General features: G+C 68.7%; 53 protein-coding genes and 7 pseudogenes (2 of these 60 only partly in view). 35 read left to right on the plus strand and 25 right to left on the minus strand.

Translation table 11 applies throughout. The annotated features are described in order from the left end of the window. Positions 1-795, plus strand: partial view of a molecular chaperone DnaJ gene (dnaJ, locus tag BTZ20_RS03770; protein WP_077040430.1) — the 3' portion only. It extends 408 nt beyond the left edge of the window; 795 of the gene's 1,203 nt are visible here — the last part of the coding sequence; the start codon falls outside the window, past its left edge; the stop codon is at positions 793-795. Further along, positions 795-1,211 carry a heat shock protein transcriptional repressor HspR gene (locus tag BTZ20_RS03775; RefSeq protein WP_077040431.1) on the plus strand — a complete coding sequence of 139 codons (417 nt, stop codon included), beginning with the start codon at positions 795-797 and terminating at the stop codon, positions 1,209-1,211. Before dnaJ ends, BTZ20_RS03775 begins: the two co-directional genes overlap by 1 nt. 74 nt (positions 1,212-1,285) lie before the next feature. Here BTZ20_RS03775 and BTZ20_RS03780 read toward each other — a convergent pair whose 3' ends face one another. Next, entirely contained in the window at positions 1,286-2,590 is a 1,305-nt protein-coding gene (locus BTZ20_RS03780) for a glycosyltransferase 87 family protein (RefSeq protein WP_083742504.1), read from the minus strand. Between the two features lie 69 nt (positions 2,591-2,659). Here BTZ20_RS03780 and BTZ20_RS29660 point away from each other — a divergent pair, with 69 nt between their 5' ends. After that, positions 2,660-3,088, plus strand: a complete 429-nt coding sequence (locus tag BTZ20_RS29660; protein ID WP_077043468.1) for a GtrA family protein — start codon at positions 2,660-2,662, stop codon at positions 3,086-3,088. 30 nt (positions 3,089-3,118) lie between these two features. Here BTZ20_RS29660 and BTZ20_RS26545 read toward each other — a convergent pair whose 3' ends face one another. Then, complete coding sequence (locus BTZ20_RS26545; protein WP_145982200.1) at positions 3,119-3,661, minus strand: hypothetical protein; 543 nt, start codon at positions 3,659-3,661, stop codon at positions 3,119-3,121. 201 nt (positions 3,662-3,862) lie between these two features. After that, positions 3,863-4,486 (minus strand): GtrA family protein, encoded by a 624-nt coding sequence (locus BTZ20_RS03790; RefSeq protein WP_083742506.1) that lies wholly within the window; start codon positions 4,484-4,486, stop codon positions 3,863-3,865. Between the two features lie 440 nt (positions 4,487-4,926). Between BTZ20_RS03790 and BTZ20_RS03795 the strand changes: the two genes are divergently transcribed. Both BTZ20_RS03795 and BTZ20_RS03800 read left to right on the plus strand, forming a co-directional pair. Continuing rightward, the gene (locus BTZ20_RS03795) at positions 4,927-5,565 is read left to right on the plus strand and encodes a response regulator (RefSeq protein ID WP_077040433.1); all 639 of its coding nucleotides are present in this window, start codon (positions 4,927-4,929) and stop codon (positions 5,563-5,565) included. Between the two features lies 1 nt (position 5,566). Beyond that, the gene (locus BTZ20_RS03800) at positions 5,567-6,751 is read left to right on the plus strand and encodes a sensor histidine kinase (RefSeq protein WP_077040434.1); all 1,185 of its coding nucleotides are present in this window, start codon (positions 5,567-5,569) and stop codon (positions 6,749-6,751) included. 4 nt (positions 6,752-6,755) lie between these two features. On the opposite strand, the gene BTZ20_RS03805 is transcribed toward BTZ20_RS03800, so the two are convergent. After that, entirely contained in the window at positions 6,756-7,859 is a 1,104-nt protein-coding gene (locus BTZ20_RS03805; protein ID WP_077040435.1) for a nitric oxide synthase oxygenase, read from the minus strand. Between the two features lie 284 nt (positions 7,860-8,143). Here BTZ20_RS03805 and BTZ20_RS03810 point away from each other — a divergent pair, with 284 nt between their 5' ends. The 6 genes and pseudogenes from BTZ20_RS03810 (at position 8,144) to BTZ20_RS03835 (ending at position 16,043) form a co-directional block, all read left to right on the plus strand. Beyond that, positions 8,144-9,307, plus strand: a complete 1,164-nt coding sequence (locus BTZ20_RS03810) for a globin domain-containing protein (RefSeq protein ID WP_077040436.1) — start codon at positions 8,144-8,146, stop codon at positions 9,305-9,307. Between the two features lie 109 nt (positions 9,308-9,416). Continuing rightward, positions 9,417-11,072 (plus strand): flavin-containing monooxygenase, encoded by a 1,656-nt coding sequence (locus BTZ20_RS03815; protein ID WP_077040437.1) that lies wholly within the window; start codon positions 9,417-9,419, stop codon positions 11,070-11,072. Between the two features lie 232 nt (positions 11,073-11,304). Then, positions 11,305-12,522 carry an ABC transporter substrate-binding protein gene (locus tag BTZ20_RS03820; protein WP_077040438.1) on the plus strand — a complete coding sequence of 406 codons (1,218 nt, stop codon included), beginning with the start codon at positions 11,305-11,307 and terminating at the stop codon, positions 12,520-12,522. 68 nt (positions 12,523-12,590) lie between these two features. Continuing rightward, positions 12,591-13,447, plus strand: a pseudogene (locus BTZ20_RS29365) (branched-chain amino acid ABC transporter permease). Position 13,448: 1 nt separating this feature from the next. Next, positions 13,449-15,306 (plus strand): annotated as a pseudogene (locus BTZ20_RS03830) (ABC transporter permease subunit). Beyond that, a complete protein-coding gene (locus BTZ20_RS03835; protein WP_077040439.1) occupies positions 15,303-16,043 on the plus strand; it encodes an ABC transporter ATP-binding protein in 741 nt (246 codons plus the stop codon). The pseudogene BTZ20_RS03830 and the gene BTZ20_RS03835 overlap by 4 nt, the downstream one beginning before the upstream one ends. A gap of 43 nt (positions 16,044-16,086) precedes the next feature. On the opposite strand, the gene BTZ20_RS03840 is transcribed toward BTZ20_RS03835, so the two are convergent. After that, positions 16,087-16,371, minus strand: coding sequence for a putative quinol monooxygenase (locus BTZ20_RS03840; RefSeq protein ID WP_077040440.1), 285 nt, complete (start codon positions 16,369-16,371; stop codon positions 16,087-16,089). Positions 16,372-16,400: 29 nt separating this feature from the next. Beyond that, the gene (locus BTZ20_RS03845) at positions 16,401-16,952 is read right to left on the minus strand and encodes a nuclear transport factor 2 family protein (RefSeq protein ID WP_077040441.1); all 552 of its coding nucleotides are present in this window, start codon (positions 16,950-16,952) and stop codon (positions 16,401-16,403) included. Positions 16,953-17,104: 152 nt separating this feature from the next. Here BTZ20_RS03845 and BTZ20_RS03850 point away from each other — a divergent pair, with 152 nt between their 5' ends. Both BTZ20_RS03850 and BTZ20_RS03855 read left to right on the plus strand, forming a co-directional pair. After that, a complete protein-coding gene (locus BTZ20_RS03850) occupies positions 17,105-17,905 on the plus strand; it encodes a mycofactocin-coupled SDR family oxidoreductase (RefSeq protein WP_077040442.1) in 801 nt (266 codons plus the stop codon). Between the two features lie 2 nt (positions 17,906-17,907). Continuing rightward, complete coding sequence (locus tag BTZ20_RS03855) at positions 17,908-18,762, plus strand: mycofactocin-coupled SDR family oxidoreductase (RefSeq protein ID WP_077040443.1); 855 nt, start codon at positions 17,908-17,910, stop codon at positions 18,760-18,762. A 68-nt stretch (positions 18,763-18,830) separates the two neighbouring features. On the opposite strand, the gene BTZ20_RS03860 is transcribed toward BTZ20_RS03855, so the two are convergent. Then, the gene (locus tag BTZ20_RS03860) at positions 18,831-19,586 is read right to left on the minus strand and encodes an FAD-binding oxidoreductase (protein WP_077040444.1); all 756 of its coding nucleotides are present in this window, start codon (positions 19,584-19,586) and stop codon (positions 18,831-18,833) included. Positions 19,587-19,730: 144 nt separating this feature from the next. Here BTZ20_RS03860 and BTZ20_RS03865 point away from each other — a divergent pair, with 144 nt between their 5' ends. The 3 genes from BTZ20_RS03865 (at position 19,731) to clpB (ending at position 24,725) form a co-directional block, all read left to right on the plus strand. Further along, positions 19,731-21,308 carry an AMP-binding protein gene (locus tag BTZ20_RS03865; protein ID WP_077040445.1) on the plus strand — a complete coding sequence of 526 codons (1,578 nt, stop codon included), beginning with the start codon at positions 19,731-19,733 and terminating at the stop codon, positions 21,306-21,308. Between the two features lie 27 nt (positions 21,309-21,335). Continuing rightward, positions 21,336-22,031 carry an alpha/beta fold hydrolase gene (locus BTZ20_RS03870; RefSeq protein WP_077040446.1) on the plus strand — a complete coding sequence of 232 codons (696 nt, stop codon included), beginning with the start codon at positions 21,336-21,338 and terminating at the stop codon, positions 22,029-22,031. Between the two features lie 141 nt (positions 22,032-22,172). Further along, the gene (clpB, locus tag BTZ20_RS03875) at positions 22,173-24,725 is read left to right on the plus strand and encodes an ATP-dependent chaperone ClpB (protein ID WP_077040447.1); all 2,553 of its coding nucleotides are present in this window, start codon (positions 22,173-22,175) and stop codon (positions 24,723-24,725) included. A gap of 192 nt (positions 24,726-24,917) precedes the next feature. Here clpB and BTZ20_RS03880 read toward each other — a convergent pair whose 3' ends face one another. Both BTZ20_RS03880 and BTZ20_RS03885 read right to left on the minus strand, forming a co-directional pair. Continuing rightward, positions 24,918-25,595, minus strand: a complete 678-nt coding sequence (locus tag BTZ20_RS03880; protein ID WP_077040448.1) for an MspA family porin — start codon at positions 25,593-25,595, stop codon at positions 24,918-24,920. Between the two features lie 98 nt (positions 25,596-25,693). Further along, on the minus strand, positions 25,694-26,365 hold the full coding sequence (locus BTZ20_RS03885; protein ID WP_077040449.1) for an MspA family porin: 672 nt from the start codon (positions 26,363-26,365) through the stop codon (positions 25,694-25,696). Positions 26,366-26,668: 303 nt separating this feature from the next. Here BTZ20_RS03885 and BTZ20_RS03890 point away from each other — a divergent pair, with 303 nt between their 5' ends. The 6 genes from BTZ20_RS03890 to pyrE all read left to right on the plus strand — a co-directional run bounded on the left by BTZ20_RS03890 (position 26,669) and on the right by pyrE (position 30,762). Then, positions 26,669-27,409, plus strand: a complete 741-nt coding sequence (locus BTZ20_RS03890) for a FadR/GntR family transcriptional regulator (RefSeq protein ID WP_223263621.1) — start codon at positions 26,669-26,671, stop codon at positions 27,407-27,409. A 110-nt stretch (positions 27,410-27,519) separates the two neighbouring features. Continuing rightward, on the plus strand, positions 27,520-28,116 hold the full coding sequence (locus BTZ20_RS27665) for a hypothetical protein (protein ID WP_223263622.1): 597 nt from the start codon (positions 27,520-27,522) through the stop codon (positions 28,114-28,116). Continuing rightward, complete coding sequence (locus tag BTZ20_RS27670; protein WP_223263623.1) at positions 28,047-28,529, plus strand: DUF5666 domain-containing protein; 483 nt, start codon at positions 28,047-28,049, stop codon at positions 28,527-28,529. Before BTZ20_RS27665 ends, BTZ20_RS27670 begins: the two co-directional genes overlap by 70 nt. 81 nt (positions 28,530-28,610) lie before the next feature. Beyond that, positions 28,611-29,354 carry a hypothetical protein gene (locus tag BTZ20_RS03900; RefSeq protein WP_223263624.1) on the plus strand — a complete coding sequence of 248 codons (744 nt, stop codon included), beginning with the start codon at positions 28,611-28,613 and terminating at the stop codon, positions 29,352-29,354. Positions 29,355-29,612: 258 nt separating this feature from the next. Continuing rightward, positions 29,613-30,185: a LemA family protein gene (locus BTZ20_RS03905; RefSeq protein WP_223263625.1), complete on the plus strand. Its 573-nt coding sequence runs from the start codon at positions 29,613-29,615 to the stop codon at positions 30,183-30,185. Positions 30,186-30,231: 46 nt separating this feature from the next. Next, the gene (gene pyrE, locus BTZ20_RS03910) at positions 30,232-30,762 is read left to right on the plus strand and encodes an orotate phosphoribosyltransferase (RefSeq protein WP_077040452.1); all 531 of its coding nucleotides are present in this window, start codon (positions 30,232-30,234) and stop codon (positions 30,760-30,762) included. Positions 30,763-30,766: 4 nt separating this feature from the next. Here pyrE and BTZ20_RS26550 read toward each other — a convergent pair whose 3' ends face one another. The 4 genes from BTZ20_RS26550 to BTZ20_RS03925 form a co-directional block, all read right to left on the minus strand. Continuing rightward, positions 30,767-31,051: a hypothetical protein gene (locus BTZ20_RS26550; RefSeq protein ID WP_145982201.1), complete on the minus strand. Its 285-nt coding sequence runs from the start codon at positions 31,049-31,051 to the stop codon at positions 30,767-30,769. Next, entirely contained in the window at positions 31,015-31,605 is a 591-nt protein-coding gene (locus BTZ20_RS03915; protein ID WP_145982202.1) for a DUF5602 domain-containing protein, read from the minus strand. Before BTZ20_RS03915 ends, BTZ20_RS26550 begins: the two co-directional genes overlap by 37 nt. Positions 31,606-31,689: 84 nt before the next feature. Then, entirely contained in the window at positions 31,690-32,976 is a 1,287-nt protein-coding gene (locus BTZ20_RS03920) for an MFS transporter (protein ID WP_077040453.1), read from the minus strand. Beyond that, positions 32,973-33,425, minus strand: coding sequence for a MarR family winged helix-turn-helix transcriptional regulator (locus BTZ20_RS03925; protein WP_077040454.1), 453 nt, complete (start codon positions 33,423-33,425; stop codon positions 32,973-32,975). The genes BTZ20_RS03920 and BTZ20_RS03925 overlap by 4 nt, the downstream gene beginning before the upstream one ends. 120 nt (positions 33,426-33,545) lie before the next feature. Between BTZ20_RS03925 and galT the strand changes: the two genes are divergently transcribed. Next, positions 33,546-34,664, plus strand: a complete 1,119-nt coding sequence (gene galT / locus BTZ20_RS03930) for a galactose-1-phosphate uridylyltransferase (RefSeq protein WP_083742509.1) — start codon at positions 33,546-33,548, stop codon at positions 34,662-34,664. Continuing rightward, a pseudogene (gene galK, locus BTZ20_RS03935) lies at positions 34,661-35,843 on the plus strand (galactokinase). Before galT ends, galK begins: the two are co-directional and overlap by 4 nt. A gap of 78 nt (positions 35,844-35,921) precedes the next feature. Here the strand turns inward: galK and BTZ20_RS03940 are convergent. From BTZ20_RS03940 to BTZ20_RS03955, 4 genes and pseudogenes are all read right to left on the minus strand, one after another. Continuing rightward, on the minus strand, positions 35,922-36,434 hold the full coding sequence (locus BTZ20_RS03940; protein WP_077040455.1) for a hypothetical protein: 513 nt from the start codon (positions 36,432-36,434) through the stop codon (positions 35,922-35,924). Between the two features lie 158 nt (positions 36,435-36,592). After that, positions 36,593-37,210, minus strand: coding sequence for an FHA domain-containing protein (locus tag BTZ20_RS03945; RefSeq protein ID WP_077043470.1), 618 nt, complete (start codon positions 37,208-37,210; stop codon positions 36,593-36,595). 97 nt (positions 37,211-37,307) lie between these two features. After that, a pseudogene (locus BTZ20_RS03950) lies at positions 37,308-37,906 on the minus strand (phosphoribosylanthranilate isomerase). A 76-nt stretch (positions 37,907-37,982) separates the two neighbouring features. Further along, a complete protein-coding gene (locus tag BTZ20_RS03955; protein WP_189636585.1) occupies positions 37,983-38,870 on the minus strand; it encodes an esterase/lipase family protein in 888 nt (295 codons plus the stop codon). 251 nt (positions 38,871-39,121) lie between these two features. Here BTZ20_RS03955 and BTZ20_RS03960 point away from each other — a divergent pair, with 251 nt between their 5' ends. Beyond that, positions 39,122-39,826: a lysoplasmalogenase gene (locus tag BTZ20_RS03960; RefSeq protein WP_077040457.1), complete on the plus strand. Its 705-nt coding sequence runs from the start codon at positions 39,122-39,124 to the stop codon at positions 39,824-39,826. A 28-nt stretch (positions 39,827-39,854) separates the two neighbouring features. Here BTZ20_RS03960 and BTZ20_RS03965 read toward each other — a convergent pair. Next, a pseudogene (locus BTZ20_RS03965) lies at positions 39,855-40,300 on the minus strand (hypothetical protein). A gap of 47 nt (positions 40,301-40,347) precedes the next feature. Between BTZ20_RS03965 and BTZ20_RS03970 the strand changes: the two are divergent. The 4 genes and pseudogenes from BTZ20_RS03970 (at position 40,348) to BTZ20_RS03985 (ending at position 43,673) form a co-directional block, all read left to right on the plus strand. Continuing rightward, positions 40,348-41,136: an SDR family oxidoreductase gene (locus BTZ20_RS03970; RefSeq protein WP_077040458.1), complete on the plus strand. Its 789-nt coding sequence runs from the start codon at positions 40,348-40,350 to the stop codon at positions 41,134-41,136. An 88-nt stretch (positions 41,137-41,224) separates the two neighbouring features. Beyond that, positions 41,225-41,837: pseudogene (locus BTZ20_RS29665) on the plus strand (hypothetical protein). A gap of 17 nt (positions 41,838-41,854) precedes the next feature. Continuing rightward, complete coding sequence (locus tag BTZ20_RS03980; protein ID WP_077040459.1) at positions 41,855-42,517, plus strand: TrmH family RNA methyltransferase; 663 nt, start codon at positions 41,855-41,857, stop codon at positions 42,515-42,517. 34 nt (positions 42,518-42,551) lie between these two features. After that, entirely contained in the window at positions 42,552-43,673 is a 1,122-nt protein-coding gene (locus BTZ20_RS03985; RefSeq protein ID WP_077040460.1) for a glycoside hydrolase family 76 protein, read from the plus strand. Positions 43,674-43,683: 10 nt separating this feature from the next. Here the strand turns inward: BTZ20_RS03985 and BTZ20_RS03990 are convergent. After that, positions 43,684-45,503 (minus strand): annotated as a pseudogene (locus BTZ20_RS03990) (glycoside hydrolase family 15 protein). Between the two features lie 149 nt (positions 45,504-45,652). Between BTZ20_RS03990 and BTZ20_RS03995 the strand changes: the two are divergent. Further along, entirely contained in the window at positions 45,653-46,798 is a 1,146-nt protein-coding gene (locus tag BTZ20_RS03995) for a GTP-binding protein (RefSeq protein ID WP_077040461.1), read from the plus strand. Positions 46,799-46,807: 9 nt separating this feature from the next. Here the strand turns inward: BTZ20_RS03995 and BTZ20_RS04000 are convergent, their stop codons facing one another. The 3 genes from BTZ20_RS04000 to BTZ20_RS04010 all read right to left on the minus strand — a co-directional run bounded on the left by BTZ20_RS04000 (position 46,808) and on the right by BTZ20_RS04010 (position 49,000). Beyond that, positions 46,808-47,530: an antibiotic biosynthesis monooxygenase gene (locus tag BTZ20_RS04000; RefSeq protein WP_077040462.1), complete on the minus strand. Its 723-nt coding sequence runs from the start codon at positions 47,528-47,530 to the stop codon at positions 46,808-46,810. Between the two features lie 92 nt (positions 47,531-47,622). Next, on the minus strand, positions 47,623-48,273 hold the full coding sequence (locus BTZ20_RS04005; protein WP_077040463.1) for a DedA family protein: 651 nt from the start codon (positions 48,271-48,273) through the stop codon (positions 47,623-47,625). Between the two features lie 4 nt (positions 48,274-48,277). Further along, a complete protein-coding gene (locus tag BTZ20_RS04010; RefSeq protein WP_077040464.1) occupies positions 48,278-49,000 on the minus strand; it encodes a VTT domain-containing protein in 723 nt (240 codons plus the stop codon). Positions 49,001-49,230: 230 nt separating this feature from the next. Between BTZ20_RS04010 and fbaA the strand changes: the two genes are divergently transcribed. Next, a complete protein-coding gene (gene fbaA / locus BTZ20_RS04015; protein ID WP_027502545.1) occupies positions 49,231-50,268 on the plus strand; it encodes a class II fructose-bisphosphate aldolase in 1,038 nt (345 codons plus the stop codon). 83 nt (positions 50,269-50,351) lie between these two features. Here the strand turns inward: fbaA and BTZ20_RS04020 are convergent, their stop codons facing one another. Next, positions 50,352-51,164, minus strand: a complete 813-nt coding sequence (locus BTZ20_RS04020; RefSeq protein ID WP_145982203.1) for a hypothetical protein — start codon at positions 51,162-51,164, stop codon at positions 50,352-50,354. A 27-nt stretch (positions 51,165-51,191) separates the two neighbouring features. Here BTZ20_RS04020 and BTZ20_RS26555 point away from each other — a divergent pair, with 27 nt between their 5' ends. The 4 genes from BTZ20_RS26555 (at position 51,192) to BTZ20_RS04040 (ending at position 54,467) form a co-directional block, all read left to right on the plus strand. Beyond that, on the plus strand, positions 51,192-51,758 hold the full coding sequence (locus tag BTZ20_RS26555; RefSeq protein ID WP_077040466.1) for a hypothetical protein: 567 nt from the start codon (positions 51,192-51,194) through the stop codon (positions 51,756-51,758). A gap of 170 nt (positions 51,759-51,928) precedes the next feature. After that, positions 51,929-52,345 (plus strand): DUF3151 domain-containing protein, encoded by a 417-nt coding sequence (locus tag BTZ20_RS04030; RefSeq protein WP_077043471.1) that lies wholly within the window; start codon positions 51,929-51,931, stop codon positions 52,343-52,345. A 37-nt stretch (positions 52,346-52,382) separates the two neighbouring features. Continuing rightward, on the plus strand, positions 52,383-53,477 hold the full coding sequence (locus tag BTZ20_RS04035) for an FUSC family protein (protein ID WP_223263884.1): 1,095 nt from the start codon (positions 52,383-52,385) through the stop codon (positions 53,475-53,477). A 69-nt stretch (positions 53,478-53,546) separates the two neighbouring features. After that, entirely contained in the window at positions 53,547-54,467 is a 921-nt protein-coding gene (locus BTZ20_RS04040; RefSeq protein WP_077043472.1) for a cation diffusion facilitator family transporter, read from the plus strand. 7 nt (positions 54,468-54,474) lie between these two features. Here the strand turns inward: BTZ20_RS04040 and BTZ20_RS04045 are convergent, their stop codons facing one another. Both BTZ20_RS04045 and BTZ20_RS04050 read right to left on the minus strand, forming a co-directional pair. Continuing rightward, a complete protein-coding gene (locus BTZ20_RS04045; RefSeq protein WP_077043473.1) occupies positions 54,475-55,398 on the minus strand; it encodes an SDR family oxidoreductase in 924 nt (307 codons plus the stop codon). Next, positions 55,395-55,799, minus strand: partial view of a pyridoxamine 5'-phosphate oxidase family protein gene (locus BTZ20_RS04050; protein WP_077040468.1) — the 3' portion only. 60 nt of this gene lie beyond the right edge of the window; 405 of the gene's 465 nt are visible here — the last part of the coding sequence; its start codon lies off the right edge, out of view; it ends in the stop codon at positions 55,395-55,397. Before BTZ20_RS04050 ends, BTZ20_RS04045 begins: the two co-directional genes overlap by 4 nt.

Genomic DNA, 55,799 nt, shown 5'->3' on the forward strand with positions numbered 1-55,799 from the left:
GGTCGTGGTGGCGGCACGCGGGCAGGCACGAGCACCCGCCCGCAGCGGGGTAGCGACGTCGAGGCCGAGACCAGCCTGCCGTTCCGCGAGGCCGCGACGGGCGTGACCGTGCCGCTGCGGCTGACCAGCCCGGCCTCCTGCATCACCTGCCACGGCAGCGGTGCGAAGCCGGGCACCAGCCCGCGGGTGTGCCCGCGCTGCAACGGTTCCGGCATCGTCAGCCGGAACCAGGGCGCGTTCGGGTTCAGCGAGCCGTGCGACGACTGCCGCGGCACCGGCTCGATCATCGACGACCCGTGCACCGACTGCCACGGCACCGGCGTGCAGAACCGCACCCGCAACCTCACCGTCCGGATCCCGAAGGGCGTGAGCGACGGGCAGCGGATCAGGCTGGCCGGGCAGGGCGAGGCGGGCCTGCGCGGCGCGCCGTCGGGCGACCTGTACGTCACCGTGCACGTCAAGGCGGACAAGGTGTTCGGCCGCAACGGCGACGACCTGACCGTCACCGTGCCGGTCAGTTACGGCGAACTGGTGCTCGGAACCACGGTCTCCGTGCCCACCCTCGACGGCCGGGTCGGCGTCAAGATCCCGGCCGGCACCGTGGACGGCCGGATCCTCCGGGTGCGCGGTCGCGGGGTGCCCAAGCGCAGCGGCGGTGCGGGCGATCTGCTCGTGACCGTCAAGGTCGCGGTGCCGCAGGATCTCGACGAGACCGCCACCGAGGCGCTGCAGACCTATCTGTCGGCCGAGAAGGCCAGCGGATTCGATCCGCGTGCGGGCTGGGCGGGTGCGTGATGACCGCGCCCCGGGGGCCGGGCCACAGCCGGTCTGACGTACCCGCGGACCCGGACGCCCAGGTCTTCGTGATCTCGGTGGCCGCCGAACTGGCTGGCATGCACGCCCAGACGCTGCGGACCTACGACCGGCTCGGCCTGGTGACCCCGCACCGCACCACCGGCGGGGGACGCCGCTACTCGCCGCGGGATGTGGCACTGCTGCGCGAGGTGCAGCGGCTGTCCCAGGACGAGGGCGTCAACCTGGCGGGCATCAAGCGGATCATCGAGCTGACCAATCAGGTGGAGGCGCTGCAACGGCGTGTCACCGAGATGGCCGCCGAGATCGCCCAGGTGCACGCCAGCTATCGGCGGGACCTGGTGCCGATCCCGCGCAACAACGCGCTGGTCGTCTGGAAGCCCAGGCACGAGCGCTGATCCGCGCCGGGCCCTGGGAGAGTCGTTACGTGCGCTCGGGCGATGTTGATCAGCACCATGAACAACGTGCCCGGTTACACCATCGGCGAGGTGCTGGGCGAGTCGTGCGGGCTCACGGTCCGCTCCGATGACGCAGACTCGCGGACTTGCGCCTCCACGACTCCCGCCCGCGTCCGATAGCGCACGAACGCAAGCCACAGCAAGAATCCGAACCCGACCGTCACGTACAGCGTGCCGAGTAGGTGCTGCCACAGCGCCCAGTCAAGCTCGCGATCCCCGGCCGTCGGTAACAGGTGCTGCGGCCCGATCAGGAAGAGTGCGCCAATGCCAGTGGCAGCGACGACAGTCCGTTCCCTGGGCGCGCGCAGTGCCCCGAGTGTCAGCACCAGCAGGGCCGGAGCCGCCCACACCCAGTGGTGTGACCAAGACACCGGCGAGGCCAGGAGCACTGCCGTGGCGTTCGCGATCAATGCCGACACAAGATCGGCATGGTCAAGAGCGCGCCTAATGGCAGTCACCGCGACCACCAGCATCACCACGACCGCGACCAACCACACCACCGAACCAAATTGCGCGGGTGGCCCGAAGCGTGAGATCACGGCCTTGATGGACTCGTTGTTGGCGAAGTAGGCAGGACCGATTCGGCCGGTGTCCGAGAGGGTCTGCAACCAGTATTTCGCCGACGACTCTGGCATCACGACGAAGGCCAGCGCGGTGAATCCGAATGCGGCGCCGACGATGTGCCCACTCGTCCGCCAGTCTCGCTTGAGTAGGAACAGCAGCAAGAAGCCGATAGGGGTCAGCTTGATTGCTGCAGCGAGTCCGATCAGTAGCCCCCGCGGCCACTTCGGCCCTTTCGTAAGGACATCGACAGCTACCAACGCCATCAGGACCAAGTTGATTTGTCCGAAGCTGATGGTCTCGCGTACCGGCTCGAGCTGCAGTGCCGCGGCGAGGGCGATAGCGGTTGCGGTCCACGAGACGCGTGCTCCCAGGTGAGGTCGCACCCGATCGAGCACCACTCGCAGTGTCACCCCCAGCCCTGCGACGGATACGAGGGTGAACATGAGCTTGCCGAGCCCGAGAGGAATCAACTCAAGCGGCACGAAGAGCATCGCCGATAGCGGCGGGTACGTGAACGGCAGCCCAAAGTTGCCGAAGACCGGCGGAAGCGCTCCGTAGATGTCTCCGCCGTCGAGCAACACATGTGCACCCATCCGGTACACGAGGAGGTCGATGTAGCCATTCCCGTCCGCGAAATCCACGGTCAGGCAGGCCGACACCATCAGGGCTGCCAGCGCAAAGGCAGCGCCGGCCCGACTGTTTAGGAAGGGATCTGCCGACCGAAAGCCGGATCGATCCTGCTTTGAATATTGCACTCGTCGCCTGCCTGTATTGTCTGCTGCGGGTACTTGAATAACCGTCTCGACATGAAAACTAGGGAGCCCATGGGGAGCACGGCCGGCAGTTTCGCAGCAGGTGGGAACTCGTTCTTTCAAAGTTACAAACGCATCATCTTGTTCTGCGTTGTGGGGGTGGCCGGGGCCATCGTCGACTACGGGGCCAGGTCAGCATTGCTAGCGTTCGGGGTGGATCCCGCTGTGAGCCGAGGAATTAGCTTTGTGCTGGGAAGTTCCGTCGCATATTCGCTCAACAGCAGATTCACATTTACTGGTGACCGTAGCGTGAAGGAGAAAGGGCGGGCCGCATTGACCTATACCTTCTGCTTCGCCGTCGTGATCGCCGTGGACGCGTTCATCAGGAGTCTCCTGGACCTTGGGGGTATGACGGTAGCGGCAGCCTGGATTGGCTCTCAGGCTGCCGCTACATCGGTTAACTTTCTCCTGCAGAAATACTATGTATTTCAGGGCTCCTAGAAGAAGGTCTCGAACCACCACTTCCCATCGTCATGTTGCCCGCACGGCCTCGCCAACATGTTTGCGAAGGGGACGGAAGCCAGGTTGCATTGCCAACTGCTGTTGTACGGCCCGTGATATACGAAACCCAACGGAGAAATCTGTCCCGGCGCCGGTGCAGGGACAGATTCGACCTGCGCCGGTGTCGGCACGGCATCGATGGGTGTGGCTGAAGCTGAAGCCATTCCTGCACCCATAGCCGACGACAGTGCGATGGCGGAGACTGCGGCAATCTTCATTGTTATCTTCACGCCGGGAACGATAATCGAGGTCTTGTGCAACAGTCTCGGATTGTGAAGGATTTCGATAAGAAATCATTCCAACTTTCTTTCTTTCTAGATTCATTTCATTCGCGAGGGTTCGAATGGTCCTGGCGAGGGTTTGGATCAGGCATCGTGGATCGACATTGATCGGTGTCGTGTCGTCGCGTCGTATGTACTTGCAGGTCAACGGAAAAAGAGAGACGTCGGCGATGCCGCCGGGTTCAGGTCGTGGCGGCCGTACCTGCAGGGTCCGGCAATAGTTGTCGATCAAAGCAGCAGGATCGATTTCACGAAAGAACTGTCGATTGCTCGGCGGTTTGGTGGCAACGTTGATGTGACATTTCCTCGGCTTGGCGGAGATTGACGCACAGCAATTTAGCGAAGCATCTCGTTCATTGGTGAATTGCAGGCTGCAGAATTACTGCGCCGACTGGTCCAGGGTGTCATCGCACAGCCTGCGGAGATCGCTAGTTCAGTCGTGATTCAACTCGACTGTCGTTTCTCGCAGTCCTAGGGGGGCCGGTTGAATGCCGGATGGCACGAACACGAATCGCCTCATGGCCCACCAGCGGAAGGCGGTGGCCATCAATGTTCCCAAGATTGCCCCGCTGATGAAATCGGCTACGTTCTCCACAAGGAAGGAGGTATCAGGAGTTCTGAAATCGAGTACATATCGTGAAACCCACAACGGTACCTGATTGAGTGCAAGACCCACGCCTGCGACTCCGAAGAATAATGCCGCCTCGTGGTGCTTTGGCCGGCCGCCCCGTTCGGCAAAAGACCATTCCCTGTTCAGTACGTACGAGAGAATCGTTGAAACCAGGACCGCGACGATATTCGCCGTGACTGGATTGGCCGGTAGGACTGTCCATTTGAGGCAGAAGAAGATTGCTACCGTGGTAACAAAGGTGATCGCGCCCACGATGAGGAATTTCAGCAACTCTGAGTGCTTCAATAGGTGTCCGAGCCATCGATTTGGTACGTAATGCACGACACGTTCAATTAGTGTCAATTCTCTACCCCCTGTTGCCGCAAATCCCTGAATGTCCGGCGTTGTCGATCCTGAACGTCCAACAACGCCTAAGCGTTCAGCCATCGCCAAAGGGCGGAATGGACGGCATCTTGCATTCGAATTCCGTTCTCTGCGCACGTCGCTTTCAGTTGACGTTGCAGTTCGGGTGTGATTCTCGTGGCGAAGGGTACGAGTTTTGTGTTCCTCGGGATAGATGGCGAATGTTCCGGGCTGCCCGACTGTCGCACGCCCCTGCTGCCTGGCGCTCGAGCCATGTCAAGCTCGTGGCCACCCATCCTCTGATTCACCCTCAGCCTCCCCTGTTTGCCGTGCACGACAGACCCCCGTCTGCGCACCTCCACACAGTAGGCCGACCGTCCAGTTCAAACCTCTCGTTCGTGTGAGTAATTAACAGTGGTTTAAGGTCAATTCATCCCCAGGTTCGGTGAATGCCCAGATTGCCTGGTCGTGGTCGGAGCACCGTGAGACAGTGAGCCATGGCCGGTCTCGGGTCGTGGTGACCGATGGTCGAGAAGGTACGCGTCGTGGTCGCCGACGATCATCCGCTCTTTCGTGACGGCGTCGTCCGGGCGCTCGTCGGGAGCGGCGCCGTCGAGGTGGTGGGGGAGGCCGACGACGGGGCCGCTGCGCTGGCGCTGATCAGGGAGCACCGACCGCAGGTCGCGCTGGTCGACTACCGGATGCCGCAGCTCGACGGGAGTCAGGTCGCGGCCGCCGTGCGCCGGGACGAACTGGGCACCCGGGTGTTGCTGCTCTCCGCTCACGACGAGTCCGCGATCGTGTATCACGCGGTGCAGGAGGGCGCGGCCGGGTTCCTGCCGAAGGAGTCGACGCGGGCCGAGATCGTGGCCGCGGTCCTCGACTGTGCGAAGGGCCGCGACGTGCTCCCCGCCGGCCTGGCCGCGGGCCTGCTGGGAGAGGTCCGGCGGCACGCCGAGCCCACCGGTCCGGCGCTGAGCGCCCGCGAGCGGGAGGTGCTGGCGGCCATCGCCCGTGGGTTGACGATCCCGGCCATCGCGGGCGAGCTGTTCCTGGCGCCGTCCACGGTGAAGACCCACGTGCAGCGGCTGTACGAGAAGCTGGGGGTGAGCGATCGCGCGGCGGCGGTGGCCGAGGCCATGCGCCGGGGATTGCTGGAGTGACGTGGCGGGCCGCGATCGGGACCGGGTCGTCGAGCGGTACGCGACGGAGGCCGTTCGGGTCACGGCCTTCCTGCGGCTCCCGCTGATCGCGCTGATCGCGCTGCTGGGTCCGGTCGTCCGCATCGAGCACTGGATGCCGACGCTGTTCCTGCTGGTCCTACTCGGGTATGCCGTCGCGGCAGCGGTGTGGCTCGCGGTGGTGCTGCGCAGGCAGGTGCGGCCGTGGGCGGGCTGGGCATCCACCTGCGTCGACATCGCGGCGCTGCTCGCGCTCTGCCTGGCGTCCGGCGGCGCGACCTCCTCGCTGTTGCCGGTGTTCTTCCTGCTGCCGGTGGCGGTGGCGTTCCAGTACCGGCCCGCACTGACCGCGTCCCTCGGCACCTGCACGGCCGTCGGCTACCTGCTGGTGTGGATCTTCTATGCGGTCCGCGACGACCTCGTCGACCTGCCGGGCGTGGTGTTCCTGTACTTCGGTTTCCTGTTGTGGCTCACCGCCGCGACCACCGCGCTGTCCTTCGTCCTGGTGCGCCGCTCCGGGACGGTGATCTCGTTGCTGGACGTGCGCCGCCGCCTGGTCGCCGAGTCGATGGGGGCGGAGGAGCGCGAGCGCAGGCGACTGGCCGAGCACCTGCACGACGGCCCGCTGCAGAACGTCCTCGCCGCCCGGATGGACCTCGAGGAGGCGATCGAGCGCGACCGGGACCCCGCGCTGGTGGCTGCGGAGGCCGCGCTGCGCGAGACCGCCACTCAGCTCCGTTCGACGGTCACCACACTGCACCCGCAGGTGCTCGAGCAGCTGGGCCTGACGGCGGCGCTGCGCGAGCTGGCCGACGGGCACGGCCGCCGCGGCGGCTACGAGATACGGGTGCGGCTGGCGGAGGTGGGTAGGCCGGAATGTCAGTCGCTGCTCTACCGGGTGGCCAGGGAGGCGCTCGGCAACATCGACAAGCATGCGCACGCGCACCGGGTCGACGTGCTGCTGGCCCGCACCGCCACGGCCATCACCCTGGAGGTGGCTGACGACGGTGTCGGGTTCGACCCGGACGGCCTGCCCGCGCGTGTCGCCGAGGGCCACATCGGGCTGGCCTCGCAGTTTCTCCGGATCGAGAACCTGGGCGGGACCCTGGAGCTGACGTCGGCGCCGGGGGAGGGCACCCGGGTGGTGGCGACGGTCCCGTCGTCCTGATGGATCAGATCGGGCAGCCGGAAGCCGGTGTCCTGGTGACGAAGTTCGGCCGGACATCGAGATCGGGGTCGTCGTAGAGCCGGTGGAAGGTCGGCGTCAACGCCGCGGACATCGGTGGGTTGATCCACGACCAGTCCGTCGGGCAGGCGCGTCCGGCCTTCTCCTCGCGGCCGACGAAGTCGAGGAACTGCTTGGCCACCGTGTGGTGGTCGACCATGATCACCCCCGCCTCCCGGTAGCTGTGGATGACGGCCCGGTTCAGCTCGACCAGCGCCCGGTCCTTCCAGAGCGTGCGGTCCGAGCTCATGTCGAGCCGCAGCTTCTTGGCGATGGTCGGCAGCATGTCGTACCGGTCCTCGTCGCTGAAGTTGCGGGCACCGACCTCGGTACTCACGTACCAGCCGTTGAACGGCGCGCAGGGATAGGTGAGCCCGCCGATCTCCAGGTCCATGTTGGACACCGCGGGCACCGCGTGCCACTTCAGGCCCAGCTTGGCGAACCACTTGTAGTTCGGGTGCTCGAGCGGGACCTCGAGAACCAGGTCCTCGGGCACCTCGAACCACTGCAGCGGCTCGTCGGGGACCGAGATCAGCAGCGGCAGGACGTCGAACCGGGTGCCCTTGCCCTGCCAGCCCATCTTCGTCACCTGTTCGGTGAGGGCGACGTGCCACGGGTCGCCGGTGACACTGCCGTCCTCGTTGCGATATCCCGCGTAGCGGATGAGCTGGGGGCTGATGATCCGGAACTCGCGGCCGTCCGGGAGCGGTCGAGGGCCGATGGTGATGACCGACTGCAGCGCGCCGCCGTTGGTGGCGACCCGCAGGTGCTCCCAGCACGCCTCGGCCAGCGCCGCCGCGGTCACCGCGTGGCGGGCGTCGATCAGCTTGAGGGTGCGCCAGTGATTGCGCCCCACGCAGCGCGCGTGGTTCCGCCAGGCGAGCTTCGCCCCGACCAGGAGCTCCTCGGTGGTGTGCTCGTAGCGTCCGGTCAGCGCGAACTCGTCGAGTGCCGCCGTGTGCCGTTCCGCGGGAAGGTGTGCCAGCTCCGGTTGCGCGAAGAACTCGGTGCATTCACGCAGCCGCCGATCCAGGTCCTCGGTTGTCGACATCCGGGCGCTCGCGGCCGAAATGTCGCGGAGCCCTTCCTCTCCGGAGGCTATGACCACGGTGACGGAACTCCCTTCGGCCGCCCCCGCGGCGGCCTCACATCGACGAAGACCCTAGTGTGAGAACCGGCAGTCTGCGAGTTGAACGGACGTTCTACTAGTACGTGTTTCGGATGCGACGATTCCTCGCTAGACTTCCCCAAACCCAACGGCAACCAGCCGGAGGGGCCACGCGACCTGCAGAGGACACCGCAGGCCGCGTTTGTATGCGGAACGGGGACTCTGCAGTGGATTCAACGGCTATTTCGCTTGTCCGGACGACCTTCAAGGCCGTGGCGGCGATCGACGACGGACCAGCTCGTCTGACCCAGTCGTTCTACTCGGTGTTGTTCGCGAACAACCCGGACGTCCGCGAGTTCTTCCCCGCCGCCATGGAGGCCCAGCGAGAGCGCCTGGTCCACGCGATCGCCTACGTCATCGACCAGCTCGATGATCCGGAGCCGGTTCTCCTGTTCCTCGCCCAGCTGGGCCGCGATCACCGCAAGTACGGCGTGGTCGACGCGCACTACACCGCCGTCGGCAACGCGCTGATCTTCGCGCTCAAGAACTTCGCGGGCAACGAGATGTGGACCGACGAGGTCGACAATGCCTGGCGCGAGGCCATCGCCCTGATCGCTTCGGTGATGATGGAGGCCGCCAACGCCGAGACCGGGCCTGCGACCTGGACCGGCACCGTGGTCGAGCACAAGCAGGTGCTCCAGGACGTCGCGGTGGTGCGGCTGCAGCTGGACCGGCCGATGGAGTACGGCGCGGGCCAGTACGTGAGCGTGACCGTTCCCGGCCGCCCCCGCATGTGGCGCTACCTCTCGCCCGCCATCCCGTCGAACCCCGAGGGGCAGATCGAGTTCCATGTCCGGCGCGTCTCCGGCGGCTGGGTGAGCCCGGCGATGGTCGGCCAGACCAACCTCGGCGACACCTGGGTGATGGGTTCCCCGCTCGGCGCGCTCGGCGTGGACCGCACCCAGAACCGGGACATGCTGATGATCGGGTCGGGAACGGGCATCGCCCCGCTGCGCGCGCAGCTGATGGAGATGGCGATGCGCGCGAACAACCCGAACGTGCACGTGTTCGTGGGTGGCAACTACCCGTGCGACCTGTACGACATCGAGACACTGTGGCAGCTGTCGCTGACCAATCCGTGGCTGACCGTCATCCCGGTCTCCGAGGAGGACACCAACCCCTGGTTCCACCTCGACCCGATCCCGACGCCGCCCGCCGGGATGTACAAGCGGATCACCGGCAAGGTCAGCGCCGTCGCCGCCGATTTCGGCGACTGGTCGAACCACGACATCCAGATCGTCGGGTCCGCATCGACGATCCAGACCGCGAAGTTCCGGCTGCAGGCCAAGGGCGTCCCGGTCGAGAACATGCGGCACGACCCGCTGTACTGATCCGCGTCCTGGCATCGCACCGCCCGGTCAGCGGGAGAGGCGGTAGGCCACGGTGACGCCGCCGCAATAGCGTCGCTGGAGAGAGAGTCTCCAGCGAAAGGCAGTCACCGTGAACGCCCAGTCAGCTTCGTCCGCAGGGACCCCTTCCCCTCAGGCCGACACAGGAGCCGACGTCGACGTGGTCGTCGTCGGCGCCGGCTTTGCCGGGCTCTACGCGCTCCATCGGCTCCGCGGAGCAGGGCTCGCGGTGCGGGTGTTCGAGGCTGGCGACGGGGTCGGTGGCGTCTGGTACTGGAACAGGTACCCCGGCGCACGCTGCGACGTCGAGAGCGTCGACTACTCGTACTCGTTCTCCGAAGAGCTGCAGCAGGATTGGGACTGGAGCGAGAAGTACGCCACCCAGCCGGAGATCCTGCGCTACGTCAACCACGTGGCGGACCGCTTCGACCTGCGACGCGACATCACCTTCGGCACCAGGGTGACCGACACGGTGCTCGACGAGCAGACGCTGCGGTGGCAGGTCAGCACCGATACCGGCGAGACGATCTCCGCCCGGTTCGTCATCTTCGCGGTCGGCCCGCTGTCGAACGCGAACATCCCCGCCATCGAGGGCCTCGACGAGTTCCAGGGTGGGGTCTATCACACCGCACACTGGCCGCATGAGGGCGTCGACTTCACGGGCAAGCGGGTCGGCGTGATCGGGACGGGATCCTCCGGCATCCAGACGATTCCGTTCATCGCGGAGCAGGCGGAGCAGCTGCACGTGTTCCAGCGCAGTGCGAACTACAGCGTGCCCGCGGGCAACGTGCCGCTCGACGAGGAGACCAGGCGCGCGCAGAAGGCGGGCTACGCCGAGCGGCGCAGGCTCTCGTTCCTCAGCGGCGGCGGATCCCCGCACCAGGCACATCCCAGCAACGCCCTCGACGTCTCGGAGGAGGAGCGGCGCGAGGCCTACGAGAAGCGCTGGCAGCTCGGCGGGGTGCTGTTCAGCAAGACGTTCCCGGACCAGGTGCTCGACGCCGACGCCAACGCCACCGCCAGGGAGTTCTGGGAGGGCAAGGTGCGCGCGGTCATCGACGACCCCGAGGTCGCGGAGCTGCTGATCCCGAAGGACCACGCGATCGGCACCAAGCGGATCTGCACCGACGCCAACTACTACCAGACCTACAACCGCCCCAACGTGAACCTGGTGAACCTCAAGGCCGCCCCGATCGCCCGCATCGACGAGACGGGCGTCAACACCACCGGCGAGCGCTACGAGCTCGACGCCCTCGTGCTGGCCACCGGGTTCGACGCGATGACCGGTTCGCTCGAGAAGGTGAACATCGTCGGCCGCGACGGCAGGACGCTGAACCAGGCGTGGGCGGAGGGCCCGCGGACCTACCTCGGCCTCGGCACGGACGGGTTCCCCAACCTGTTCAACCTGACCGGGCCGGGCAGCCCGTCGGTGCTCGCGAACATGGTGCTGCACTCGGAGCTGCACGTGAACTGGGTCGCCGACCTGATCGAGCACCTCGACACCCACGGCGCCGTCGCCATCGAGGCGACCGCCGATGCGGTCACCGCCTGGGGACGCGAGTGCACCGAGCGGGCCGCGTCCACGCTCATGACCACGGCGAACTCGTGGTACCTCGGCGCCAACATCCCCGGCAAGCCGCGGGTGTTCATGCCGTTCGTCGGCGGCTTCGGAGCCTACGGCGAGATCATCGCCGAGGTCGCGGCCGCAGGGTACAAGGGCTTCGAGCTCATCGAGGCGAAGGGGTGACCGACTAGTCCCGATGCGCGGCCTGAGGGCCGCGTTGCGGAGGGAAAGGCGCTGGGTGTCAGGCGGAACGGCACCCGGCGCCTTGTTCTGTCTAGGGCCAGAAGAATGAAACGTGTTGCAATTTAACATCTTTCGACTTCCGACACGCGGGAATGTGGTTGACGTTAGCTAGGTCACACCCCTAGCGTGCATGCCAAGCAAATGCTTGCTTATTCAACTTGAGGAGATCTGCATGAAGAATCGGCACTCCGCTCTCGTGGCGGCGCTCGCCGTGTCCGCGGTCGCGCTCGCGGGTTGTTCCGGATCGAGCTCCGGCTCCGAGAGCGGATCGGACGGCCCGTACCGGGTGCTCGTCACCGGCGCGATCAGCGGCCAGGGCGCCCTCGCGGCGAACTCCCAGACCTCGATCCTCGCGGCGAAGGCCGGGGTCGAGGCAGTGAACGCCAACGGCGGAATCGGCGGTCGGCAGGTCGAACTCACCGTCGTCGACGACGGCGGCGACGCCACAAAGGCCGTCTCGAACCTGCGCGAGGCGATCGCCTCCGGCGACAAGCCGGACCTCTACCTCAACTCCGGTCCGTCCACGCTGTCGGCCGCCACCCTGCCGATCCTCAAGCAGAACAAGATCCTCTCGTTCAACGTCGGGCCGACCGAGAACTCCTCCGACCCAGAGGAATTCCCGCTCAACTTCGACCTGTCGCCGTCGCCCGCCGACTACGCGGCCTCGATCGCGCGGCACGCGAAGAGCAAGGGCTACCAGCAGGTCGGCGTCATCCACGGCAGCAGCGCCTACGGCGAGGCCTTCGGCAAGGCGATGGAGTCGTCCCTCGCGGCGGAGGGGGTGAGCGCGGCCGGTTCCGAGGAGTACGACATCGCGGCTCTCGACATGACCGCGCAGCTCCAGTCGCTCAAGAACAAGGGCGCGCAGGCGCTGGTCGTCGACGCCTACGGGGCGCCGCTGGGCTACCTGCTGACCAGCCTGCAGCGCCTGGACTGGAACATCCCGCTGATCGGCAACACCTCGGTCTCGGGCACCGCGCTGGTCGCGAAGCCCGCACCGGAGGGGATCCTAGGCACCCCCGCCACCGCGAACCTCGTCATGCAGGTGTTCCCCAGCACCGTCTACGACGCGAACGACGCGGCGGTCAACGCCATGGTGAACACCATGGCCGGGATGGGACAGATCCCGTCGACCCTGATCCTGGCCGACAACTACGACCCGTTCGGCCTGGTCGCGGCGGCCGCGGACAAGGTCGGATCCACCGATGACGCGACGGCGCTCGCCGAGGCGCTGGAGAACCAGGAGGTCCTGGACAACGCCAAGACGGCCTTCCTGCCCCGGTACCACTACTCGGCGGACTCGCACGCGCCGAACCTGGAGGACGACGGCTACCGGTTCGTGCCGCCGAGCAAGCTGCTCAACGGCCAGTACGGCAACCCCGCTGCCTGAGACCGTCCACCCCTGAATGACGACGGTGGTGCGGTCGCCCGCGGCCGCACCACCGAGAGGAGCTCGCGGTGACCATTGTCTGGTCGGGTCTCGCACTCGGCGCTGTCTACACCCTCGTGGCGATCGGCTACAACATCGTCTTCATCTCGTCCAACACCTTCAACTTCGCGCAGGCACAGCTGATGATGGTCGGCACCTTCGTCGCGTACACCGGCCTGGTGACACTGAAGCTGCCCGTCCTCGTCGTCGCCGTGATGGCGACCGTGACGGTGATGATCCTCGCCGGGCTCGAGGAGATCATCGCCGTCCGGCCGGTGCACGACCACCAGAACCAACTGGTCACCACACTGGGGCCGCGACGCTCATAGCCGGTGCGACACAGCTGATCTGGGGCAGTGAACCGCTGACCGTGCCGTTCTTCGGCTCCAACGACGCGATCACCCTGCTCGGCGGGCGCACCTACCCGGTGGAGGTCGCGCTGCTGGTCCTCGCGATCGTGCTGGTGGTGCTGCTCAGTCAGGTCAGCAAGAAGACCGTGACCGGTCTTGCGCTGCTCGGCATCTCCGAGGACCGAGAGGCCGCCATGCTGCGCGGCGTCAACGTCCGCGCGCTCGCGCTCGGCGCCTTCGCCGCATCGGGCGCACTCGCCGGCTTCCTCGGACTCTTCGTGGGGCCCAAGACCTTCGCGGTGGCCACGCTCGGCTCAGCGCTGGCGATCAAGGGCTTCGTGGCGCTGGCCATCGGTGGTTTCGGCTCCCTGCCGGGTGCATTGGTCGGTGGTCTCACGGTCGGCCTGGTCGAGTCCTTCGCCGCGCTCGAACTGGGCAGCCAGTACAGCAACATCGCGGTGTTCGTGGTGCTGATCGCGATCCTCATGGTCAAGCCTGCCGGGCTGTTCGGCCGGGTACGGGAACGGGTGGTGTGACATGCAGATCTGGCGTTCCCTCCGGGCGGTACCGAGTTGGATCTATCCGCTCGCCCTCGCCGTCCTCGTGCTGTTCCTGCCCGCGCTCGGGCTCGACTTCGCGATGACCAGGCAGGTGCAGCTCGCCTGCATCCTCGCCTTGGTGGTCAGCGGCCTGAGCCTGAGTCTCGGCTACGCCGGCGAACTGGCGCTCGGTCAGGCGGCGATGTATGCGGCTGGTGCGTACACCGCAGGCCTGATGTCCATCGCGGGCCACACCGACATCGTTCTGCAACTCGTCGCGGCGGGCCTGGTCGCGCTGGTGGTCGGCATCGTGACCGGCATTCCCGGTCTGCGACTGGGCAGTTGGTCGCTCGCGATGACCTCGTTCTTTCTCGTGCTGCTCGTGCCCGACATCATCGCGGTGTTCGGGAAGACCACCGGTGGGCGAGGAGGGCTCACCGGCATCGAGCCTGCCACCCTGTTCGGCCACGTGCTCGATCCCGAGAACAACGAGTTCTATCTGGTGGTCGTCGTGGTGACGATCGCGTGGTTCGCGGTGATGCGCAACCTCGTGGTATCCAGGCACGGCATCGCGTTCCGCACCCTCAAGCAGAGCCCGGTGCTGGCGTCGTCGGTCGGTGTCTCGGTGTTCCGGATGAAGCTGCTCGGCTACGCGATCGGCGCCCTTCCTGCCGGGCTCGCGGGCGCGCTGTTCGCGAACATCGACATGTTCGTCTCGCCGGAGGCATTCGGGTTCGTCTTCGCCACAGCGGTTCTCGCGGCCTGCATCCTCGGTGGTGCCGCGAGCGTCTACGGCGCGGTGATCGGTGCGGCGATCATCCAGTTCGGCCCCAACCAGGCCGCGGACTTCCAGGAGTACGCACTGGTCTTCTACGGCGGATTCCTCATCGTCGGCGGTGTGCTGCTCAGCGGCGGTCTGGCGAAGCTCGGGAAGGCGGCGATGGCGCGGCTGGACCGGGCGGCGGGACTGACAGGTGTGCACGCGGCCGACCCCGTGGCCGAAGGAACGAGGCCGGCCGTCGATCCGATCGTGGGCGAGCGCCTGGTCGTGGACGGCATCGCCAAGGCGTTCGGTGGCAACCAGGCCCTCAATGGGGCCTCGCTGACCGCCGAGCCGGGTCAGGTGACCGCGCTGATCGGGCCGAACGGGTCGGGCAAGACCACCATGCTGAACATGATCTGCGGGTTCTACAAGCCGGATACCGGCCGGATCCTGGTTGGCGACAACGAGGTCCAGGGGCAGGCTCCCGATCGGGTGGCCCGGGTCGGGGTCGCACGGACCTTCCAGACCCGAACATCCCGGAGCACATCACGGTGCTGGAGGCGGTGGCCTCCGGTCGGTACAGCACCGATCGGGTGTCGATGGTCGCCACAGTGCTGCGGCTGCCCAACTACCGCAGGGTGCGCGCCGCCGACCTCGCCGAGGCGCAGCGCGCCCTCGAGATGGTCGGGATGTCGCACCTGCGCGACGAGACCGCCACCGCGCTGCCGCTCGGCATGCGCAGGCTCCTCGAGGTCGCACGGTCCGTGGTCGCCAGGCCCGAGTGCTGTTGCTCGACGAGGTGGCCTCCGGCCTGGACGAGAACGAGGTCGAGCGGCTCGCGGACCTGATCCGCGACCTGCGCGACGCAGGCGCCACGGTGGTGTTGGTGGAGCACAACTTCCGGCTCGTCCTCGAACTCGCCAACCGCATCGTGGTGCTCGCCCAGGGCGCCGTCATCGCGGACGGCAGCCCGGCCGAGATCGAGCAGAACCCGAGGGTGCTCAGCGAGTACCTCGGCGTCAGCGTCGAGGAGACCGGTGCTCGCACCATCGCCGACGAAGAGGCCGCCATCTCAGAAGAGGTGAAGTCATGACTGTCACTGCCACGAAACCGCTTCTGAGCGTGCGGAACCTGGAGTCCGGATACGGCGACCTGCGGGTGGTCTGGGATGTCTCGCTCGACGTCTGGCCCGGCAAGGTGACCGCTCTGCTCGGTCGCAACGGCGCGGGCAAGACCAGCACCCTGCGCGCCATCTCCGGTCTGAACAAGGTCTCGGCGGGCTCCGTCGAGTTCGACGGGCAGGACATCTCCAAGGTCCCGGCCCACCAGCGGGTGCGACGCGGGATCGCCTATGTCCAGGAGGGCAAGCGGGTCTTCCACCGCCAGACCGTCGAGCAGAACCTGATTCTCGGCGGCTACGTCCGCAAGATGCGGCGGTCCGCGCTCAAACAGGAGGTCGCGCGGATCTACGACCTGTTCCCGATCCTCGGCGAGAAGCGCGGCCTGCTGGCCGGCTCGATGTCGGGTGGCCAGCAACAGATGCTGGCCATCGGGCAGGCGCTGATGGCAGAGCCCACCTTGCTGCTCCTCGACGAGCCGTCCGGCGGCCTGGCGCCGGTGATCGTCAACGAGGTGATGGAGCGGGTGAGCGTGCTCAAGGAGGCCGGGCTTGCGCTGCTGCTCGTCGAGCAGGCGGTCGAGGCGGCGATGAGCGTGGCCGACCACGTCACCGTGCTCGACATCGGACGGGTGGTGATGGACGCCGACGCCGGTGACATCGACGACCTCGCTGTGCTGCGGGACGCGTACTTCGGGCGGGTCGGCGGGTAGTACTCACGCCGACCGCGCCCCTAGGGTGCGGTCGGCGCGAGGATCAGGTCAACGCGGACGCGTGGTTGGACTCCCAGAGCTCGATCACCGGTCCGAACTCGGCCAGGAACGCGGCGACGTGCGGTGTGGAGCCGTGGTCGTCGAGCGCCTGACGCGTCTGCCAGTGCTCGAAGCACAGGAACAGCGACGGATCGTCGTGATCGCGGTAGAACTCGTACGTGACGCAACCGGGCTCGGCGAGCGTCGGCTCGACCAGTGCGAGCATGGCGAGCGCCGCGCGATCGGCCGCGTCCGGTGCGACCTTCACGCGGATGAAAGCGGTGTGCACGGTGTGCCTTTCGGGTCGTCGGGGTGATCTCAGGCGGAGACGTGGACCATGTCCACGTACTTGCGCGGCAGGTCCTCGAACGCGATCTTCGTGACGCTCACCGGGCCGGATTGGTAGGAGTCCTCGCCGCCGATGAGCCCGTCGGCGTCCACCGGCCACAGGATCAGCTGTCGGTTCACCACCAGGTAGTCGGCACTCTCGTCGTCGACCTCGATGCCGACCGATGCGGCATATGCGCCGGGGTAGATCTGCTTGAGGAAGCCCTCGGTGACCACGCAGTGGTCGTCCACGACGAGCCGATCCAGCGCGAACTCGAGCACATTCGTCTGGGTCCCGATGAACCAGCTGTAGTACGTCCGAACGGCGTCCGTTCCCTTGGGGCCGACATCCTTTCCGCCGTTCCAGAAGTGGTAGGCGGGGTCAGGGGCGAGGGTGCCCATCAGCCGGTCGAGGTCGGGCTTCTCCTCGGCCTGCATGTGCTCCAGGACGGCGCCGAGCACCACGCGATGTCGCGGGTCTGTCGTGTCGGCCAGTCGGCTCTGCAGCATCTCCCAGGTGCGGGTCGGATCGATGATCGCCATGCGGGTCTCCAATCGTCGGGTCGATCGAATCCTGCCCCTGACACCCGCCGCGACAGGCGGAGTTCGTGCAGACCTCCCGCTGCGCGGGAGAGCTTGTGTCAGCCCTGCGGAGTGCCCCTTAGCGTCGGCTGCAGACGTGGAAGGAGACACCGATGTCTCGTATGGCGGGCAAGGTCGCGCTCATCACCGGCGCCGGTAACGGAATGGGGCGCAGCCATGCGGTCCGTCTCGCCGAGGAGGGCGCGGACATCATCGCGCTCGACCTCCCCGGCGCGTCGGCCGACCTGGCCGAGACCGCCCGGCTGGTTGGCGAGGCGGGGCGGCGTGCGGCGGTAGGGGCAGCGGACGTCCGCGACCTCGCCGCGGTGCAGGCGGGCGTGGACGCGGGCGTGGCCGAGCTGGGCCGGCTCGATGTCGTGGTCGCCAATGCGGGCGTCTGTGACAACCCGGGCCCGGCGTGGACCATCGACGCCCCGGTGTGGCAGCGCTCCCTGGACATCAACCTGACCGGCGTCTGGCACACGGTGAAGGCCGCGGCCCCGTCGATCGGTGCCGACGGCGGGTCGGTCGTCATCGTCAGCTCGACCGCGGGCATGAAGGCCGTCGCGGGCGCCGCCCACTACTCGGCGAGCAAGCACGCGGTGATCGGACTCATGCGGACCCTCGCAAACGAGCTGGGGCCGAGGTCGATTCGCGTCAACGCCCTGTTGCCCGGCGCGGTCGGTACCGCGATGACGCTGAACCCCGCGACCTTCGCCCGGCTCCGGCCCGACCTGGCGGACCCCACCGCGGAGGACGTGATGGAGGTGCTGGCGCGCAACCATCTGCTGCCGGTGCCGTGGGTGGAATCCGCCGACGTCAGCAACGCCCTGCTCTTCCTGGTATCCGACGAAGCCCGGTACATCACCGGAACCGAGCTGGTGGTCGACGCCGGCCTGACTCAGAAGGTGTGACGATGACGCGAGCGGGGACTACTCCGAGCGGACGGGTGGCGGGCAGGGTCGCGCTGGTGACCGGGGCCGCGCGGGGCATCGGCCGCGCGCAGGCGCTGCGGTTCGCGCAGGAGGGCGCCGACGTGATCGCCGTCGACCTGTGCGGGCCGATCGACACGGTGGTCACACCGCCGTCGAGCGCGGCGGACCTCGCCGAGACCGCGGCACTCGTGCGCGAAACGGGCGGGCGGATAGAGACTTTCGAGGTGGACGTGCGCGATCGGGCGGCGCTGTCGTCGGCGGTGGACGCCGGCGTCGCGGCGTTCGGCGGCCTCGACATCGTCTGCGCCACCGCGGGGATCACCTCCTCGGCCCCGGCGCTCGATCTCGACGAGCAGACCTGGAACACCATGCTCGACGTCAACCTGACCGGGGTGTGGCAGACGTGCGCGGTGGCGGCGCCGCACCTGATCGAGCGGGGCGGCGGGTCGATGATCCTCACCAGCTCGATCGCAGGGCTGCGCGGCCTGGTCGGCGTCGCCCATTACACCGCCGCCAAGCACGGCGTCGTCGGGCTGATGCGTTCGATGGCAAAGGAATTGGCGCCGCACCAGGTCCGGGTCAACACCGTGCACCCCACCAACGTCGACACCCCGATGATCCAGAACGACGCGGTGCGCGCGAAGTTCCGCCCCGATCTCGACCGGCCGCCGACGCGCGAGGAGTTCGCCGAGTCGGCCGCGACGATGAACATGCTCGCGATCCCGTGGATCGAACCGGTGGACGTCGCGAATGCCGCGCTGTTCCTGGCGTCCGACGAGGCGCGCTACATCACCTCGGTGTCCCTCCCGGTCGACGCGGGCAGCACCAGGCGCTAGGCGGCTCCGCCGCCCGTGAGTCTTTCTGGTCCCTACGGGGGCCAGAAAGACTCACAGGCGCGGAGCGCCTATTCGAACTGGATCGCGCCCGCGGGGGTTCCGCTGTCGATGAGCGAGCGCAGGGTGAAGCGCACCATGGCGGGGGAGCCGCAGACCAGCACCTGGTGGTCGGTGTAGGCGCCGTACGAGCTGACGACCTCGGCCAGCGTGCCCGCGATGAGGTCGTCGGGGCCGAAGCCGATGTCGACGCGGGTCCGGTCGTACCACTCGTCGGCCCACTCGGGGTCCTGCACGTCCTCGACGACCGGCACCACGGTCAGCCAGTCCAGCTGCTGGGCCAGGATCCACAGCATGTCCGAGCCGTAGAGGTCGCGGGGATGACGGCCGCCGATGAACAGGTACACCCGCGGCGGCCTCGGGCGCCGCGCGAGCTCCAGGATGATCGAGCGGAACGGGGCGAGTCCGGTGCCGCCTGCGACCATCACGACGTCCCGGCCGGAATCGTCCACCGACAGGCGTCCGCTCGGTTCGCTGATCTGCCACTGGTCGCCGGGGGCGGTGTCGCCGACGATCGCGCCGCTGATCCAGCCGGCGGGCACCGTCCGGACGTGGAACTCGAGCTTCCCGTCGAGCGAGGGCGGCAGGGCGGGCGAGTAGCGCCGCGAGACCCGCGGGTTCTGCGGCACGGTGACCGAGACCGACTGTCCCGCGGTGAACGGGACGAACTCGCCCTCCAGTCGCACCACCGCGAGATCGGTTCGCAGACGGTGGTGCTCCACCACCGTCGCGGTCCACACCTGCTGTTCGACACCCGTGTTCTGCATGCCCAGAGGGTATCGCGACGGGGTTGGCACCTGCACAAATGCAATTGCCACTAGAACATGTGTCAGTTTGCGTTCTAATGTGAGGCGTGCCACGTGCACGGCCGCGGCCCGCCAGCCGTGACCCCCAGTCAGAGCGGAGAAGAAATGACCACCGACGAGCTCGCCGACCTGCACCGCCCGCAGTACACCGCGGACCTGCTGATCACTGCGCTGGAGCGCAACGCGGACCGCCCCGCCCTCTATCTCGGGGACGTGGTGCTCACCGGTGGGCAGATGCGCGACCAGATCAGCTGCTTCGTGCAGGCTCTGCAGTCCCTCGGCATCGGCACGGGCTCCACCGTCGCGATGCTGTCGAAGAACCGTCCCGAGGTGCTCATCAGCGTCGGGTCCACGATGATCCTCGGCTGCCGCAACACCGCGCTGGCGCCGATGGGATCGCTCGACGATCACCGCTACATCCTCGAGGATTCCGAGATCGAGACGCTGATCTTCGATCCCACCGCCTTCGAGGGGCGCGCGGCGGAGCTCAAGGCCTCGGTGCCGTCGCTGAAGAACTTCTTCTCTCTCGGCCCGTCCGAGGTGGGGGTCGACCTGCTGGCCCTGGTGGGCGATTTCGTCCCCGGACCGCTGGTCGCCGCGAAGGTGGCCGGTTCCGACCCGAGCAGCATCGTCTACACCGGAGGCACCACCGGCAAGCCCAAGGGCGTGATCAACACGTTCCAGTCGGGCGTGACGCTGCCGCAGATCCAGATGGCCGAGTGGCAGTGGCCCGACGAGATGCGATTCCTCGCCTGCACCCCGCTCTCGCACGCGGGCATGGCGTTCTTCGTGCCGACGCTGATGCGCGGTGGCGCGCTGGTGGTGCTGCCCGCCTTCGAGCCGGGCGCCGTCCTCGAGGCGATCGAGAAGCACAAGATCACCGTGACGATGCTCGTGCCGACGATGATCTACATGCTGCTCGACCATCCGGACCTGGCCAAGCGGGACCTCTCCAGCCTGCAGACGCTGTACTACGGCGCGGCGGCCATGTCGCCCACGCGCCTGGTCGAGGGCATCGAGAAGCTGGGCCCGATCTTCTTCCAGTACTTCGGTCAGTCCGAGTGCGGCATGACCATCACCGTGATGCGCAAGGAGGAGCACGACCCCGCCAACCTCGAGCGGCTGGCCTCCTGTGGGCGTCCGGTGCCGTGGCTGGACGTGCGCCTGCTCGACGACGACCTGAACGAGGTGCCCCGCGGCGAGCTCGGCGAGATCTGCGTGCGCGGCCCGCTGGTGATGCAGGGCTACTGGAAGAAGCCGGCGGAGACCGCCGAGGCGCTGCGCGGCGGCTGGCTGCACACCGGTGACGTCGCCCGTGCGGACAAGGACGGCTTCCTGTACATCGTCGACCGCAAGAAGGACATGATCATCACCGGCGGCTTCAACGTCTTCCCCCGGGAGATCGAGGACGTCATCTCCGGTCATCCTGCGGTCGCCTCGGTCGCGGTTGTCGGTGTGCCGGACGAGAAGTGGGGCGAGGCCGTCAAGGCGTGCGTTGTGCTGCGCGAGGGTGCGACGGTCGAGGTCGCCGAGCTGGTCGAGCGGGTGAAGGCCGCCAAGGGTGCGGTGCACGCGCCCAAGACGATCGACTTCGTCGACGCGCTCCCGCTGACCCCGCTGGGCAAGCTGGACAAGAAGGCGCTGCGGGCGCGCTACTGGGAGGGCGCGGCGCGCGCCGTGTAGCGGCGATCGCGGGCGTAGCGTCGGCCCATGGCCACCTACGTCCTGATCCCCGGAGCCGGATCCGACTCGTCGTACTGGCAGTTCGTGGCGCCGCTGCTGCGCGCTGCCGGGCACGACGTGGTGACTCCGGACCTGCCGTGCGACGACGATTCGGCCGGGCTCGCGGAGTACACCGACGTGGTGGTCGACGCGATCGGCGACCGCACCGGGCTGATCCTGGTGGCGCAGTCGATGGCCGGGTTCACCGCGCCGCTGATCTGCGAGCGGGTGCCGGTGTCGCTGATGGTGCTGGTCGCGGCGATGGTCCCGGTTCCTGGGGAGGCGCCGGGCGACTGGTGGGCGAACACCGGGCAGCGGGCCGCCCGCCGCGCGCAGGACGTGGCGGACGGCCGTGACCCCGACGCCGAGTTCGATCCGGTCTCGGTCTTTCTGCACGACGTGCCGCCGGAGCTGATCCCGGCGGTGATGGCCGGCGGGGCGCGGGAACAGTCCGAGACGCCGTTCCGCGCGCCCTGGCCGCTGCCTGCATGGCCGGACGTGCCGACGCGGTTCCTGCTGTGCCGCCAGGACCGCCTGTTCCCCGCGGCGTTCCAGCGCCGGGTGGTGCGGGACCGGCTCGGGATCACGCCCGACGAGATGGACAGCGGCCACCTGCCCGCGCTGGCGCACCCGGCGGAGCTGGTGGAGCGGCTCGAGCGGTACCGCGTCGGCCTCGGGCTGTGACCAGCGCCACCACAACAGCCCCAAGATTCTCAAACTTGAGCGGAACAGACTCAACCTTCAGGGCGTTGGAACATGTGACAACGCCGAGTGGCCCTGCATAGGCTCGATGGCGACGACCGACGTCTTCCGAAGGGGTGACCAGTGGATTCGTTTTCTCCGACCACCAAGACTCAGGCGGCACTGACCGCCGCTTTGCAGTCTGCTTCCGCCGCGGGCAACCCGGACATCCGTCCGGCGCACCTGCTCGCCGCGCTGCTCGATCAGACCGACGGCATCGCCGCCCCGCTGCTCAAGGCGGTGGGCGTCGACCCGACCGCCGTGCACCGCGAGGCCCAGGCGATGGTGGACCGGCTGCCACAGACGACCGGCGCGACCACCACGCCTCAGCTCGGCCGCGAGGCGCTCGCCGCGCTCACTGCCGCCCAGCACCTGGCCACCGAGCTCGACGACGAGTACGTCTCCACCGAGCACGTCCTGGTCGGCTTGGCCTCCGGGGACTCCGACGTCGCGAAACTCCTTGTCGGGCACGGGGCCACCCCGCAGGCGCTGCGCGAGGCCTTCACCGCCGTGCGCGGTAGCGCGCGCGTCACCAGCCCCGACCCCGAGGGCACGTACCAGGCGCTGGAGAAGTACAGCACCGACCTCACCGAGGCCGCGCGCGCAGGCAAGCTCGACCCGGTGATCGGCCGGGACACCGAGATCCGGCGCGTCGTACAGGTTCTCAGCCGCCGCACCAAGAACAACCCGGTGCTCATCGGCGAGCCCGGCGTCGGCAAGACCGCGATCGTCGAGGGTCTCGCCCAGCGCATCGTGGCGGGCGATGTCCCGGAGTCCTTGCGCGGCAAGACCGTCGTCTCGCTCGACCTCGGTTCGATGGTCGCGGGCGCCAAGTTCCGCGGCGAGTTCGAGGAGCGGCTCAAGGCCGTCCTCGACGACATCAAGAACTCGGCCGGTCAGGTGATCACCTTCATCGACGAGCTGCACACGATCGTCGGCGCGGGCGCGACCGGCGAGTCCGCCATGGACGCGGGCAACATGATCAAGCCGATGCTCGCCCGCGGCGAGCTGCGGATGGTCGGTGCCACCACCCTCGAGGAGTACCGCAAGTACATCGAGAAGGACGCCGCCCTGGAGCGCCGCTTCCAGCAGGTGCTGGTCGGGGAGCCGTCGGTGGAGGACACCGTCGGCATCCTGCGCGGCCTGAAGGAGCGCTACGAGGTGCACCACGGCGTGCGCATCACCGACTCGGCTCTCGTTGCGGCCGCAACACTCTCGGACCGTTACATCACCTCCCGGTTCCTGCCGGACAAGGCGATCGACCTGGTCGACGAGGCGGCGTCGCGGCTGCGCATGGAGATCGACTCCCGGCCCGTCGAGATCGACGAGGTCGAGCGCACGGTGCGGCGGCTCGAGATCGAGGAGATGGCGCTCGAGAAGGAGACCGACGAGGCGTCCAAGGCCCGGCTGGTCAAGCTGCGCCAGGAACTCGCCGACGACCGGGAGAAGCTGGGTCAGCTGAGCACCAGGTGGCAGAACGAGAAGCAGGCCATCGATTCCGTCCGCGAGATCAAGGAACAGCTCGAAGCGCTTCGCGGCGAGTCGGATCGGGCCGAGCGGGACGGCGACCTGGGCAAGGCGGCCGAACTGCGGTACGGCCGGATCCCGGAACTGGAGCGCAAGCTCGAGGCAGCGGTCGAGGCGTCCGGCGGCGCCAGCGACGGCGACGTGATGCTCAAGGAGGAGGTCGGGCCCGACGACGTCGCCGATGTCGTGTCCGCGTGGACCGGTATCCCGGCAGGCCGGATGATGGAGGGCGAGACCGCCAAGCTGCTCAGGATGGAGTCGGAGCTGGGCAAGCGAGTTGTCGGACAGGACGAAGCGGTGATCGCGGTGTCCGATGCCGTCCGTCGCGCGCGGGCCGGGGTCGCCGACCCGAACCGGCCGACCGGCTCGTTCCTGTTCCTCGGCCCGACCGGCGTCGGCAAGACCGAGCTGGCGAAGGCGTTGGCGGACTTCTTGTTCGACGACGAGCGGGCGATGGTCCGGATCGACATGTCCGAGTACAGCGAGAAGCACTCGGTTGCGCGACTGGTTGGTGCGCCTCCGGGGTACGTCGGCTACGACCAGGGCGGTCAGCTCACCGAGGCGGTCCGCAGGCGGCCGTACACGGTGGTGCTGTTCGACGAGGTCGAGAAGGCGCACCCGGACGTGTTCGACATCCTGCTGGCGGTGCTCGACGAGGGGCGCCTGACGGATGGTCAGGGCCGGACGGTCGACTTCCGCAACACCATCCTGATCCTCACCTCGAACCTGGGCGCCGGTGGCACCAGGGAGCAGGTGATGGACGCGGTGCGGCACGCGTTCAAGCCGGAATTCATCAACCGGCTCGACGACGTGGTGATCTTCGATCCGCTCTCGGAGCAGCAACTGGAGTCGATCGTCGACATCCAGCTCGGGCAGCTGGCGAAGCGGCTCGCGGCGCGCAGGTTGAGCCTCGAGGTGTCGGGGCCCGCGAAGGAATGGTTGGCGCACCGCGGATACGACCCGTTGTACGGGGCGCGGCCGCTGCGCCGGTTGATCCAGCAGGCGATCGGCGACCAGCTCGCGAAGCTGTTGCTGGCCGGTGAGATTCACGACGGCGACACTGTGCCGGTGAACGTCTCGGTCGACGGCGATTCGCTCGTCCTGGGATAGAGGTGTGACACACGACTGTGCGCGAGGTTCGAAGAGGAACCTCGCGCACAGTCGCGTTGTGGCCGGGTCGGTGGTGCCGCGACTCATGGGCCGGGGGCAGACCAGGAGCCGCGGCGCCGTCGAGCTCGGCGCCACCCGGGCCCGGTCGCGTGAGGGGCGCGGCCGAGTGGACCGGGTGCGTTGGGGGTGGGATCAGCCGATGCTGAAGGGCTGGCCCCACAGGGTGACGTTGCTGGTCACGCTGGCGGTGCTGACGGTGACCTTCACGTAGGAGCGGGCCTGCGCGTAGCCGGCGCAGCCCTCGACGCCGATGGTGGAGTCGGCCCAGGTGACGCTGCCGCTCTTGCCCTTGAATGTGTTGGCGCCGGTGTGCAGCTCGCCACCGAAGTCGTCGGCCTTCTCCAGGTCGAGGAGCTTGACGTTCTTGGCCTGGCCGGGAGCGATGGACAGGTTGCCCGCGCTCTTGGCGGTCTGCTTGGCGCTCTCGCCGTCCCAGTTGGAGGACATTCCGGTGTCGGCGCCGCCCTTGCCGCCCAGGGTCAGCTGGCAGGCCACCACGTAGCCGGGCTCGATCCGCCCGCCCTCGGCGCCTGCGCCGGACAGTTCGACCTTGGTGGAGCCGGAGACCCACACGTTGCGGTGCAGCGGGGTCGAGCCCATCGACGGGGAGATGTTGGCGGACTCGCCGGTGCGGCTGACCTTGACGACGGTGCCGTCGACGAGGGTCTCGGTGATCGAGCCGTCGGGCAGCGGGACGAAGGTGTCGGCGTTGGCCGCGCCCGCGGAGAAGAAGCCCAGGGCTATGGCGGCGGCGCTGCCTGCGCTCGCGATCTTGAGCCCGCGACGCAGGCCGGTGCTGTTGACGTTCATGAATTTTCCTCTGAGGGTTCAGGTATCGAGTTCAGGCGTGGACTGTGCGCGCGTTGTACCCCAGTCGGGGTGCAACACGCGCACGGGCGGCGGAGCCGCTATCCGATGCTGAAGGGCTGGCCGTACAGGGTGGTCTTGGAGTAGTCGTTGCCGACGATCTCGACCACCGTGTACGAGCGGGCCTGGGCGAAGCCGCCGCAGTTCTGGATCTCGAGCTGGGTGTCCTGGTACTGGACGGAGTACTTGCCGTTCTTCTTGATGTCCTTGCCCGCGACGTTCACGAACTTGACCTGACCCGCGGAGACCGGGACGGTCAGCGACCCCGAGACCGAGGGTCCCGAGAGGTCGATGCCTGCGCCGATGGAGCCGCCGAGTCCGGTGATGTCGACCTGGCAGCCGACGATGTAGCCGGTGCTGATCCGCGAGACCCCGTGCGTGGAGGAGTTGTTGGTGCCCTTGTCGTTGGTGGCGCCGTTGAACGGCCCCACCTCGCCTTCCTTGGTGATCCCGGTGACGTCCGCGGCGACGGTGCCCGAGACCCACGCGGTGCGGCCTGCGCCGTTGGCGGCCAGCGACGGGGAGATCAGGACGCTCTCGCCGGTGCGGGAGACGACCGCACCCGGTCCCGCCTTCTGCCCGTCGGGCAGCGGCACGAAGGTGTCGGCATGCGCCGCACCCGTCGACATCAGGCCGATCGCCAGTGCCGCGGCGGCGCCTGCGCCTGCCATACGGGCGCCACGGCGCAGGCCTGACTTGCGGATCTCGCTCATTCGTTCCCCTCTAGAGGTGGTCAGTGGTGGTCGGAAGCGGTGCACGGGACCGGAGGGCTGGTCAGATCGTGAGCCATGCTTCCGAACGCTGCGCCAAGAAACTATCCGCATCATTCGATTGAATGCAATGGACCACACCGAGGTAGAAATGAGACTCATCTCACACCGCGGGGTCGCGCCGAGCGAGGCTCGTACAGTGCAGGACGGCTGTCCAGATTGACCCCCAATCCTGCGAATCATCTGTAGGATTCGGCGCCTGGGGGTTTGTACGGAAGTGGCGGTTACGCAGGGGGCGGAGCGATGATGATGGACAGGGCGGATCGTCCGCAGAAGACGGCGATGATCATCGCCAGGCGGATCATTTCGGACATCGAGCGAGAGGGCCTGCGGCCCGGTGACCGGTTGCCGCCGGAGCGGGTGATGCTCGAGCAGTATCAGGTCGGCAGGGGCACGCTCCGCGAGTCGCTGCGATATCTCGAGTTGTCCGGTGCGCTCTCGATCAAGCCCGGACCGGGCGGGGGGCCGACGGTGCAGAAGCCCGACGGCTCCCACCTGATGACCGGCCTCGGTCTGTTGCTGCAGTTCGAGGAGTCGCCCTTCGGCACCATCGTGGAGGCGCGCGTCGGCCTCGAGCCGTTGATGGCGCGGATGGCGGCCGAGCACCGAACCGAGGAGCATCGCCGTGTCCTCGCCGAGTCGGTTCGTGCGATGGAGGAGCATCTCGACGATCTCGACGTGTTCCTTGCGGCGAACCGCCGATTCCACAACACCATCGCGTGGGCGTCGGGGAACGCGCTGTATGGCTATCTGGTCGACGCCATGGACGGAGTCTTTGTCGGCGCTGGGGTCGGGGTCGCCTATTCGGAGCGGCTGCGGGCACGGGTGCTCGCGGACGATGTCGCGATCCTCACGGCCATCGCGGAGGGCGACCCTGACGCGGCCGAGGGGGCGATGCGGGCGCACGTCGCGCAGTGGACGGCCTACCTGCGGGACAACTTCTCCGGTGAGCTGTCGCGGCCGATCGCCTGGAATGTGATGCGGTAGCCACCGTCGTCTTCAGCGCGGTCTCAGGTTCCGCCTCTATCCTGACGGGTCGGACTGAATTGACCAGCGGCGGGACCCACGATCGCCCGCGCAGAGAGCAGGCCCGAGACATGAACAACACGGACGATCCGCGCACACCGCAGGAGCGAACCGGCGACGGTACCGAGCCGTTCGACGCCGGCCCCGACCCCACCACGGAGTGGGCTCCGGCCGCCGAGGGCGCGGCTCCGGACCAACCGACCGAGGTCTGGGCCCGCAGCGCCGATCAGCCGACGCAGCAGTTCGACCGATCGGCCGGGCCGGTGACGCCGCAATACACCACGGACCCGCATCAGGCCTACGGTCAGGTCCCGCCGAATGCGACGCAGGCGTACCCGACGTATCAGGGGTACGACCCGAATCAGCCGCCGAACGCGACGCAGGCGTACCCGACGTATCAGGGGTACGACCCGAATCAGCCGCCGAACGCGACGCAGGCGTACCCGACGTATCAGGGGTACGACCCGAACCAGCCGCCGAACGCGACGCAGGCGTACCCGACCTATCAGGGATACGACCCGAACCAGCCGCCGACGCCACCGCCGACCGGCGCGTCCCCTACCTCGACGGTGATCAGAAGAAGGGGCCCAGCAAGGGCGTGCTGGCGGTTGCCCTGGTCGTGGCGGGGCTGCTGCTCCTGGCGGTCGTCGGTCTCGGCATCATGCTGATCGGCGGCGGCGGCGCGGACTCCCCGAGCAGCGCGTCGGCCCCGGTGACGAGCACCCTGCCCCGGGCCAGCACCGCACCGCCGCGGACCTCCGAACCCCCAGCCACCAGCGCCCCGGACCTCTCGCAGATCCCGGGCGGTGTCGGCGAGGCGATCGGTGCGGCTGGTGCGGCCGTCGGGACCATCACCTCCAACGACGGATCCACGTTGATCCTCGACGGAATCGGCGGCTCCGCGGTCACGGTCGCCACCAACGAGTCCACCAAGATCATCTCGCTCAGCGGCGCGAAGGTCGGCGACCTCAAGCCCGGTGACACCGTCGTGGTCCAGGGTGAGAAGGGCGATGACGGGTCCGTCCTCGCCAAGGTGATCGTGAACACCACGCTCCCGGACCTCGGGAACTTCGGGAACTGACGGCGGATCCGGCAGATGATTTCGGTCCCCGTGCGAGCCGAGTGCCGCGCGGGGGCCGTTCAGTCGATATTGTGACTGGCGATGACGCTTATCTGGTTCGGACTCTCAGCGATCGCGCTCGTGGGCGCGATCGTGCTCCTGTCCATCGATCGCAGCAGGCGTGACCAGTTCGGTCGCGTCCGGCAGATCTGGGCGAAGGCGCAGGGCTACACCTACAACGAGTCGGATGAGCACCTGCCGTCGCGTTGGCACCGGGCCGCGCTGGCCAAGCAGGAGTACCTCGGGGCCGTCGACGTGGTGCACGGCATCCGGCGCGGTGAGAACTTCGTGCTGTTCGATGTCGAGGAGACGACGACGATCGTCGCGGTCCAGCGCACCGTCGGGTCCGACGTCGACATCGATCTCCGGCTCCGGTCGACGCCGCCGCCGAAGGATGCGGACATGAACCTGCTCGGCTCGATCGGGCCGCGGGTGGTGTTCGCCACCGACCTGGAGATCGCCCGACGGGTCTGCGATCAGCGCATGGTGCACTTCACGGAGTCGGTTCCGCCGCATGTGCAGATGCTGTGGAGCGAGGGGGAGTGGACGCTGGGTTCGCTGCCGGTCACCAGCAATGGCCGGGAGTGGGACGCCGCGATCGATGCGGTGGCCCGGCTCTCCGGCATCCTGCACGTGCTGCCCCCCGTTCTCGACTCGGCGCCGGAGGCGCCACCGATGGACGCCCCGTCCCCCGCGAGCTGCCGGACTGGGAGCGCTCGCCGTACTCGGCGCCGGATGCGGACGAATACCCGCCGCCGAACGTTGTTCCGCTGGCGCGCACCGTAAATCACGATCCGGGACGTCCGTACCCGCACGAGGGCGACGTCGACCAGGACCCGCGCGGCTGAATCAGGCCTGGCGTACGGCCAGTGGGTGGACCCGGTGTGCGAGCGCCCCGGGGTGTGAGTAGATTGCACGCCTGTGACTCTTGTGACGGTTGTGGCGGTCGTTGCTGTTGTTCTTCTTGTGACGTGGGCGGTGTCCGTGGTTCGGCGCTTGCGTCGATTCGAGGGAAACCTCACCGCGAGTCGGGCCCTACTCGATGTGGAACTCAAACGACGGTGCGATCAGGCGCCTGAGCTGATCGCCGCTGCCCGGGCAGCGGCGATGCCGTCCGAGATCCTGGCCCCGTTGGTCGGTGCTCGGTCGCTGGCCGTCGCGCTGCGCGAGCAGGGCATGAGCCTCGGCGAGCAGGCCGGCTCCGAGAACGCGCTGTCGGTTGCGCTGCACCGGTTGATGTTCGAGGTGGAGTGCAACCCGAATGTCAAGCACGACTGGGCTATTCAGCGCCCCGCGCTCGAGCTGAAGGTGACCGAGCAGCGGATCATCGGAGCGGCCCGGGTCTACAACGACAGTGCCACCGCGGTGAACCGGCTGGTGCGCTCGGTTCCCGCCGGGGTCGTCGCGCGGCTGGTGGGCGGGCAGCAGGTGCCGCTGTTCGAGGCGACGGTCGTCGAATTGCCGATCGGTCCCGACGTGGCCGCGGAGGCGCATGCCCTGCACGACGTCGCTCCGCTGGCTCCCCTCCATGACGAGGTTGTTTCGCCTGCGCCCCTCCATGACGACACGGTCGCCCCCACGGGCCGGGAAGCGGACGTTCCCGGGGCCCTGCTCTAGCCGACTACGCTAGGCGTCGAAACTGGACGCGAAGAGGAGCGGTCGAATGACGGAGAAGGCGGAGCTCGCAGGGCTCGTACGCGAGCTGGCTGTGGTGCACGGGAAGGTGACTCTGTCCTCGGGCAAGGAAGCCGACTACTACGTGGACCTGCGTCGCGCGACGCTGCATCACCGTGCCGCACCGCTGATCGGGAAGCTGCTGCGCGAGCTCGTCGCGGACTGGGACTTCGATGCAGTCGGAGGCCTGACCATGGGCGCGGACCCGGTGGCCATGGCCGTCATGCACGCAGAGGGCCGGCCGATCGACGCCTTCGTGGTGCGCAAAGCGGCCAAGGCGCACGGCATGCAGCGCCAGATCGAGGGCCCCGACGTGGTGGGGAAGCGGGTGCTGGTCGTCGAGGACACCACCACGACCGGCAACTCGCCGCTCACCGCCGTGCGCGCGCTGCGCGAGGCAGGCGCGATCGTCGTCGGCGTGGCGACCGTGGTGGACCGCGCGACCGGAGCGGACGCCGTCATCGCCGCGGAGGGCGTGGAGTACCGATCGCTGCTCGGCCTGGAGGACCTGGGCCTCTAGCGCGTCACGATGCCTGGCGCAGCACCATGCCGCCCATCGTGATGACGTACTCGTCCGCGGCGTCGTCGAACGTGACGGCGACGGTGGTGGGGTAGTAGCCGCTGCGCTGATAGGCCTGCGGCTGCTTGATGCTCCGCACGGTGTTCGGCTTGGTCAGCAGCCACTCGCGGGTCACCATCGGTTCCATGAAGGTGTAGTCGCCGTCCCAGGTTCCGTTGAGGAATGCCAGCGTGAACTGGTACGGGCCCGGGATCACCCCGTCCGCGACATCGAACCAGTGCACCCCCATCGCGGGGACGCCTGTGGCACGAGCTTCGGCCCCAGCATCGGGAAGTAGTCCGGCGGGAGGTAGCGCGGGTCCGGTAGCCGCAAGCCCTTCGCCTCGAAATCCGGACTCGCCGGATCGATCTCGGCGACCGCGGCCTTGTCGGCCATGTAGAAGTGCGTGTCGAAGTGCGGCTTGTCGAACATGCCGCTTGGGCCGTGGCCGTGGTCGTTCCAGTCGAGGGTGGTGTGATCGAAGACCGTCGCGGCGGCCTCGTCGGGCAGATCGAGTTCGAAGGTCGCCACGTCGTCGTGGGTCGCGGGCAGGCCGTCCATCGCGCCCTCGGACAGCCGCATGCCCACCTCGGTGGGATTGCCAGCGGCGTCGAGGGTGACGAAGCTGTGGGCGGTCCCATCGCCGACCCGAACCGTCGGGCCGTCGAACACGCCCGGGCCGTCGGGGGCGGCTGCTCCGACGGTGGCGGGCTGGTCCACCGGCGCGTGGGTACCCCCGGCCATGGTCAGCGTCGCACACGCGACGATCAGTCCGGCGGACAGGAACCGGCGGCGTGGACGCATCGTGCACCTCGGCTTCCGTGGTGATTCACGTACCCGTCGATGCTAGTGCCGATGCCCCGGGGCGGCGGCCCCTTTCGGTGTCGCCTAGTCCGAACCGGCGGTGATGGCCGCGGCCTCGTCGACGCTGTGCGGTGCCGGGTCGTGGTCGTCGACGTGCGCGAGCACCCTGCGCCCTGTGGACAGCACCACGATGGCGGCGGCCGTGCAGAGCGCGCCGACCCAGAACGGCAGGTGCGCGTTGCTCTCGCCGAGCTTGCCCGCCACCCAGGGCGCGGCGGCGCCGCCGACGAACCTGACGAAGCTGTACGCGGCGGACGCGGTGGAGCGCTCGACCGGCGCGGAGATCATCACGGTCTCGGTGATCAGGGTGTTGTTCACGCCGAGGAACAGGCCGGCAAGGACCACGCAGACGATCAGGACGGTCTTGTTCTCGGTGAACAGCGCCATCACCGCGAGGTCGACCGCGAACAGGGCCAGCGCGAGCATCATCATCGGCAGCGTGCCGAACGCCCGCTGCAGCCGCGGCGCCAGGAACACCGACGAGATCGCGAGCATCAGACCCCAGCCGAAGAAGATGAAACCGATTGCGTAGGTGCCCATGTCGAGCGGGAACGGGGTGTACGCGAGCAGGGTGAAGAAGCCGTAGTTGTACAGCAGCGAGGTGATCGCGACGGTGAGCAGGCCCCGGTGCCGCAACGCGAGGAACGGGGCGGACAGTGACGTCCGGCCGGACTTCGGTGCGGGCGTGGCGGGCAACATCACCACGATCAGGATGAAGGCGACGGCCATCAATGCGGCGACGCCGAAGAAGGGGGCGCGCCAGCTGACGCTGCCGAGGACGCCGCCGACCAACGGCCCCACCGCGATACCGATGCCGAGCGCGGCCTCGTACAGGATGATCGCCTTCGCGACGCCGCCGCTCGCCGCGCCGACGATCGTCGCCAGCGCGGTCGCGATGAACAGCGCATTGCCCAGGCCCCAGCCGGCGCGGAATCCGACGATCTGCCCGACCGTGCCCGACATCCCGGCCAGCGCGGCGAACACCACGATGATCGCCAGGCCCAAGAGCAGCGTCTTCTTCGGGCCGATCCGGCTCGACACCACGCCGGTGATCAGCATGGCGACACCGGTCACGAGCATGTACGAGGTGAACAGCAGCGACACCTGCGAGGGGGTCGCGTCGAGCTGCTCGCCGATCGGTTTGAGGATCGGGTCCACCAGGCCGATGCCCATGAAGGCGATAACGCTCGCGAACGCGACCGCCCAGACCGCCTTCGGTTGCTGCAGGATGCTCTTGCTCTCGGTGCCGGCGCTGGTGGCCGTGTCGGTGACTGTCACGGGCTCTTCCTTTGTGTCGCTGGTTTCTCTCATCGCTGTGTTGACGCCTTGATAGCGGCCCGAAGGTCCGCCAGGCTCTGCGAAAGTCGTTCGATCTGTTCGGGTTCGAGGTCGCCGAGGTGGGCGGCGAGCGCGGTGCCGATCTCGGCGCGGGCCTCGCCGAGCCATCGGCGCCCGGCCTCGGTCATCCCGACCACCACCGCCCGCGAGTCCGCGGGGTCGCGATGCCTGCTGGCCAGGCCGGCATCGGTGATCTGCTTGAGCAGGGCGGTGGCCGTCGGCTGTGAGCAGCGATCGATCCGGGCGAACTCGCTGATGCGGAGCTCGCCGTACTCGTCGAGGTGCGAGAGCGCCCGCATCCAGGCTCGTGGCCGGTCGTCGGTCGCGATGGAGGAGGCGAGTCGGGTGAATCTCGACGTGTTGGTCACCAGCTCCGCGAGAACCTCGCGCAGGCGGCGCTCCGCCGGGTGTTCGGATGCCATGGAAATATTATTGCATAGGCAAACTATGTATGTGAACCCTGTGGTCGGACAGGCCGGTGAGGCGCGTGGGGCACAATCTGTGCGGCGGCAAACACGGGTGAAGGGCAGGGATCAGATCCGATGACGATCCGGAGGACGGCGACGGCGCTCGCCGACGGCCGAGAGCTGATCTATTTCGACGACTCCGAGCCGTACGTGAGCGGGGCGGCGACCCGGCAACTACACGACACCCGTGACCTGTCGCCGATCCGGGTGGAGTCGACCATGCGTTTCGACGTGCTCTCCGGCGAGTGGGTGACGATGGCCGCGCACCGGATGGATCGGACCTTCCTGCCCGCGGCCGACGCGTGTCCGCTGTGTCCGAGCGGACCAGGCCGTGCGCCGACGGAGATCCCCGCCGACGACTACGACGTCGCCGTCTTCGAGAACAGATTTCCGTCCCTGGCAACCGGCGCGGTGGCGCCGCCGACCGACCACGTCGACGACGAGTCCCTGTGGCCGCAGCGGGCCGCGGCCGGCCGTTGCGAGGTGGTCTGCTTCACCAGCGACCACGGCCGCAGCTTCGCGGAGCTGCCGGTGGGCCGGGTGCGCACGGTGCTCGGCGCGCTTGCCGATCGGACCAGGGAGCTGTCGGCCTTGCCTGGCATCGAGCAGGTCTATTGCTTCGAGAACCGGGGCGAGGAGATCGGTGTGACATTGGCGCACCCGCACGGCCAGATCTACGCGTACCCGATGCTGCCCGCGAACACCGGCGCGCTGCTGCGGCAGTCCGAGCGGCACCTGGCGCGGACCGGGCGATCGCTGCTGCGTGACGTGCTGGACGCGGAGCGACGCGCGGGCAGCCGGGTCGTGCTCGAAGGTGAGCACTGGACGGCCTACGTCCCCGCCGCCGCGCGGTGGCCGGTGGAACTGCACCTCGCGCCGCACCGGGACGTCCCCGATCTTGCCGCGTTGGAGGCGGCCGAGCTGGACGAGCTGGCGCACGTCTACCTCGACATCCTGGGCCGCCTGGATCGGTTCTTCGAAGGGGTGGAACGGCTTCCGTACATCGCCGGGTGGCATCAGGCGCCGGTCGGGGAGCAGCGCGCGCTGGGCAGGCTGCACCTGCAGCTGTTCTCGCTGATGCGGTCCCCGCACCGGATGAAGTTCCTCGCGGGTTCGGAGTCGGGGATGGGGGCCTGGGTCAGCGACACCACGCCGGAGCGGATCGCGGCGCGCTTTCGGGAGATCGCGCCGTGAGCGAATGGGTGGAGTCCGCATCGGACTCGGCGTTGGCCGCGTCCGTCATCGATCGGTTCCGGGGTCAGTTCGGCACGGACCCGGAGGGCGTGTGGGCGGCGCCGGGGCGGGTGAACCTCATCGGCGAGCACGTCGACTACGCCCAGGGCCTGTCGCTGCCGATCGCGTTGCCGCACAGCACCGTCGTCGCGGTCGGGCGCAGGCGCGACGGGATGCTGCGGTGCGGGTCCGACCTGGGAGCCTGGACCGGACGGGTCGACGAGATCGCACCGGGTAACCCGCAGGACTGGGCGGCATACCTCGCGGGTGTGGTGTGGGCGATGCGGCGAGACGGACTGCTGGACAGCGATTTCGGCGGCGCGGACGTGGCGGTCGAGTCCTCGGTGCCGATCGGTGCTGGCCTCTCCAGTTCGGCAGCACTCGAATGCGCGCTTGCGCTCGCCCTGGCGGAGCTGTCCGGGGCGCCGACCGACGACGCAGGCCGCGCCGCGCTGGCCGCCAGCTGTGTGCGGGCGGAGAACGACATCGCGCTGGCCCCCACCGGCGGCATGGACCAGGCGGTCTCGTTGCGCGCCGAGGACGGTCACGCGCTGCTCGTCGATTCGCGGGACGGCGGCGTCACCCCGGTGCCGTTCGACCTGGCGGGGAGGGGCTGGCGCTGCTGGTGATCGACACCCGCGCCCCGCACCGGTTGGTCGACGGCCAGTACGCGCGGCGCCGGGCATCGGTGGAGGAGGCGGCCGCCGCACTGGGCGCCTCGCTGCGTGACGTGACCGACGTGTCCGCGCTGACCGATCCGGTGTTGCGGAGCCGTGCCGGGCACGTGGTCTCGGAGATCGGCCGGGTGCGGGAGGTGTTGTCCCTCATGGATTCCGGTCGCTACCGCGAGCTCGGCCCCTGCTGACGGCGTCGCACGTTTCGTTACGCGACGACTACGCGGTGTCCTGCCCGGAGCTGGACTGCGCGGTGGACTCGGCGCTCGCGGCGGGCGCGCTCGGATCCCGGATGACCGGCGGGGGCTTCGGCGGATCGGCCATCGCGCTGATCGATGCCGGTGCGGCGGAGCGCGTGGCGGCCGAGGTGCTGGCTGCCGCGCGGTCCCGCGGGCTCACCGAACCGCGCTTCCTGCAGCTGCGGGCCTGCGCCGGTCCGGCCCGTCACGTGTCGCTCACAAGCTGAACGGGGGCTCGGAGGCCGGTTTCGCGTGAAACCTGACCGCCGAACCCCCGCTCAGTGGTGTTCAGTGGGTGCAGCGGATCAGGGGATGATCGCGTACGCCCCGACCGGCAGCGAGTACTGCGGCCGGAGCTCGTTGACGTAGGGATTGATGAAGGTGGCCTGGATGGTCAGTCCGGTCACACCGGGACCGGGGTTGATCTCGGTCCGGACCGACTCGCCGGGACGTTCGCCGAAGTTGAGCTCGACGGTCTTGGCGTGGCCCGCCAACACACCGAGGCCCCACACGATGTCGGCCTTGATGCGGCAGACCGGATTCGCCGCCCACTCCGGGCCGACCCCGTGCATGCCGCGCGAGGTGAGCACCACCGTCGCGAGCCCAGGCCGGGCCGGATCGGTCTCGACGAGGGTGTCGATGACGCCGTTGCAGAAGGCGTTCTGCCCGAGCACCGGCAGCAGCGGGCCGGTGAAGAAGGTGTGCAGGATGGGCGCCGGTGCGGGCGCGGCCGAGGCCGGACCGGCCAGGCCGACCAACGCGGCTGCGGCGACGGTGCCCGCACCGATCGCGCGCACGGCAAAGCTACGAATACTCATGTGAATCCCCCGTTGTGTGATGTGTCATTCCCCGGCCGTGACCCCGGCGTCGAAGCGCCAGCGGGTCGGCCGAGGACATGTTCTCACAGACCAGGGCCCCGAAACCAACCGCGCAGTCTGTACGTGACGATCGGGCGGCCGGGTCGCGGGGCGGATTCTCAGAGCTCCCGGTCGGTGACGACGCCGCTCTGCAGCGCGCGCTCGGCGAGCCGCGCCCGCTTTCGATTCTGTGGCAGATCCTCCACGCCGAACTTCGAGAACAGCGTCCGCAGATGGGTCTTCACCGTCTCGACACTGACGAACAGCCGCTCGGCGATCTGTTGGTTGGAGGCCGGCTTGCAGGCCGCGGCGTTCTCTGTGAAGGGCCGGCAGAGCTCGACCACGATCGCCCGCTGGGCGGGCGTCAACGGGGCGTGGGCGGGCACGGCGTCGGCCATCCCCGTCGGGTCACAGCTCGTAGCTGTGTCGTGGAAGGTCAGCACCGAGGAACCGATCCCGATGGTGTCGCCCGCCTGCAGGCGCCTGCGCCCGCTCAGCCGCTCGCCGTTGACGAACGTGCGGGTGCGGGAGAGCCCGTCGTCGACGATGGTCCAGTGGGTGCCCGTCCACTCGATCGCCGCGTGCAGGAGCGCGACGTCGTGGTCCGACGCACACGCGATATCGGCCTCCCGGGACCGCCCCACGGTGACCCGGGGCGAGTCCTCGACCAATGCGAGTTCGCGATGAATCCCGTCATCGTCGGTGTAGCTGAGACGGGGCCCATCCAGTTGGCTCACGGCCACCCCAATGCGCGCCTCGGTGGGCACTGACACACATGCCCCTGACCGTCCAGTCTAGTTCCGATCGGCGGCGGGTCGGCCGGATCAGTGGGCGCTAACCGCGGCCGCGCACCGCGGTCACGAAGGCCGCCATCAGTTCCGGATCCTTGACGCCCCGACTCGACTCGATGCCGCTGGAGACGTCGACGCCCCAGGCTCCGCTGGCGTCCAGCGCGTGCGCGACGTTGTCGGGGTCGAGCCCGCCTGCGAGGATCCATTGACCGCTCGGCAGCAGGGACCGGTCCTGCCAGTCCCAGGTGACTCCCGCCCCGGCGACGGCACCGTCGACGAGCAGGAGGTCCTCGCCGAAACCGGTCGCCGGATCGCCGGAGCTCCCGGTGTTCAGCGCCCGCACGACCCGGAGTCCGGCGTCGTGCAGGGCCGCGACCTCGTCGGCGGAGCGCAGATCGTGCACCTGCACGACGTCGATTCCCGCGGTCTTCGCCGCGGAGACGATGTCGGCGATCCCGGTCCCGGTGAACACCCCGATCGCGAGGACGCCATCCGGGACACGCTGCCTGAGCTGTGCGGCTGCCTCGGGGTCACCTGGCGTGGGCTCCGCGCGAAGACGAACCCCACGGCGTCGACGCCGAGCTGCACGGCGCGGTCCACCGTGGCGTCGTCACGCAGGCCACACATCTTGATGAATGTCATTGAGATCGCCGATCCTCCGTGTGCTCGTCCACTCGAGGATAGGGGCCGGCCGAGGGAGCTCGGTCATCGCTCGGTGTCACCGATAGAGCTGATCCACGATCCAGCTCGCCGTGTTCGGGTTTGATCGAAGGCTCGAGTGGTCCACGGCGGGGCCGCCAGGAAAGGCGTCTTCGAAGAAGACGTTGGTGACGCCGGGCTCGGTGATGAAGGAACACGTGCCGGGCGGCGTCGCGACCTGATCGTTCTTCGTGGCCATCACGGCGTAGCCGACGCCGGGTTGGGCGATGGGCCCGTCCATGAGGGTCCGATAGACGTCGGATACCGGCGTCAGTTGGAGCGCCGACGCCATCCCGGGAATCAGCGTTGCCAGCGCCGGTGCGAGGAAGGGCAGCGCCTCCAGCACCTGCACCGGGGTGACCGGCAAGTCCTTGATTCCGTACTGGGCCAGGAAGCCCGCGCCGTCGCAGCCGCGGGCCTCCGGCGCGAGCAGCACCATGTCGTGCACATCCGGCGCGCCGCCGAGCACCTTGACGAAGTAGTTCGCGGGGACGGAGCCAGCCGAGTGGGCGACGATGTCGACCTGGGGTGCACCGGTGGTGTCCTTGACCTTCTCGACGAACTGCGCCAGCTGGCGGGCCGCTCCGGCCATGTCTCCCGCCCAACGTCGGCCGTCGACGACCCCGCCCTGGAACACCAGGGTGCAGGCGCCCTGTTGCCGTAGCGCCGAGACGACCACCTCCCACTGGGACGCCGCCTCCGAGGTGCTGCCGTCCGATCCGGGCAGGACCAGTACGGGACGGGGTCGGGCGCTGCTGGGTCGGCAATCGATCGCGGGCTCGACCACTGTTCCTGTTGGAAGAGCCGGAGCCGCCGAGCCGCTGTCGGGCGCGGCGGTGGCCGGCGCCGCCGATATCGCGAGCACCCCCGCGAGCGCTACGCCGAGGACCCCCAGCCGCATCGACATCGATCGGGCACCATGTTTGATCGCCATCTGTGAAACGCCCCCTGTGAGCCGAGCCGACCGGCGAAATCCGATCGCGATCAAGGCCTTCGATCACATGGCAGCAGACACCGTGATCGCCGTCAAGGCGAACCGCCGGTGCCGAGCGGGCTCGTGTGCTGGACCGATGTCGCCCGGTGCCGCCGCCGCTCCGACCCCGATCGAGCACCCGATACGCTCGAGCCACACGTCAACCGTCACCGAAAGAGGTAGAGATGCGGCTCGAGCATGCGGTGTTCCTCGGCGCGACCGGAGCCACCGTGCTCGGTGCGGTCATCGGGAACGAACGGCTGCAGCAGATCGCCAAGCCGCTGATCGCGCCGTCCCTCGCGGTCCGGGTTCTGCGCAAGCGCTCCGAGACCGACGCCGCCGACACCGCGCTGCTCGTCGGCGGCCTCGCGGCCGCGACCGTCGGCGACGTCTTCATGATCGACCCCGACAACGATGCCCGGCTGGTGCGCGGCGCGTCGTCGTTCGCCGTCATGCAGGCCAGCTACACGACGCTGTTGCTGCGACGCGGGGCCCGCCCCACCCTGCCCGCCGTTGTCCCGCGGAAGCTGGGCTGGCTCGGTGCGGCTGGGCTGCTGCGGGCCAGGGCTCGCACGGTCTCCACCCCGCTCACCGCGTACGGTGCTGCGCTGGCCACGACGTCCACCCTTTCGGCCGACCCGGCACTGGCCCCCGGCGCCACCACCACCGCGGGGATGGCGCTGCCGAACGCGGACCGGCGGAGCTGGCTCGGGCTCGGTGGGCTGCTGTTCACCGGCTCGGATGGCCTGATCGTGGTGCGGCGACTGTTCGTGCGCTCGGAGTCGGGCCGCCGGGCCGCCGAGGGCGTGGTCCTGGCGAGCTACGCGGCCGCGCAGTTCCTCCTGGTCGAGGGCATGCTCGCGCTCGGGCGGAAGAACCGCACCAACTAGGGCCCGGGCCGTCGAACCCACGGACCGATCAGGGGCAGAGCACGATCCGGTCCCGGTTGTGGGGGTCGACCCGGATCGGCACCGTCCGGCCTGGCGCGAAGCGCTCGCGCATCGAGGCGGGTACCTCGTAGACCACCCGGCCCGAATACGACTCTTCGCCCGGGACGGTGAGTGCGAGCCGCAGCTCGGTGAGTTGTCCGTGATCGGCGGTCTCGGCGAGCCGCTGCGTGCTCTCGATCTTGGCCCAGCCCTCGAGCCCCGCCGCTCCAGCTTCCTGTCCGCCCTCGTCGGCCGGTCGGCCCACATCATCCCGAGCCCGAGCGCCGAACCGTACGCGGCCAGCAGCCCGCCGATCTGGTACGGGACGGTGCCCGGCGGTGTGTGCTGGACGAGCCAGCCCAGCCAGATCGCCATGACGATCAGGTAGCCGACGGTGATGGTCAGCACCGTGCGGACGATGCGCTCGTGAAACATCGGATCCTCCACTCCCCAGGGTAGGCGCACCGCCTACCCTGGCCGACATGGCGAAGCAGACAGTGGTCATCACGGGTGCGGCGGCCGGGATCGGCAGGGCGACCGCGTTGGAGTTCGCGAGGGCCGGATACCTCGTCGGTGCCTTCGACATCGACGAGACCGGTCTCGCGGACCTCGCGCGGGAGATCCGCGCGGGTGGCGGCGAGGTCTCGACCGGGGTGCTGGACGTCACCGACCCCGAGCAGTGGGATGCGCGGCTCGCCGAGTTCGCGGAGGTGGCCTCGCACCGCCTCGACATCCTGGTGAACAACGCGGGGGTGCTCTCCTCGGGCCGGTTCGAGGAGATGTCGCTCGCCGAGCATCGGCGGATGGTCGACATCAACGTCGGCGGCGTCGTGCTCGGCAGCCGGGCAGCCTTCCCCTACCTGCAGGCGACGCCCGGTTCGCAGCTGGTCAACCTGTGTTCGGCCTCGGCGATCTACGGCCAGCCCGAGCTCGCCACCTACAGCGCCACCAAGTTCGCCATCCGGGGCCTCACGGAGGCACTGGAACTGGAGTGGCGGCGGCACCGCATTCGGGTGCTCGCCGTCTGGCCGCTGTTCGTGAACACCGCGATGACGGGGAACCTCGACATGCGCACCGCCGACTCGCTCGGTATCAAGCTGACCGCGACCGACGTCGCGAAGGTCGTCGTCAAGGCGACCAGGCGCTCGCACCGGATGCTGGCGAAGGTGCACTACCCGGTGGGTCACCAGGCGAGCGCGATGATGATGGCGGCGCGGTTCTCCCCGGCCTGGCTGACCAGGGAGATCAACCGGCGGATCAGCCACAGTTAGGGGGTCGCCGGGCCGGGGCCCCGACACCCGATCCCTTGCCCTCGGCGACCTCGGACCGTCGGCCACTAGAGTTCTGTGGCGACTGTCGATGAAGGGTGTGCGTGTGCGTTCAGGTCGGGTTGTAGCAGCGGTGTTCGGGGTCGCGGCGGTGTTCGGAGCTGCCGCCTGCGGCACCTCCGAGGCCGGTCAGGCACCGCCGATCAGTCTCGCGGTGCCCACGACCACCGCCTCCGCGCCGACCACCACCCTCGCGCCGACGACCACCACCACCGTGCCGCCCACGACGACGACCACCACCACCAGCGCGCCGCCCTCGACCACCGCGGTCGAGTACGCGCGCAACGAGGCGGTCTACTTCAGCTCGCCGACGGGTGGCTTCGAGTGCGGCATCATCTCTCTGCCCACCCGGACCGAGGCCGGCTGCCAGGGCGCCACCACCCGATCCCGGCCAGGCCGGAGAACTGCATGGTGAACTGGGGTAACGGAATCAGGGTGACGGGCAACGGCCCGGGGAGTTCCTGTGCTCCGGCGGTCCCGTCTACACCTCCGGCGTCTCGGCGGCGGACTCCGTGCTCCCGGTCGGGGACAAGGTGAGCTCGTTCGGGTTCACCTGCAAATCCGAGGCGAAGGGCGTGACCTGCGTCAAGGACGACACCGGGCACGGGTTCCGAATCGCGACCGACTCCAACGACACGTTCTGACAGATGCGGACACGGCGATGACCGACGACGAATCCGGCCCGACCGAATGGGGAGAGCACCCCAACGGGGTGGGGCCATGGGACACCGAGCGGGACGGCCCGCTGCCGACGGATCCCCGGTACGACCAGGAGCTGCTCGCGCTGGGTGACCGGCGCAATGTGGTGGACGCGTATCGGTACTGGACCCGCGAGGCGATCGTCGCGGACATCGACAGCAGGCGGCATCCGTTCCACGTCGCGATCGAGAACTTCGGCCACGACTCGAACATCGGCACGGTGGTCCGCACGGCCAACGCCTTCGCCGCGGCCTCGGTGCACATCGTCGGCAGGCGTCGCTGGAATCGCCGCGGGGCCATGGTGACCGACCGGTACCAGCACATCGTCCACCACCCCGACGTGGAGACGCTGTTCGAGTACGCGGCCCGCAGCGACCTGGCCGTGGTGGCGGTGGACAACACGCCGGGCTCGGTGCCGCTGGAGACCGCGAGCCTGCCGCGCGAGTGCATCCTGCTGTTCGGGCAGGAGGGCCCCGGCGTCACCGACCACGCGAAACGGTCGGCGGAGATGACCGTCTCGATCGCCCAGTTCGGATCCACCCGGAGCATCAACGCGGGGGTCGCCGCGGGTATCGCGATGCACGCGTGGATTCGCCAGCACGCCGACCTGGGGCGTGCCTGGTAGCGATTCGTCACATATATAGGCAAGATCGTTTGTTATGCAGCATCAGTGGGCCGAGCGCGCCGACGCCGCCGAGGAAGCCATGGTCTCCCGGCACGTGCGCCGGTTGTGGGCCCTGCCCGGCACCGCCCTCGGCGTGGTGGCCTGGCCGCCGGTGCGTCGCGAACGGCTCTTCTTCAGCTGGCACTACTGGTGGCAGGCGCACCTCCTCGACTGCGTCGTGGATGCGGCACTGCGCGATCCCACCCCCAAGCGTCGCCGTCGCATCACGAAAATTGCTCGGGCACATCGGGTCCGGAACATCGGCGGATGGACGAACAACTACTACGACGACATGGCCTGGCTCGGGATCGCACTCGAGCGTGCGCAGCGACTTCACCACCTCGACTATCGGAACGCCATCCAGGACCTGGAATCCCAGCTCTTCGATGCGTGGGCCCCTGACCAGGGCGGCGGCATCCCGTGGTGCAAGAGGTCCAACTTCTACAACACGCCGGCGAACGGTCCCGCGGCGATCATGCTGGCCCGGACCGGACGGCTGTGGCGGGCGCAGGCCATCGCGGACTGGATGGACGAGAAACTCCGGGACCCGTTCACAGGCCTGATGTTTGACGGCATCAGGACTGACGACGCGGACTCCCCTGGGGAGCTCGACCGCGAGATCTACAGCTACTGCCAGGGCGTGGCGCTGGGGACCGAGACCGAACTCGCGGTGCGGCTCGGGGCGCCCCGGCACCGGCACCGGGTGCACGCGCTGGTCGATGCCATCGACAAGCGGCTCACCGAGGACGGCCTGATCGTCGGCGGCGGGGGAGGGGACGGCGGCCTGTTCAACGGGATCCTCGCGCGCTACCTGGCGCTGGTCGCTGCCGAGTTGCCCGGCGATCGCGCGGCCGACGTGCGAGCCCGCCGGACCGCGGCGCAGATCGTGCTGGACTCCGCGGAGGTCGCGTGGGAGAACCGCCTCCAGGTCGAGGGACTGCCGCTGTTCGGGCGTGACTGGACGGCTCCGGCTCACCTGCCCGGCCTTGGCGACGGGATCGCCACCTTCACCGGCGGCACCGTGCGGTCATCCGACATCGCCGAGCGGGATTTCTCGGTGCAGCTCGGCGGCTGGATGTTGATGGAGGCCGCGTACGTGGCGTCGGGAGCGATCTAGGTCCCCGTCGTCAGCCCCCGGCCTTGATCACGCTGGTGACGGCGTCGATGAGCGCGAGGTGGGTGAACGCCTGCGGGAAGTTGCCCAGATGCCTGCCGCTCGAGGACTCGATCTCCTCGGCGTAGAGGTGCAGGGGGCTGGCGAAGGAGAGCAGCTTCTCGCACAGCATCTGGGCCCGGTCGACCTCGCCGATCATCGCGAGAGCGGACACCAGCCAGAACGAGCAGATCGTGAACGTGCCCTCCTCTCCCGAGAGACCGTCGTCCGTCTCCTCTGTCCGGTAGCGCAGCACGAGCCCATCGGTGGTCAGTTCGTCTGCGATCGTCAGCACCGTGGCACGGACCCGATCATCTTCCGGGGGAAGGAAACCCATGATCGGGATCAGCAGGGTGGCGGCGTCGAGGGCGGTGGTGTCGTAGTGCTGAACGAACACCCCTCTGGCGTCGACCCCGTTGGCGCACACGTCGGCATGGATCTCATCGGCCGCCTGCCGCCATCTGTCCGCGAGCTCGCCCGCCCCGCGATCCGCGGCCATGGATGCGCCGCGGTCGGCCGCCACCCAGCACATGACCTTCGATGCGGTGAAGTGCCGGGGTTCGCCCCGGACCTCCCAGATACCCCGATCGGGCTTGCGGTAGACGTCGATCGCACTGTCGACCAGCTGGGTGACCAGGGCCCACGCGGGAGGACCGAGCTGGCTGGCGTGCCTGACGTGGGTCGCGACCGACTCGATGAGCATCCCCCACATGTCGTGCTGGCGTTGGTTCCATGCGCCGTTGCCGATCCGGACCGGGTGGGCGCCGTCATAGCCGGACAGGTGATCGAGCGTGTGCTCGGTCAGGTCTCGTTCGCCGCCGAGTCCGTACATGATCTGCATCGGGCCGCTCGCCGCCGCGTCGATCAGGAACGCGAAGTACTCGAAGGCCACCCAGTCGTAGCCGAGTTCGAACAGGGCGTGCAGCATGAACGCCGAGTCCCGCACCCACGTGTAGCGGTAGTCCCAGTTCCTTTCTCCGCCAGGGGTTTCCGGAAGCGATGTGGTCGCGGCCGCCATCAGGGCACCTGAGGGGCGTAGGTGAGGCCCTTGAGGGTGAGGGCGCTGCGTTCGAGGTAGGGGCGCCACCGGTGGTCGGGAAAGTCGCCCTTTCTGATCCAGTCGCGCCACATCCGGTCGGTCCCGTCGAGCAGGCCGGTGGCCTCCTCGAGGCTCGTGACGGAAAGTCCGTTCCAGGAGAGCGCGACGAAAGCGGTATCCCCAGCGGACAACTCGGTCCTCGTGCCCGCCCGCGCCGAGCCGAAGGTGAGCCGGAGGTTGCTCGTCAGCGTCAGCGTGAGTTCGCCTCCGGAGCAGGTCGCGCTCTCGTAGCCCTCGCCCGAGTAGGTCCACGCGCCGGTCGACCTGCCGTACTCGAAGAGCGGCATGCAGTTGACGGTGATCTCGACGCTGCCCTCGATGCATTCCGCGGTGCGCAGCAACATGTCCTGAGCGACATGATCCGCCGGTGGCCGCCGGTACTCGTCCGACCGGGTGGTGCCGTTCCAGGGGCCCATCACCAGCGCGTCGCGCACCACCAGGGTTCCTGTTGGCAGGCACCAGGTCGTCTCGAGGACCATCGATCCCGGTAGGTAGCGACGCTGCGAGGGCGTCTGGACGTGCGACGGGGCGAACCGGAAGGACCCCGCGGACCGGTCGAGGAGCGCGCCGAACACGCTGGGGGCGTCCGGCCGGGGAATGCACAGCCACTCCACCGTGCCATCGGGTGCGATCAGGGCCGACGTCTGGCAGTCGGACAGGAAGGCGTAGTCGGCGATCGGAGGGAATTCGGACATGACCGCCGTCCTTCGTCTGGTCCTGCGGGGCGCCTATGTCCTGTGAAGGTACGCCGGGGCCCGGCGACCGTGCGTGATTTGTACCCCCATCGGGGTGCAACACGCGCACAGGTGGCGAAGCCGCAAATGGTAACCATTATCATTAAGGCATGACTTCAGCCCCGACAAAGAAGCTGCCCGTCACGGTCCTGTCCGGATTCCTCGGCGCTGGCAAGACGACCCTGCTCAACCATGTGCTCGCCAATCGCGACGGGCGCCGCGTCGCGGTGATCGTCAACGACATGAGCGAGATCAACATCGACGCCGCCCTGGTCGCCGGCCAGGGGCACCTCGACCGGACCGAGGAGAAGCTGGTCGAGCTGACCAACGGCTGCATCTGCTGCACGCTGCGCGAGGACCTCATCGAGGCTGTCGGGGCGCTGGCCCGCGACGGTCGGTTTGACCAGCTGATCATCGAATCGACCGGCATCTCCGAGCCGATGCCGGTCGCCGCGACCTTCGACTGGGAGTTCGAGGACGGGTTCAGCCTGAGCCAGGTCGCGCAGCTCGACACGATGGTCACCGTCGTCGACGCGTCGACCTTCCTCGGTGAGCTCACCCGCGGCCAGCGCCTCGCCGACCGCGGCGAGGTCGCCGGGGACGGTGACGAACGCACCATCTCGGACCTGCTCGTCGACCAGGTCGAATTCGCCGACGTCCTGCTGCTCACCAAGACCGACCTCGTCAGCGAAAAGGGTGCCGGGACGGTGGAGGCGACGCTCCGCAGGCTGAACCCGTCCGCGCGACTGCTGCGCACGGTGGCAGGCGTCGTCGACCTCGACGAGGTCCTCGAGACCGGCCTCTACGACCCCGAACTCGCCGCCCGGGCTCCCGGCTGGGACGACGAGCTGGCCGGTGGGCACACCCCGGAGACCGAGGAGTACGGCATCCGCAGCGTCACCTACCGGGCCGACCGGCCGTTCCACCCCGCGCGACTCGAGGTTGCTCTCGCCGAGCTGAAGGGGTTGCTGCGCAGCAAGGGATTCTGCTGGATCGCCAGCAGGCCCGAGGTCGCGGCGATCTGGTCGCAGGCGGGGCCGAACCTGACGATCGAGCCCGCGCAGCTGTGGTCGAGCGCCGAGGTGCCGCCGGGGCAGGAGCTCGTGTTCATCGGTGTCCGCCTGGACGTGCACGCGCCGAAACGGATCCTCGACACCGCCCTGCTGACCGACGACGAGTTGGCCGCGGGCCCGCGGTCGTGGGTCGACTACCCGGATCCGTTGCCCGCGTGGGAGCCCGGCGATCACGGGCACTGAGCTGTCGGATCACGCCCCCACGGCGACGCCGCTGAGGCTCAGTGCGGGCGCGTACCGCTTCATGCCGATGCCGGTGACACCGGGAAAGCTCTGTACCCGGTGCCACTCGGGCGTCGCCGAGCCGATGCCCTCGCCCCCGGCGAGGGCATCGATGTGCGCCTGCGCGCTCTCCCACTCGGCGTAGTTGAGCACCCGGGTCCCGTCGACGCTGACGTGGAAGTGCCCGGAGATCCCGCCGGGAGCCGGGGCCGGGTCGCTCTCCAGCGCCTCGAAGACGCCGTCCACCCAGGCCCGCTGCCGCGCGGGGTCGGGGCCGTCGAACTCGATGTCGATGACGATGATCGCGCCCGGCACCCGGCCGGCGTCCCCTGCGGAGCCGCCCCTGTTCCGGTACAGCTGGTACGTGTGCAGCCAGAGCCGCTCGATTCCGGGCACCGCTGCGTCGATCTCCGCGACCGTGTCGCTCCGCGCTCCCCTCAGCCAGATCCGATAGCTCTCCTCGTCGGCCCACTGCGAGTAGTGGAACAACGTCCGGCCGTCATCGCCGGTGTAGGCGCTGTAGGACAGCAGGTTCTCGTCGGGCCAGTCGCGCCGCTCCCAGGCCGCGGCGATCGCGTCGACCGCTGCCCGCTGTCGCTCGGGAGTGCCGACATCCCAGATGCTGGCATTGACGATGCCGGCACCGGAACGGGTGATCCGCGGCAGCGAGTGGGGGTTCCTGACGACGCTCATGGCTTGTCTCCGGTCTCTCGGGGGCGCTGGGGCCTGTGTCCTGAGGACCATCCTCAAACCTGAAGTTCAATTGAGGTCAAGCAGTGGTGCTGTCAGTCGACGGTGTAGTCGACGGGCGGCTTCGCCATCTCCTGCCGGTAATGCCGGATGCCGAGCACCGTGCCGACGATCAGGCACACCACCATCACCGCGAGCACCGCAGGCATCAGCCACGGGACGCGCTGGAGGAACTCGCCCGCGTAGAAACCGATCAGCAGCAGCACCGGGGCCCACGCGAGGGCCCCCAGGCTGCTCGCCACCGTGTACATGCGGTGGTTCATCCCCGCAGCGCCCGCGACCAGCGGGCACAGGGTCCGGACGAACGGAATCCAACGCGCCACCAGAACCGACAGGAAGCCGTGCCGGTCCAACAGGACATTGACCTTGTGCAGGTTCTCGGCCGTCACGTAGCGGCCCCCGCGGCGTGCCACCAGGTGGTGCCCGGTACGCAGGCCGATCCGATAGCCGACCTGGTTGCCCGCGATGGCGGCGACGGCGGCCCCAGCGGACAGCGCCCACACGTGGACTGAGCCCGAGGAGTGTCCGGCAAGCACGATGCCCGCCGTGATCAGCAGGGAGTCGCCGGGCAGGAACAGGCCGATGATGACGGCGCACTCGAGGAAGACGAAGGTGAGAACGATCAGCCACACCACCGCCGGACCGGCGGTTTCAAGTGGCGCAAAACTGCCGGCGGCGAGCGTCATCGACCTACGGCGTCGGGTCGTCTTGGGGCACGGGGGCCTCGGCCACCGGTGCGGGCGCGCGGCGCGAGGCCAGCAGACGCTTGCCGATCTCGATGATGATCGGGACCACCGACACGAACACGATCAGGATGAAGATCAGGTCGACGTTGTCGCGGATGAACGCGATCTGTCCGAGCAGGTAGCCGAGCAGCGTGACGCCCGCGCCCCACACGATGCCGCCGACGATGTTGTAGGTCAGGAACACCGAGTACTTCATCTTCGACGCGCCCGCGACCAGCGGAGCGAAGGTGCGCACGATCGGCACGAATCGGGCCAGGAAGATGGTGATCGGGCCGTGCTTCTCGAAGAAGGCGTGCGACTCGTCGATGTAACTCTTCTTGAAGAACTTCGCGTCGTTCGACTTGAACAACGCGGCGCCGCCCTTCGAGCCGATGAAGTAGCCGACCTGGTCGCCGAGGATCGCGGCGATCGGAATGGTCACCATCAGCACCCACAACGGAGCGAACGGTTCCACCTCGGTGGACTTGGACGCGGCGATGAGACCGGCGGTGAAGAGCAGTGAATCGCCGGGCAGCAGGGGGAACAGCAGCCCGGACTCGATGAAGACCACCAGCAGCAGACCGACGAGCATCCACGTCCCGAAGGAATTCAATAGGTTCACCGGGTCCAGGAAGCCCGGCAACAACGCCAAGTTGGTCACGGACTCCGAGGCTGCCTGCACAATCACGCGGCCCAGAGTACCGGCGATCGGAGCCGGGCTCACCGCCCGCGCCCCACGCCGCAGTCGGGACCGGGTGAACGCACGCCGTCGCGCCGGCAACCGTGAGGTCGGTGGAGGGCGGTGCGGGCAAGGAGTGGGAGAGGACATGGGGCGGGGTTTGCAATACTGCATGTACCCCCGGCGCCCCTGACATCAAGGGATGCGCCCCCTCGACTCTTTAAATGGAGGTCAGTTCCGTGCCGATCGCAACTCCCGAGGTCTACGCCGAGATGCTCGGTCGGGCCAAGGAGCACTCCTTTGCCTTCCCCGCCATCAACTGCACCTCTTCCGAGACCATCAACGCCGCCATCAAGGGCTTCGCGGACGCGGGCAGTGACGGCATCATCCAGTTCTCGACCGGCGGCGCGGAGTTCGGTTCCGGCCTCGGCGTCAAGGACATGGTCACCGGCGCCGTCGCGCTGGCCGAGTTCGCGCACGTCATCGCCGCGAAGTACGACGTGACCATCGCGCTGCACACCGACCACTGCCCCAAGGACAAGCTCGACGGCTTCGTGCGCCCGCTGCTCGCGATCTCGCAGGAGCGCGTCAACGCGGGCCAGAACCCGCTGTTCCAGTCGCACATGTGGGACGGCTCGGCCATCCCGATCGACGAGAACCTGGAGATCGCCAAGGAGCTGCTCAAGCTCTCGGCGGCCGCGAAGATCATCCTCGAGGTGGAGATCGGCGTCGTCGGCGGCGAGGAGGACGGCGTCGAGGCCGAGATCAACGACAAGCTCTACACCTCCAGCGAGGACTTCGAGAAGACCGTCGACGCGCTCGGTGTCGGCGAGAACGGCAAGTACCTGCTGGCCGCCACCTTCGGCAACGTGCACGGCGTCTACAAGCCGGGCAACGTCAAGCTCAAGCCCGCCGTGCTCGAGGAGGGCCAGAAGGTCGCGGCCGCGAAGCTCGGCCTTGCCGCAGGCTCGCAGCCGTTCGACTTCGTCTTCCACGGCGGCTCGGGCTCGCTGAAGTCGGAGATCGAGGACTCGCTGAACTTCGGCGTCGTGAAGATGAACGTCGACACCGACACCCAGTACGCGTTCACCCGCCCGATCGCCGGACACCTGTTCGCCAACTACGACGGCGTCCTCAAGATCGACGGCGAGGTCGGCAACAAGAAGGTCTACGACCCGCGCAGCTACCTCAAGAAGGCCGAGGCAGGCATGACCGCTCGCGTCATCGAGGCCTGCAACGACCTCAAGTCCGCCGGGCGCTCCGTCTCCGGCAGCTAGTTTGCTCGCACGAAAGTGCAGCTACCGGCTCGGCCTCTCGGCCGATGCCCCGGTAGCTGCACTTTCGTCGTTTCCGGGCTAGGTCAGCAGACCTTCCACGCGTCGCCGTCGCGCTGCAGGTTGAACGAGCGCGCCGAGCTCTCGTTCGGGGCCGCGCCGGTGTGGACGGTGGCCTGGGCGATCGCGGTGTCGTCGGTGATCGAGACCGTGTCGATGCTCTCGACGACGGGGATCGACCGCTGGTCGACCGCCACCCGGTACACGTCGGCGAACTCGGCGTCGGGGATCTGGGCGTAGTACGACGCCAGGTCGCCGCAGGAGATCGTCCGCAGGGTCGCGAGATCGCCGCCCTCGATCGCGTCGACAAAGGTGTTGATCGCGGTCTTGACCTGGTCCTCCGCCGAGTTGCTGCTGACCGTCGAGGTGAGCAGGTAGGCCCCGCCCGCAGCGGCGGCCAGCACGACACCGACGGTGACGAGGATCGGCCATCGCTTCTTGCCGGTCGACGCGGGCTCCGGGGCGGGAATCTTCGCGGGGCCCGCGACAGGAGGTGCCGGGCGCGGCGGCGCGGCGACGGGAGAGGCACCCGCGGGCGGCCGGACGGTCGGTGCGGGCCGGCCGGGACCGACCTTGGCCGGCGCGGCCTTGGGGCGCGAGACCTGGGTCGGGGGCACCACGGCGGCGGGCCGCGCGGGCGGCGGTGTGACCCTCGGGAGGGCGACGGTGGCGTCGTCGGGGGTGGCAGGCGGCGGCGTGGCCCTCGGGAGGGCGACGGTGGCGTCATCGGGGTCCCGGCCGCGGCCGCAGGCGCGGACTTCGGGGCAGCGGTGGGCGCGGGCGGGGCGCCTGCGGGCACGACCTTTCGCGGTGCGGCCGTCGGAGCCTGCGGCTTCCATGCCGCGCCCGACCGCTCCACAGGGACGGTGACCGCGGCGAATTCGTCCTCATCGGTGTCGGTGTCCGTCGGCTCGGGCTCGGCCGGTGCGCGGACGTCCTCGACCTGGGCCTCGGCGTCCGATTCGGGCTCGGCCTCGGGCTCGGCCTCCACCTTGGACTCGACGTCTGTCGCCGCCTCGGCGTCGGGCTCGGCGTTCGCCTCAGGGTCGGGCTCGAGCTCGGGCTCGGGCTCCGGCTTGGACTCGACGTCCGTCGCGGCCTCTGCCTCTGGCTCCGGCTCTGTTTCGAGCTCGGACTTCGCGTCGGTCACGGTCTCGACCGGCGCGGGGTCCTCGGCCTTCTCGGTGTGCTCCGCCGATTCCGATGCGACCTCGTCCGTCGTGTCGGTGTCCGGCGTGTCGGTGTCCGGCGTGTCGTCGGCCGCATGCTCGTCCGCCTCCGCCTCCGCCTCCGCCTCCGCCTCCGCCTCCGCCTCGCCGGCGGCATCGCCTGCGACGTCGGGTTCGGTGGCGGGGGTCTCGGCCTCGGTGTTCTCCTGTGCCTCGGCGTCCGTCGTCTCCGGCGTTGTCACCGAGGCGTTTCCGGTGTCCTGAGCGTCCGCGCCGGTCGCTGCCCGGTCGCTGCCGGGTTCCGCGCTCTGGGCGGCAGAGTCCTTGGGTTCCGGGTTCTTGGGGTCCGACACGTCCGCCCTCTCGTTCGCCATTCCTGTTCGTGACTGTGGGCAGCCTATCGAGCGACCGGTGGTCGGGGCACAATGGTCGGCATGACCTCTTTCGGTGACCTGCTCGGCCCCCAGCCCACCCTGCTGCCCGGAGACGACGACGCGGAGTCCGAACTCCTGAACAAGGCGGACCCCAAGCAGGTTGCGGCCGACCATCCGACGGCGTCCATCGCGTGGGCCTACCTGGCCGAGGCCGCACTCGCGGACGACCAGACGATCACCGCCTACGCGTACGCGCGCACCGGCTACCACCGCGGGCTCGACCAGCTGCGACGCAACGGCTGGAAGGGTTTCGGTCCGGTGCCGTACAGCCACGAGCCGAACCGCGGGTTCCTGCGCTGCGTCGCGGTACTGGCCAAGGCCGCCAACGCGATCGGCGAATCCGACGAGCACGCCCGCTGCCTGGACCTGCTCGAGGACTGCGACCCAAGGGCCGCCGAAGCACTTGGCCTCGGCTAGCCCTCAATTCTTCACCGCCGACCGGGGCCGCGCTCGACTGAGGGCCTCGGTCAAACGGCTGCGCGGATCGGCGTTTCCCGTCCTGCAGTGCGCGCTCGCCGCCGGACTCGCCTGGTGGATCGCCAATGACCTGATCCACCACCCGAATCCGTTCTTCGCGCCGATCGCGGCCGTCGTCTCGCTTGGCCTGTCCCTCGGGGCGCGGCTGCGGCGGTCGGTGGAGCTGCTCGCGGGCGTCACCGTCGGCATCGGGATCGGCGACCTGCTGATCTCCCAGATCGGCACCGGCGCCTGGCAGATCGTGCTCGTGGTGATGCTGGCCATGTCGACGGCGATCTTCCTCGACGGCGGGCCGATCATCTCCATGCAGGCCGGCACCTCCGCGGTGCTGGTCGCGACGCTCATCCCGCCCGAACGTGGCGGCGGGCCCGACCGGATGATCGACGCCCTCATCGGTGGCCTGGTCGGGATCCTCGTCGTCGCGTTCGTGCCGACCCATCCGGTGCTGCGGGCGCGGCAGCACGCCGCCGCGATCCTCGGCACCGCGGGGGAGGTGCTGCAGCTGGTGGCGGACGGGCTGGTCGAGAACGACCCGGAACCGATCGTCAAGGCGCTGCAGAAGGCCCGCGACACCCAGTCGGCGATCGACGGGCTTCGCTCCAACCTGATCGGTGGCAGGGAGATCAGCCGGGTGTCGCCGCTGTACTGGAACTCGCGCGAACGCCTCGCGCGGTTGAGCGCCACCGCCGATCCGATCGACAACGCGATGCGCAACATCCGGGTGCTCGCGCGACGATCGCTGACGCTGGTCCGCGACGACGAGATCCTCGATCCGCGGTTGGTCGACGAGGTGGAGAAGCTCGCGCAGGCGCTGGAGGTGCTGCGCCGGATGATGCTGGCCGATCCAGGCGAAAAACCCGACCAGGCCGACGCGGCCCGGGTGCTGCGCTCGGTGGCGTCCGGGGCGAAGGCCGAACTGGTGGAGAACGCGGGCGTGTCCGCGACCGTGGTGTTCGCGCAGATCCGCTCGCTGACGGTGGACCTGCTGCAGGTCGCGGGCCTGAAGCGGATCTCGGCCATCGCGACCCTGCCGCCGACGGTCGCGCATCCCTACTATCCGCCGGAGCAGTAGCGGCGACGATGTAGCCACATATGCGAATGTATGCATATGATGGACGCGAACCGCACGAAGGGGAGCGTCATGGGAGTTGGGCACGGGCACAGTCACGGGGGTGAGCCGACAGCCGCGGGGCCGTCGGAGGGCCGGATCCGCCGGATGGTCATCGCGCTGGGGATCCTGCTCGGGTTCCTCGCGCTCGAGGTCGCGGTCGGCCTGACCATCAACTCGCTCGCGCTCCTCGCGGACGCCGGGCACATGCTCACCGATGTCGTCGGCATGTCGATGGGGCTGGTGGCGCTGCTCCTGGCCAGGCAGGGGTCCAAGGCCGCCGCACGCACCTTCGGCTGGCATCGCGCGGAGGTGCTCACCGCGATGGCCAACGCGGTGCTGCTGCTGGCCGTCGCGGCGTGGGTGATGTACGAGGCGATCGGACGGATCGGTGACGCCCCCGAGGTGCCCGGCCTGCCGCTGATGCTGACGGCCGCCGCCGGGCTCGCCGCCAATATCGTCGTGATGCTGATGCTGCGCGCGGACGCCAAGGGCTCCCTCGCGGTCCGCGGTGCCTACCTCGAGGTGCTCGCGGACGCGGTCGGCAGTGTCGGCGTCCTCATCGCGGGCGCGGTGGTGCTGGTGTTCAACTGGCCGTACGCCGACATCGTGGTGGGCGTGCTGATCTCGCTGTGGGTGGTGCCCCGCGCGATCAAGCTCGCGGGCGCCGCGCTGCGCATCCTCACCCAGGCCTCGCCCGCGCACGTCGACGTCGACGCCGTCGAGGCGGATCTGCGCGCCCTGCCCGGGGTCTCGGACGTGCACGACCTGCACGTGTGGACGCTGACCACCGGGATGGACGTCGCGACCGTGCACCTGACCACCGAGGCGGATTCGCGGCAGGTGCTCGGCGCGGCGAAGGTCGTGCTCGACGCGCACGGGCTCGGCCACGCGACCGTGCAGGTCGAGTCCGGGGCCGAGGGCAGCCACTGCCAGGAGAACCTCACGTGGTGACGCCCGCTCAGCGGTAGCCGTCGGTGTTCGCGGGCAGGTCCTTGTCAGCCACCTCGACGAGGTAGCGCCAGCAGTCCGGCCGCGAGCCGTCCACGTCGGTGAAGCCGTACCGCTTGGCCAGTTGCCCGCTCGAGACCACGGTGCCGCTGAACCGCATGACATCGGGGTCGGCGGCCAGCGCGGCGACCGCCCGGCCGACGAAGGTCGGCGACTCGGAGATCGCGAAATGCGGTTCCCGGTCGAGCGCGTCGCGCCAGTTGTCCTCGGTCACACCGAAGATCTCCAGCATCGTCTCCGAGCGAAGCCAGCCAGGGGTGACCGCGACCGCCGCGCCGCCATGCGGGGCCAGTTCGTGGGCCTGCGCGGTGTTCATCCGCTGCACCGCGGCCTTGACCAGGTCGTAGTAGAAGCCCACCTGGTGCCGGTAGGCGACGTTGTATTCCGCTGTGCCGTCGGTCATCTCGACGACCAGGCCGCCGGGTCGGCGGATCAGCAGGGGCAATGCGACATGGCTGGTGATCGCGTGGGTGTCGATGCCCATCCGCAGCATGCGCAGGCCGCCCTCAAGGTCGTGCTCCCAGAGCTTGGTGCCGAACTGTGCGTACCTGTCCCCGCCGAAGATGTCGTTGACCAGGACGTCGAGCCGACCGTGCTCGGTGTCGATGCGGGCGATCAGGGCGCGCACCTGGTCCGGGTCGAGGTGGTCGACCCGCAGCGCGACACCGTCGCCACCGACCGCCGCGATGAGATCGCCTGTCTCCTCGATGGTCTCGGGCCGGTCGATCTCCGACCTACCGGCCTCGCGGCTGCTGCGTCCGGTCGCGTAGACGGTCGCGCCGGCGCGGGCCAGCTCGACCGCGATGGCGCGGCCTGCGCCGCGGGTGGCACCCGCGACCAGCGCCACCTTTCCTGTCAGATCCGGCGCGCTCACCGGCTGCGCCTCGTGACGCCTGCGCCGGGTCGCCACAGGTCGACGTGCAGCCGGTCCTCCGAGACCGTCGTCAGGACCGCCTCCTCGACGCCGAGCTCGAAGATCTGCGCCTCGTCGCCCGGGTTCTGGTCGTAGCTCTCGAGGATGGCCTTCTTCTCGTCGCCGAACAGCTCGCGGGCCCGGCCGGAGATCTTCGCGTCGCCGCCCTCCATGGTGTGGTGGCCCGGATTGGTGTGCAGCGAGTAGCGCGGGTCGCGGTGCAGATCCCGCACCTTCATCGCGCCCGGCATCGACCCGAGGACCAGCAGTCCGCGGAAGATCTCCACCTCGGTGCCGCTGACCCGCGGGGATCCGTCGGCCCGCAGCGTCGCGAGGACGTGATGCTTGTGTGCGCGCAGCCG

The sequence above is a fragment of the Rhodococcus sp. MTM3W5.2 genome (genome assembly GCF_001984015.1).
Classification (GTDB): Bacteria; Actinomycetota; Actinomycetes; order Mycobacteriales; family Mycobacteriaceae; genus Rhodococcus_G; species Rhodococcus_G oryzae.

Coding starts and splice junctions, on each gene's coding strand:
- BTZ20_RS03925 (WP_077040454.1), bottom strand. CDS start 33,425: ATGGCATCCGAACACCCGGCGGAGCGCCGCCTGCGCGAGGTTCTCGCG.
- BTZ20_RS03845 (WP_077040441.1), bottom strand. CDS start 16,952: ATGGCGATCATCGATCCGACCCGCACCTGGGAGATGCTGCAGAGCCGA.
- BTZ20_RS03995 (WP_077040461.1), top strand. CDS start 45,653: ATGACTTCAGCCCCGACAAAGAAGCTGCCCGTCACGGTCCTGTCCGGA.
- BTZ20_RS04030 (WP_077043471.1), top strand. CDS start 51,929: ATGACCTCTTTCGGTGACCTGCTCGGCCCCCAGCCCACCCTGCTGCCC.
- BTZ20_RS04020 (WP_145982203.1), bottom strand. CDS start 51,164: ATGGAAGCCGCAGGCTCCGACGGCCGCACCGCGAAAGGTCGTGCCCGC.
- BTZ20_RS03865 (WP_077040445.1), top strand. CDS start 19,731: ATGACCACCGACGAGCTCGCCGACCTGCACCGCCCGCAGTACACCGCG.
- BTZ20_RS03955 (WP_189636585.1), bottom strand. CDS start 38,870: ATGTCGATGCGGCTGGGGGTCCTCGGCGTAGCGCTCGCGGGGGTGCTC.
- BTZ20_RS03835 (WP_077040439.1), top strand. CDS start 15,303: ATGACTGTCACTGCCACGAAACCGCTTCTGAGCGTGCGGAACCTGGAG.
- BTZ20_RS03900 (WP_223263624.1), top strand. CDS start 28,611: ATGACGCTTATCTGGTTCGGACTCTCAGCGATCGCGCTCGTGGGCGCG.
- BTZ20_RS04040 (WP_077043472.1), top strand. CDS start 53,547: ATGGGAGTTGGGCACGGGCACAGTCACGGGGGTGAGCCGACAGCCGCG.
- BTZ20_RS03805 (WP_077040435.1), bottom strand. CDS start 7,859: ATGTCGACAACCGAGGACCTGGATCGGCGGCTGCGTGAATGCACCGAG.
- BTZ20_RS03790 (WP_083742506.1), bottom strand. CDS start 4,486: ATGGCTGAACGCTTAGGCGTTGTTGGACGTTCAGGATCGACAACGCCG.
- BTZ20_RS03890 (WP_223263621.1), top strand. CDS start 26,669: ATGATGGACAGGGCGGATCGTCCGCAGAAGACGGCGATGATCATCGCC.
- BTZ20_RS27665 (WP_223263622.1), top strand. CDS start 27,520: ATGAACAACACGGACGATCCGCGCACACCGCAGGAGCGAACCGGCGAC.
- BTZ20_RS03940 (WP_077040455.1), bottom strand. CDS start 36,434: ATGAGTATTCGTAGCTTTGCCGTGCGCGCGATCGGTGCGGGCACCGTC.
- BTZ20_RS03870 (WP_077040446.1), top strand. CDS start 21,336: ATGGCCACCTACGTCCTGATCCCCGGAGCCGGATCCGACTCGTCGTAC.
- BTZ20_RS26550 (WP_145982201.1), bottom strand. CDS start 31,051: ATGGGGGTGCACTGGTTCGATGTCGCGGACGGGGTGATCCCGGGCCCG.
- BTZ20_RS03885 (WP_077040449.1), bottom strand. CDS start 26,365: ATGAGCGAGATCCGCAAGTCAGGCCTGCGCCGTGGCGCCCGTATGGCA.
- BTZ20_RS03980 (WP_077040459.1), top strand. CDS start 41,855: ATGACCGACGACGAATCCGGCCCGACCGAATGGGGAGAGCACCCCAAC.
- BTZ20_RS04005 (WP_077040463.1), bottom strand. CDS start 48,273: ATGACGCTCGCCGCCGGCAGTTTTGCGCCACTTGAAACCGCCGGTCCG.
- BTZ20_RS29660 (WP_077043468.1), top strand. CDS start 2,660: ATGGGGAGCACGGCCGGCAGTTTCGCAGCAGGTGGGAACTCGTTCTTT.
- BTZ20_RS03920 (WP_077040453.1), bottom strand. CDS start 32,976: ATGAGAGAAACCAGCGACACAAAGGAAGAGCCCGTGACAGTCACCGAC.
- BTZ20_RS03775 (WP_077040431.1), top strand. CDS start 795: ATGACCGCGCCCCGGGGGCCGGGCCACAGCCGGTCTGACGTACCCGCG.
- BTZ20_RS03860 (WP_077040444.1), bottom strand. CDS start 19,586: ATGCAGAACACGGGTGTCGAACAGCAGGTGTGGACCGCGACGGTGGTG.
- BTZ20_RS03915 (WP_145982202.1), bottom strand. CDS start 31,605: ATGCGTCCACGCCGCCGGTTCCTGTCCGCCGGACTGATCGTCGCGTGT.
- BTZ20_RS03855 (WP_077040443.1), top strand. CDS start 17,908: ATGACGCGAGCGGGGACTACTCCGAGCGGACGGGTGGCGGGCAGGGTC.
- pyrE (WP_077040452.1), top strand. CDS start 30,232: ATGACGGAGAAGGCGGAGCTCGCAGGGCTCGTACGCGAGCTGGCTGTG.
- BTZ20_RS03985 (WP_077040460.1), top strand. CDS start 42,552: ATGCAGCATCAGTGGGCCGAGCGCGCCGACGCCGCCGAGGAAGCCATG.
- BTZ20_RS03970 (WP_077040458.1), top strand. CDS start 40,348: ATGGCGAAGCAGACAGTGGTCATCACGGGTGCGGCGGCCGGGATCGGC.
- galT (WP_083742509.1), top strand. CDS start 33,546: ATGACGATCCGGAGGACGGCGACGGCGCTCGCCGACGGCCGAGAGCTG.
- BTZ20_RS04000 (WP_077040462.1), bottom strand. CDS start 47,530: ATGAGCGTCGTCAGGAACCCCCACTCGCTGCCGCGGATCACCCGTTCC.
- BTZ20_RS03880 (WP_077040448.1), bottom strand. CDS start 25,595: ATGAACGTCAACAGCACCGGCCTGCGTCGCGGGCTCAAGATCGCGAGC.
- BTZ20_RS03850 (WP_077040442.1), top strand. CDS start 17,105: ATGTCTCGTATGGCGGGCAAGGTCGCGCTCATCACCGGCGCCGGTAAC.
- BTZ20_RS03795 (WP_077040433.1), top strand. CDS start 4,927: ATGGTCGAGAAGGTACGCGTCGTGGTCGCCGACGATCATCCGCTCTTT.
- BTZ20_RS03960 (WP_077040457.1), top strand. CDS start 39,122: ATGCGGCTCGAGCATGCGGTGTTCCTCGGCGCGACCGGAGCCACCGTG.
- BTZ20_RS03820 (WP_077040438.1), top strand. CDS start 11,305: ATGAAGAATCGGCACTCCGCTCTCGTGGCGGCGCTCGCCGTGTCCGCG.